Genomic DNA, 56809 nt, shown 5'->3' with positions numbered 1-56809 from the left:
AATAATAAAGAACTTGAGTTATTACTGAAAAAATTTATTACGTTTAACTCAAAAGGTTTTTCGGATTAAGGAAATAAAACAATGACAATAAAAACAATAACTAACTTTATTCTTCCTATTTGTAAAGAGCAAATCAGTCAAGATGCTTGTTATAAAGGATTATCTGAAGCAGAGAGTGGCTTTTTTCCATTTAGTGAAGATGGAATATGGCATGGTGGCATTCATATCGATGAGCCTGTATTAAATAAAATAGGTAATGATGACAAACTATGGTGTATGGCAAATGGTGAAGTTATTGCCTATCGTATTGATGATGTATATCCTAAAATTGTGTACAAAGATAATGAGGAACAAGAAGGCATTACAAAAACACAAAAAGTAGCCTATTTTTCAAGGAGTTTTACATTAGTTCGTCATTATTTACAAATGCCTAAAATTCCTGATTCAACCGAGGCTCCACCAGCAATAACTTTATACAGTTTATATATGCATCAGCTTGATTGGTATGGATATCAGCAAAAACAAAAAGAAAATAGTAATTTTGTAATCTATCCAAATTATTGGCAAGCAGCTGCAGGTAAAGTTAACGAAGAAAAAGCAGAAGTAATTAAAGGTAGTGTAATAAGAAAAAAAGGAAGCAAAACGGAAGTAGTCGGTTTATTGCTAAAAGGCAGTAAAATCCGGTTAGGCGAGCAAAAAAAAGGGCAACCGGGTTGGTATAAGATTGTATCAATCACTCAAGGTACCTTAGTGACTTCAAGCGGATTTAAAACTGAATTGGGGGATATAGAAGGTTATGTTTGGTATCAGGATATCGGTAAAACGGCATCAGATCGACCAACAGGAAAAACAGCAGATGCCAACAAAGACTATGAAATCTGTCGGGAAGATAATAAAAAGATAGGTAAACCTGAAACAGAGGTCAAAGGTATAACGGTATATGAATCGGCTAATGATAAACAAAAATTAACGTATTTACCTAAAACGGCTACGTTTGAATTTGATAGTCATGAAAATGGCTATGCCAAAATTAAAAAAATTAGTGGTTGTGTTATCCCTTCTAGCTTAAAAGTTGAAAATGGTAGCCAAGATTCAACTCATAAAGGCTATGTCAAATTATCCTCGTTGACGTTAACAGCGCTAAAACCAGAAAAATTAGATGAAGTTGTGGTATTAAAACAGCCAGTTCCGATTGAAAAGGGTGATTTTATTGGTTATATAGGTAATAACGTCAGCCAAAGCCAACGTTTTGATGAAGCGATAAAATCACCATTATCAACAATGAAACGCCCATCAGATTATGATTTACCGCCATTAGTACACATTGAATTATTCACCTGTGAAGATTTGCCCGCGTTTATTAATAAAACACAAGCCTTAGCTGACAAGTTACCCGATCGAGAAAAAACGATCATTTTAGTTGAAAAAGGGGCAAATTTAATTCAAGCTTCAAAACCCGATGGATTTTTATATAAAGGTTTGACGGTAAAGTTCATTGGTAATGCGCATTATCACTATGTAAAAGTTAAACTTGAATATACGCTAAATACGTCACCACTGACTTTTGATTCCTCTAGAGTTGTGTGGAGCAAAAAGAAATTTTCTTTCGATAATAATATTTTTAATGTTATTGAAACGATAAATAGAAATCGTTCTAAAAACGATAATGAAGTCGTAAAGTATCGTTTAAGAAGTGAAGAAAAAAAGAACTTAATAATAATTTACCAATATACCTATCCTCAATTAAAAGAAGAGGATATTCCAGATGAAGTTGAACTAATATGTGAACTCCCGCCTCCTATTAAGGATAACCCTTTTGAGCTTGAACGCTACAAGTTTTGGCCTAATATACGTTTTTGCGTTGAGGATAATCATTTTTGGATAGCATCGAAAGACGTACTCCATTTACATGGGCAAGATGGGCAACTTAATAGTAAGATAGATTATTGGAAAGAATTCCCGATATCATCCGAAAATCTAAAATTAGCGACAATCTACAATACAGTATATTATCCGCGCACAGTATCCCTAAAGGCATCCTCAGTCGATGAAAGCATGGTAGCAGTAAATGATACTGATACGGATTCAGTTTGGATGTATATTCAGGCAGGAAATGAGCAAGGCATACCGATACAAGGTTGGATTAATACTAAAAAAGATGCTCAACCACATATAAAACTCGTCACGCCATGGCATTGGGCTGGTTTTAATACCGTCGAAGAAAAAGCAACGGTAGGCAAGTTATCTAAAAAGCTAAGCAAGAATAAAGCTGCAACACTGGATTTAGCCGACTATACTCCATTAATGTCAGAATTACATCGAGTTATCACTGAATCCTCGCTATATTCAGTGCAAGGAAAAAAATCATTACCACCATTGACCAAAGAGTATCTAAAAGCTGCATTACGGACAAGTTGGACAGCAGAGCAGATTGGGCACCTGTTAGTAAAATATGAAAGTGAATGGTATGCGGATGAAGCGCTAACCAAATGGAATGAAATAGATGACCAGTTTGAAGGAGAAAAAGAAGAAAAGAAAGCGCTTATATCCAAATCGTTAGATGTATTAGGTATAACCAAAGCGCATGAGCGAAAATTTGCTTTTGAAAAATTAGAAGAAGAGTACAAGCTTATTAAAACAAACTGGCAAATTGAAAAAGAACAACGCATAAAGCCATCGTTATGGTGGAAAGAAGTCGCCAAAGCTCAAGCATCCCAAACCGAAAGTGGTAGCCAAACGGATACCACCTCCCCAAAACCAACCAACCTATCAACAGACGGCAAAGCTTGGTTTATTCACCCAGTAGCAATGGTGGATTATTTTAATATCAAAAAAAGTTGCTGGCATGAGCCTTTAGAATACCCACAACGAACGTGTTATAGTTCAAACACGTTTCTTAATAAATGGAATGGCGCTTTTGGTTTTGTAAGAAATCAGGGAGCTAAAGCTCATACAGGTTTAGATTTATTTGCAGACATAAATACCCCATGTTATGCGTGTTTAGATGGAGAAATAGTCCAATATGGAGTAGAAGGTGGGTATGGAAATGTATTAGTAATAAAAGTTAACGGTGATGATTTACGCGCATCAAGAAATGACTATATGCTTGAATTTAATGAGCCAGACAAACGAGAGATAGTTCAAGCCGGTAATTTTGATATAAATAGTGATCATTTTTATATTCGATATTGTCATTTAAGTTCAGCTGTTTTAACAACTGGGAGCGTTAAAGCAGGTGAATTAATTGCATATACGGGTGATACAGGTAACGCGATTGGACTTTGTAATCCTCATTTACATTTTGAAATCGCTATGAAAAAAAATGGTAATCGAACTTATACAAAAAACACACAAAACGATAGATTAGCCTACAAAATCAATCCGGCATTCTTTGTCAACTTACAGTCAATAGTTAAAGCTGAACAGACAAAAGTAAGAGATAGAAGAATTCAAGAAAAAAGATGAAGAAGAGTGACTTAGAAAAGAGAAAGAAGCGAAAGCAAAACAACAAAGCAAAAAACAAAAATAAATTAAGGAATACAAGATGAATTATATCAAGTCAATTTTACTTCTAATATTATTAATACCGACAATTAGCCTTGCAGAATTTAGTCGCATTTACACAGGTACCATTGGTCAAGATAAAGTTGAATTTTATTTTGAATATGATTACGCGGTTTATATTGATAATAAAGATCATCAAGTTAAGGATCTTGATATAAGTCAGATTCGTAATCCCAGTAAATTCAAATCTAATAATGTTAATCCAGTAATTGAGAAAGTTGATATTTTTGATTCAGAACGGCTTATAGGCTATACATCTAATGGTGATAAGGTAGATTTACACAAAACATTTGAATACAGTGAATACGATGAACATTCATTACGCAAAGTAGAATTTAATAATGTAGATTATTTACAACTAAGTAGCACTAAAGATTTTTATTTTAAAGTGGTGGTATCAAAGAAAAAAGGGGAAAAAGCTAAAATTGTGGGGATCAAAATTTATAGCAAACAGGATGGTCGCCTTATTCAGACTATTACGGGAATAAAAGGGTGTGAATTTAATTCTTATGTTAGTATTCAAGCACAGGAAGGCTTTGATTTCAATTTTGATGGTGATAATAATGACTTTTATCTAACTAAAAATAGAAATTATGGTCCTAATGAAATAGCAGATTACTACGCTTATGACAAAACCCAACAGCAATTTGTTAAATTAAATCTCGAAGGTAATGATTTTCGTTTTGATTATAAAGAAAAAAAAGCTACTAGCTACAAAACCTGTCCGAGTAAAAAAGAAAGATCCCAAATATTTCTGACAGATGATTTTCAATACATAGGTAATAACCGTTATAAACGAGTTTCAACAGAATGCTTATTTCAGGAAGATAGTTATCTAAACGAAAATAATGGCCGATATGAGTTTAAAAAACAAAGAGCATGCACACTTAATGAGTTGAACTTTTGTCGCAATTATATAGATACTAATGATTATGATGATTATTAATAGCTGTGTGACTGATAAGTATGAATCCAGCAGTATATTAAATAAATTAAGGAATTACACATGAGCTATAAAAAAACAGTTTTACTTTTTCTATTATTAATTCCTGCCATCAGCCAAGCAATTTTCCGTGTATATACTGGTAATATAGGAAAAAATGAAGCCGATTTTTATTTTGATTCTGAAACGGCTGTTTTTGTTTATACAAATGGTATAGATCATCAAGTTAGATTATTAGATTTTGTAAAAAAAAATGCTAATGAATTTAATTTCAAAACTTATTATGCAAATTCATATAAAAAGATGATTGATAAAATATTTATTAAAGATTTCAATGTCGTGACTTTTAATGATGGTTCAGAAAATTACCAACAGCTAAAAGGATATGCTTTTAGTAAAGATAGTAAGATAAATTTAGATAAAATATTTGAATATAACGAATATTCATTAGATGAAGCGGAATTCATTAATATAGATTATTTACAGAGAGATAGCACAAAAGATTTTTATTTTAAAGTGATAGTGTCTAAAAATCAAAAGGAAAAAGCACATATTGTGGGTGTTAAAATCTTCAATAAAAAAGATGGTCGTCTTATTCAAGTCATCGATGATATAAGTGAATGTGAGTTTCATGGCTATGTTAGCATCAAAACTAATGAAAGTTTTGATTTTAATTTTTATGGAAATAATAATTCCTTTTTCATCGTTAAAGATCAACTGTCGGGTTCAAATAATATTGATAAATATTATGCTTACTCTTATGACAAAAAACAGCAGAAATTTGTCAAAATGAATCTTTCCGGTAATGATTTCAGCATTGATGATGAAGATAAATTTGCTTACAGCTACAAATACTGTCCGGGCAAAAAAGAAGATGAAGTTATATCGTTGAAAAATAATTTTAAATACTTAGAAAATAACCGTTATAAACATGTTGAAACAGAATGTTTGTATAAAGAGGTTGGAACTATAGTCGTACGTTCTAATCTATTGGTGTTTACAAAACAAAGAGTATGCACACCTAAAGAGTTGAACCTTTGTCGCAATTATATAGATACTAATGATTATGATGATTATTAATAGCAGTGTGACCCATAATTATTAATTTAGCTGTACACCAGATAAAATAAGTTAAGAAATACTAAAATGAATTATAAGAAGTAATTTTACTCTTTCTATTATTAACTCCTACTATTAGCCAAGCTATTTTTTGTGTTTATACTGGTAATATAGGAAAAAATGAAGCTGATTTTATTTTGATTCTGAAACGGCTGTTTTTGTTTATATAAATGGTATAGATCATCAAGTTAGATTATTAGATTTTGTAAAAAAATGCTAATGAATTTAATTTCAAAACTTATTATGCAAATTCATATAAAAAGATGATTGATAAAATATTTATTAAAGATTTCAATGTTGTGACTTTTAATGATGGTTAAGAAATTACCAACAGCTAGCAGGATATGCTTTTAGTAAAGATAGTAAGATAAATTTAGATAAAATATTTGAATATAACGAATATTCATTAGATGAAGCAGAATTTAGTAATATAGATTATTTACAAAGAGATACCACTGAATATTTTTGTACTAATGCAACAACTTTAAATAAAGAAAAATTAATTACATTTATTCATAGTTAATTTATTGTTGAGGTTAATGATGTTTAAAATTATAAGTAGATTTATCGGGTTATTTTTATTTTGTTACTTCGCAATAATAGCCAACACAGAAGCAAAAAATAACGCTAATGATTCGATAAACAAAGATACAACCGAATGGCAATTAGTTAATATTAATTACTTATCTAATTCTACAACTGACTTTGAGCTAATTGACCAAATGTATAGAAGCTTAAAAAAAATATCAGTTAAAAGTAATAAATATCAATTAATATTTGAGGATAAATATCTAATAAATATAAAACAAACTAAAGCCAATTTAGCAGCAAGTATTCAAAATTTACTAGACAAAGAATTGAAACGACTAAATTTAATTGATAATCAGCAAGATAATCAAAATTTTATGATTGAAACATTACCAAACCAATATAATTTAAATGAATCATTAGTGTTAAATTCTGATTATCTTTTCTTATTCAATAATAACGATATTATTTTAACATACAAAAATAAACAGAAAATGCGAAAAGAATTGGAAAGTATATATAATCAATTACATACAGTTACTCTCCCATTAAATGATCGTTATTGGCCACCAGAAAAAAATGATGGTTTTTTACCTATACCTGATGAGTTTAATTATTTTTTTAAAGGTATGCTAGATGACGATTATCTTAAAGCAATAAAATTAAAAGAATTTAACAATATAAAATTACTATTATTATCTTCATATTCTCTTTCGGGTTCACCTCAATTATCATTAGTCAGCCTTTCTAATAATTTTTATTTCATTGATCGCATGGAGTTAGGTGAAAATCTTGAGTTAGAGGATGGTGGTATTTGGAACAAATTCCTTATTGATAATAATTACCAAATAACAATTCAAAAAATTGAAAGTCCTTATGATGGATATAAAAAACAAACAATCTTATTAAATAGAACAAACTATATTATTGATGAAAAGGGTGTTTTTGTTAAATTAAAAAGATAATGAATTTTTTTAGCTATCAAATAAATCATTAAAAATGAGCCACTAGTATAAGCTTGCAGATTGATTAATAATTTTGGAATGAGGCTTTTAAAGAAAATGGAAAAAACGAGAGGTATCTATATGATAAGTACAAAGGATTATTATTGGGTAAAGAAATTTGTTTGTTTAATTTTTTTTTCTTTTTCTTTTTCTTTTTCTTATTCTTATTGTTATGCCAAAGATATAAATAAAGACCAAACATATTGGATTTTGGACAAATATGTCAAAAATCATCAGATTAAAAAACACAATAATGAGGATTATCCGAATAATCTTAGAGTTAAGTTCGAAAATAATGTATTCTATGTAAATGATAGTAAGTATTCAGTCACAGTAGGAAAAGCTGAAAGTATCTCTAAATTAATACCAGAAAATTTATTAAATTCTGATTTACTTAAAGATTTCTCTTTACCAAAAAACGAAGTACATTATATACAGTTTGATTCTTCAATAGATAGTGAGTTTGCTAAACTGTTATTACCTGAACGTAAAATAGTTTATTTAAATGAACAGTTAATTTTTATTAATCAGGACATGGTTTTATCCTTTTTAAAATCATCTGGTCAAGATTCATTTAAAAAAATAAGTAAAGCATTTCCATCTCTAAAACTACCATATAATTCTCGAATTACTGGAAATTATGTATGGGATAGCAACTATAATCATTTTTTTTATTCTGTATTTAATGAAAATGAATTCTACACTCATAATATTCCTCGAAATTTTATTAATTACCTTGAATTAACCAACAATAAGTTAATTGAACAACGCAATAATTATATATTTAATATTTCAGGCATAAACCTTCCTGTTATTCACAAAAATATTAGGCCAACTTTAATTGAAGGGATTCAAGAAAATGGTGAAATAATAACTTATCTTTATTTATTTTCAGATAATTATGAGTTGCTTGATAAACTTATTTTAAAAAAAGTAGATGGATTAACTAGAAAAGAATCTCATATAGATGATCTTGCTCAAGGTTTTATTTATTATAAAATTGATGAAAATTATCTGATTGAGCGTCAACAACGTTTTGCAGATGAGACAATCGAAATACAACATTACAAAATTACGAAAGAAGGAAAGTTCAAGGAAGTACCCGTAACATCTGATTGTTATAAGAAATCCGCATCTAATGTCAATAATCTACAATCAAAACAAAGTCTTTTGTTAATGAGTAATCAAGGTAATAATTATTTACGTTTTGCTAATGGTTTAGACTATGATGAATTTGAAAGCAGAATATTAACTCTTATGCCAAAAGAAAAAGTTTTTTGTATAGATTATCAGCGCTCTTTTCCTATTACTTTTGGTAAGATGAGTTCGAAAAAATTTTTTAATAATAATGAATTATATCAAAGGTATGTGACAAATTTCAAACGTTACAACATTGATATAAGTAAAGAATTGGAATATATCGTATTTGACAATATTGACAAATCGCCATTAGCTAAATTTCTACTAAATGGAAATAAAGCAATTTATATGAAAGATACTTTATTTTTTGTGGGTGAAAATTATTTCGCAGCTTACAGACAGCCTACTGAAAGTGAATTAACCTATCAAGAAATGGATTAGGATTAAGGTTAACAATATGCAACAAAGTAATTATTATTTTGTATTATTTTCTCTATTATTAAATTTAATCGTATCATCAGCGATAGCTGATGAAAAAAAAGCGCTAGATAATTGGGGAATTATTTATGGTATTAGCAATACACTGGTAGATGAAACAACGATTGATTTTGATATAAAATTACGTGGTAATAAATTTTATTTCAATAATCAGTCGTTTTTGATTAAACGTAATACGATGCCTATAGAAGATTTTTTTAAAATTAATAATATTGAACAAACATATATTGATTTAAAAAAGCAGCAAACATTATTAGAGCATAGTTATAATATTAAATTAAATGATAACATTACTTATCTTCAATTTGATAAAAATATTGATAATAGCCTATTAAAACAGTATGTAACACAAAATCGGCAGGCCTTATTATTGGATGATATGCTGCTTCTGTTTGGAAAAGATGGTAAGCCAGTATTTTATTCAAAGCCTTATTTTGAAAAAGAATTTATTCAACAAATCCCTGAGTTACCCACAATCAATGTTCCGTTTAATGCAAACGATGCTTTTGTGCTATATCGAGATGATGTATTAAAACCGTTATCCATTCATTTTAAAAATTTTTTAGATCTTCCGTGGTTTGCAATATATATATCCGGAGCAAAGTATCCTTCTATTTCACCTACTATAAATCCAATATTTATTGATGTAGGTTGGGATAGTGGTGAGACGGATTCATATTTATATCTGTTTTCTAATGATTATAAGGTTCTAGATAAACTGGTGTTATTTGATTATCGGACTACAACTCGAGGCGGTCCAGGTGGTGATGGACAACCTGTTGGTTATCGTTATTTTACTATTGACAAAAACTATTTTATTGAGCGCCGCCAACGTTTTGAAGATGAAACAGTAGAAGTACAACATTTTCAAGTAACAAAAAAAGGGAAGTTTCAAGAGTTACCTGTCACGTCAAATTGCTACAGTGAATTAGCGGTTAAAGATAATAAAATACATTCAACAAAAGGCCTTTTACTAACTAGTCAACAAGCAAATAATTATATGCGTTTTGAAAGTAACAAATTCAATGAGCTTTATGATATCACACTAACTTTAAATCCTGCTGATAAAAAGCTTTGTGTGAATTATCAACAAGCCTATTCATTCACCTTTGGTAAGGCGAAATCAAAACAGTTGTTTGGTAATGAAAAACGCTATCAACAGCAAGTCGAAAATTTTAAAAAATTTAATATAGATATTAGTGACGAGTTGGAATATATCACATTTGACAATATCGACAAATCACCATTAGCTAAATTTCTACTAAATGGAAATAAAGCGATTTATATGAACGAAATGCTCTTTATTGTGGGTGAAAATTATCTCGCAGCCTACAGACAGCCTACAGTTAGCGAGCTAACTTACCAAGAATGATAACATTAAAATGTGCAAAATTATTGGCGACTTCATCAAAATGGGATACAGAAGTAGGTATAGCACTTAAAAACATCAACCAAATGTTTTAAGGTAACAACTCAAAAACCACACTTAACAAGCGCTCTGGGACGCCTGTTAATTAATTATAAACGTGAATGGTATGATGAGCTGAATGCAGAAGGTACGCGACCAGAATAAGAAGCATTAAACTGTGAAATGACAGATGATGCCGAAAACTATTTGGGTTATATAAAAAATGGTGATGAAACGAAATGTATATCTTAGTAAAATAAAGACAAGCAAAATCAGGAAAACAGGAATTAGATCAATAAAGAAGAGAAAATAAGCGTTCTCCTGCTGATTATAAAGATGCACTTGAAAAGAATTTATCACCGAAACAACTTTAGAAAGTTAATTAACGCTTAACTACCTAAGTTAGTATGAAAGCAACAAATCTAATTTTTTAACGAGTAAAACCATAATATTAATAAAGCCAATGTTTTTATTTCTTGATGGAAAAAATACTTAAAAACCTCATAAAATTTGCCCAATTTTTTACATTTTTAATGTGATTTTTTTAAAGTACAACATTATTCTTTCCATATTATAAAAAATAACGCTAGTAAATTTTATCTAAATATGGTATAAAACGCGCGCTACTTTTCACATTCATTTTTCAAAAAAATCGTTGTGAAAGTCAGTACAAATTTTAAACTTTAATTAACGTTATAACACACACATATCATTACTCTTTTCCGGGGTGCCTTTTGTTTTATGCAATAAGGTCGGTTAAAGCGGATATGTGGAGGCATAACCCCAACGTCAAAATGAGGAAATCATGACTACAGTATCAATGCGCGATATGTTACAAGCAGGTGTACACTTTGGACACCAAACCCGTTATTGGAACCCAAAAATGAAACCATTTATTTTTGGTGCGCGTAACAAAGTTCACATTATCAACCTTGAAAAAACAGTACCAATGTTTAACGAAGCGTTAGCTGAATTAAACAAAGTGGCTGCACGTAAAGGTAAAATTTTATTTGTTGGTACAAAACGAGCAGCAAGCGAAGCGATTAAACAAGCCGCTGAAAGCTGTGGACAATACTATGTTAATCACCGTTGGTTAGGTGGTATGTTGACTAACTGGAAAACAGTACGTCAATCAATCAAACGTCTTAAAGATTTAGAAACACAAGCTAGTGATGGTACATTTGACAAATTAACCAAAAAAGAAGCACTAATGCGTGCTCGTGAAATGGCTAAATTAGAAAATAGCTTGGGTGGAATTAAAAATATGGGTGGCTTACCCGATGTGATTTTTGTTATTGGCGCAGACCATGAACATATCGCTATCAAAGAAGCTAACAATTTAGGTATTCCAGTCGTTGCTGTTGTTGATACCAACTCAGATCCAGATGGTATTGATTACATCGTTCCAGGTAATGATGACGCAATTCGTGCAATTCAATTATATGCAAATGCAGTTGCGGAAGCCGTTCGTGCTGGTCGTGAACAAAATCAATCTCCAGTATCTGAAGAAAGCTTTGTTGAAGAAGCTCCAGCAGCAGAGTAATAAACTCAAATATTTTCAGGGTCGATAATATAAATAATCGACCCATTCTAATGAAAATCATCACAATGGTTAAATAGAGGATTTAAAAATGGCTGAAGTTACCGCTTCTATGGTAAAAGAACTGCGTGAAAGAACTGGCGCAGGTATGATGGAATGTAAAAAAGCATTAGTTGAAGCAAATGGTGATATCGAAGTTGCTATCGACAATATGCGTAAATCAGGTCAAGCAAAAGCGGCTAAAAAAGCAGGTCGTGTAGCGGCTGAAGGTGTGATTATTTCTAAGATTTCTGCGGATAAAAAATCGGGTGTAATTTTAGAAATCAACTGCGAAACAGACTTTGTTGCTAAAGATGCAGGTTTCTTAGAGTTTAGCGAAAAAGTTGCTACTGCAGCATTGAACGATAGCATTACTGATCTTGCTGCGTTACAAGCAAAATTTGAAGAAGAACGTACAGCACTAGTTGCAAAAATCGGTGAAAACATCGGTATTCGTCGTATTCAACAAATTTCAGGTGATGTAGTTGGTAGTTACCAACATGGTGCACGTATCGGTGTATTAGTTGCTGCAAACAGTGGTTGTGATGAAGAATTAGTTAAACATATTGCAATGCACATTGCTGCAAGCAAACCAGAATATGTTAGCCCAAGCGATGTTCCAGCTGATGTTGTTGAACATGAGCGCAATATTCAAATCGAAATTGCAATGCAATCAGGTAAACCACGTGAAATCGCTGAAAAAATGGTTGAAGGCCGTATGCGTAAATTTACTGGTGAAGTTTCACTTACTGGTCAACCATTTGTTATGGATCCAAGTAAGACTGTTGGTGATTTACTGGCTGAGAAAAAAGCGACTGTTGCTTCTTTCATCCGTTTTGAAGTGGGTGAAGGCATTGAAAAAGTGGAAGTTGATTTTGCAGCCGAAGTTGCTGCGATGTCGAAACAATCTTAATTGTTTCGTAAAAAACCGCCGTCAAGGCGGTTTTGTTTATCTACAAATTTTTTTAAATTATTGCTAGCTAGCCATTTTTAGCTTGTCAGGTAATTAAATAACGAAATAGTGAGACTTCATATGGTAACCCCTTTCTATAAACGTATTCTTCTTAAACTCAGTGGTGAAGCACTACAAGGCGATGAAGGTTTTGGTATTGATCCCACCGTTCTTGACCGCATGGCGCAAGAAATTAAAGAACTTATTGAAATGAATGTTCAAGTTGCTGTTGTTATTGGGGGCGGTAATCTATTTCGTGGAGCTGGTCTTGCAAAAGCCGGTATGAATCGTGTTGTTGGCGATCATATGGGGATGCTAGCAACAGTAATGAATGGTCTTGCAATGCGTGATGCGTTGCATCGAATTGAGGTTAATGCGCGTTTAATGTCAGCTATTCCACTTAATGGAGTATGTGACGATTACCGCTGGACAGAAGCAATTAGCTTGCTTCGTCATGGTAAAGTGGTTATTCTTTCAGCAGGAACAGGTAATCCTTTTTTTACAACTGACTCAGCAGCGTGTTTACGTGGTATCGAAATTGAAGCAGATGTGGTGTTAAAAGCAACAAAAGTTGATGGTGTTTATTCGGCTGATCCTGTGAAAGATCCAAATGCAACACTTTATAAAACATTAAATTATGAAAAAGTGCTTGATGATGAATTAAAAGTAATGGATTTAGCTGCGTTTACGTTAGCACGTGATCATAACCTGCCGATTTGTGTCTTTAACATGAATAAACCAGGTGCATTACGTCGAGTGATTTTAGGTGAACCCGAAGGGACATTAATTAATAATCAGGCAACAGTAAGCTGTTAGTCTTATTTATTCAATATAAGGTTTTTATTATGCTAAATGAGATTCAAAAAGAAGCGCAAGTGCGCATGGAAAAAAGTATAGATGCGTTTCAAACTCATATTTCTAAGATTAGAACAGGACGGGCATCGCCAAACTTATTAGACGGTATTATGGTTGAATACTATGGTAGCCCAACGCCGCTTCGTCAATTAGCAAATGTGGTGGCTGAAGATGCGAGAACATTGGCTATCACCGTATTTGATAAATCATTAACACCAATGATTGAAAAAGCAATTTTATCTTCTGATTTAGGGCTCAATCCAGCGTCGGCAGGTACGGTTATTCGAGTACCATTGCCACCACTAACAGAAGAACGTCGTCGTGATTTAACGAAAATTGTTCGTAACGAAGCAGAACAAGGTCGTGTGTCAATTCGTAATATTCGTCGTGATGCGAATGATCAAGTCAAAGCATTATTAAAAGATAAGCAAATATCAGAAGATGATGAACGTAAATCACAAGATTTTATTCAAAAAGCAACTGACGCAGCCATTAAAAAATTAGATGCTGTACTTGTTGATAAAGAAAAAGAGTTAATGGAATTTTAATTCTTTGTTTGAAAAGCCTAGTTGATTTAACTAGGCTTTTTTTATTTTATTTATATCATTAGCTTTTAAAGTTTTGATTTGCATTTAGTGGACTTTCAAAAATGAAATCAAAAAAATCATTCGATAAAAAGTCAGCCTTCTATTTTAGGTGATGTAAAGTTGAACTTAATCGATCAACGTTAACTTAAATAAAATAACGAATTTATAAGATTTAAGGATGAATAATCGATTAGATTCGGTTCATTATCTTCTACTAAAGTTAATAAAATTTTCTAACTTGATTTAGTGAATAATGCTTAAATATTCTAAATCAATGGGTAATGTTAGAGTGCGCATTACTTACCCAATTTCTTACCTATCCTATCAACTTATTAAAAATTAGTGTTACTACGCCTGTTAAATTTTTTAGGCAATAAAATTGAATTAATTGTATTAGACGGCAATCGGGCAGTATCCAGATTTGTATTATGAGCAATTTGTTAATTATTTTTCTGGTCAGTTTGAAAACAAAGTAATTAATGCTGATGAACTTTACTTTAAGATTATTAACCTGTTGGAAACTACTGAAGTGTTAACCAAGTATTTTTATTGCTAACAAAACATTGGAATGCATTTGAAAAATACCTGTCAATATTGATATGAAGAAATCACGATTCATTAAAGCTGGGTATTTATTAAATAATTTTTCTGTTTAAATTGTCTGTAGTTAGCACAGAGTTTTGTTTTTAATTATCATAATTTAAGTATATAATGTTAGGATAATAACATCTATAGTCATATAATGTTATTATCCTAACATTACTAACAATATTTACTAGATATCATTAACAATAATTAAAGGACATTTTATGGGTTATGCAAAGTATATTGATCATACTTTACTCGCAATGAATGCGACTGAAGATCAAATACGTAAATTATGCGAAGAAGCTAAGCAGTACCATTTTTATTCTGTATGTGTTAATTCAGGTTATGTTCCTTTAGTCGCTAGCTTATTAAAAGGTAGTGATGTAAAGGTTTGTTCGGTTGTGGGTTTTCCGCTTGGTGCGATGTTAACATCGGCTAAAGCATTTGAAACCGAAATGGCTGTCAAATCAGGTGCTGAAGAAATCGATATGGTTATCAATGTCGGTTGGCTAAAAAGCAATGATTGGGAAGCAGTGAAAAAGGATATTGAAGCTGTTTTTAAAGCATGCGGTGCAGTTCCGTTAAAAGTCATTTTAGAAACTTGCTTGTTAACTAAAGAAGAAATTGTGAAAGTTTGTGCTATTTGCAAGGAAATTGGTGTTGCTTTTGTAAAAACATCGACTGGTTTTAGTGTATCTGGTGCGACGGTTGAAGATGTAAAATTGATGCGTGAAACAGTCGGTGATAAAATGGGTGTTAAAGCATCAGGTGGCATTAGAGATCGTCAAACGGCTGAAAAAATGGTTTATGCTGGTGCAAATCGATTAGGCGCTAGCGCGGGTATTGCGATTGTATCAGGCGATAAAACTTCCTCTAGCGGTTATTAATTCATCCTTCATAAGCTACTGATACAGTAGCTTATGGCTATAGATGGAATAGCAATGGAAACACAACCCAAAAAAAGAGTCAATGCACTTATTGAACATTTAAAAATAATCGATAAAATTCATTTAAAACAAGCAGCACAAATGCTTGGTGTTTCTGAAATGACAATTCGTCGTGATCTTAATAATCACTCCTCATGTTTGGCTGTTTTAGGCGGTTATGTGGTTAATCAGGCACGTCATACCATATCGCAATATTTTGTGTCTGATCAGCAAGATAAGCAAGTAATTGAAAAACGTTATATTGGTAAGTTGGTTAGTCAATTTGTTGATGAAAACGATACAATTTTTTTTGATTGTGGTACGACTATGCAATTTATCATTGATGAAATTAGTGATGATATTTCTTTCACTGCCATCTGCTACTCGCTCAATTCCTTTCTGGCATTACAAAAAAAGCCAAAGTGTAAAATCATTTTATGTGGTGGGCATTATCAACTTAATAATGCAATTTTTACCAGTATTTGTTCAAATAATCAGCTCGATGTTATTTGTCCAAATAAAGCCTTTATTTCGGCAGCGGGTATCGATCTAACTCAAGGTACCACTTGTTACCATTTTGATGAGTTAAATATGAAACATAAAGCCATGAAAAAATCTAATCAAAATATATTAATTGTCGATCACACTAAGTTTAACCAAGTTAAGCCAGCTTTTATTTGTAACCTTGATGAATTTAATTTGGTAATGACAGACAAAGTACCTGATTTAGAATATGTTTCATATTTTAAAGAAAATAACATTGGTTTAATTTATTAATTATGAAAAACATCGCAATTTTAGGTTCAACAGGATCAATAGGCTGTAGCACTTTGGCGGTCATTCGGCAAAATCCAACATTATTTAACGCTTATGTGCTAGTGGGTGGCAGTAATGTAAAAAAAATGACTGAACAATGCCAAGAATTTAAACCCCATTATGTGGCAATGGCAAGTGAACAAGCTGCACAACAGCTTAAAGCAAATCTTGTTGATCTAAAATTGGATATTGAAGTATTAAGTGGTGAACAAGCTATTTGTGATTTAGCACAGTTGCCCGAAGTTCACCAAGTCATGGCTGCCATTGTGGGCGCAGCAGGATTAAAACCGACGCTTGCTGCAATTGAAAAAGGAAAACGTATTTTACTGGCTAACAAAGAGTCTTTGGTTACTTGTGGACATCTGTTTATGCAAGCCGTAAAGCGATATGGCGCTGAACTGTTACCGGTTGATAGTGAACATAATGCGATTTTTCAAAGTCTGCCAACCGCCGTTCAGCATGATCTCGGGTTTGCTAATTTGGTTGATCATGGTGTGACCAAAATTGTGTTAACCGGCTCTGGGGGGCCTTTTCGAGATTGGGCAGTCAATCAATTATCTTCGGTGTCACCTGCACAAGCGATTGCTCATCCTAATTGGTCAATGGGAAAAAAGATTTCCGTTGATTCCGCTACAATGATGAATAAAGGTTTAGAATATATTGAAGCACGTTGGTTATTTAATGCCAGTGCCGAGCAAATGGAAATCATTGTCCATCCACAATCAATTATTCATTCAATGGTTCGTTATCAAGATGGCAGTGTTATTGCTCAATTAGGTGTGCCTGATATGCGGACACCTATCGCTTATTCTATGTCTTATCCATTACGTATCACATCTGGTGTGCCTGATTTAGATTTTACTCAGATGTCATCACTGACGTTTAATACACCTGATTTTAATCGTTATCCTTGCTTAAAATTAGCCATTGAGGCTTCTTGTCGAGGGCAAGCTGCAACCACGACCCTTAATGCGGCCAACGAAGTGGCGGTTGAAGCATTTTTGCAAAATAAAATTGGTTTTATGGATATTGCCAAACACGTATCGGCAACATTAGATAAACTTGTTTTACCTGAACCAACTACTATTGAGGACGTTGTGGCTATCGATACATGGGCTAGAGCACAGTCAGTTAAGGTGAATTAAAGCGTTTTATACTCTCGACAGGGTGCGCCCATGGCGACCACATTTGAAGGGATATCACGATCAACAATGCTTCCGGCTGCGATAACGGTATTATCACCGATAGTTACATTTGGCAGTATAATTACATTACCGCCAATCCAAACGTTGTGACCAATAGTAATTGGTTTTGCAAACTCAAGACCACGGCATCGTGTTTGGCTATCCAGTGGATGCCCTGAAGTGTAAAAGCCGCAATTAGGTGCAACAAGCACATTATCACCAAATGTAATTTTAGCCGCATCAAGCATGATGCAATTAAAATTGGCGAAAAAGTTTTCACCAATTTCAATATTATAACCGTAATCACATTGGAACCCTGGCATTATCGTAAACTGCTCTCCTGTTTTTCCAAGTAGCGTTTGAAACAGCTGATATCGCTGTTTTTCGGCAAGGGGAGATAATTGATTGAGTTGAAAGCAGAGATCCTGAGCATAAAGCCGATCGTTAGCCAATAAATTGATACCAGGATCATACAATAACCCAGCTAACATTTTTTCTTTTTCAGTCATTGCATTACGCCATTTGTTTAGCGGTTAATGCGGGATTATCGCTAATAAATGATTGTAAAAATGCGCTGTCAGGCAGTGCCGTTAAAGCTCCTTTTTGAGTTGTGGCTAAAGCACCACAGGCACTGGCAATGGTCATCATGCTTTCTAGCATGAGTTTATCTTCTGGCATTCCCGATGACGCTATGCTACTTAACAAACCTGCGACAAAAGCATCGCCAGCTCCTGTTGTGTCAACACTATTCACATGGTAGGAATCAAACGAAAAGGTTTTACCTTGCCATACGACAATACTGCCATCTCGCCCTTTGGTCACCAATTTTAGTGGAGCATTATAGTGCTGCTGAAGTTTATTTAATGCTTCATGCCAATCTTGACTTTCTGTCAACCAAAACAGCTCTTCATCAGACAGTTTAAGAATATCTGCATCGTGACAAAACTGCGTAATAATGGTGCGCATTTCGTCTTTATCTTTCCACATTTGCTCCCGTAAATTAATGTCAAAACTAATTAACCCCTGTTTAGCGGTCAGATCTTCAATAGCGGTTTTAAGTGTTTGTCGACAAGTTTGTCCAACTAATGCCAAAGAACAAAAATGTAAAATGTCTTGATTAAAATGGGGTATTGCTTGTTTTGAAAGGAATTGATCGGCTGACGGCGAGACTAAAAAAGTAAAACTGCGTTCGCCGTTTTTACCTAAATCGACAACGACAGTACTGGTTCGATGAAGATCGTCTTTTTCAAGGCTTTGGCAGTCAACATGATATTCTTTGAATGTTTTTTCCATAAAGTGACCAAACGGATCATTACCGACACGACCGATAAACGCCGAAGGAAGACCTAACTTAGCCACGCCAATAGCAACATTTGCAGGTGCACCCCCTGCACAAGCTTGATAATTCATTTCGCCAAATGGCAATAAATCAATAACCGCATCGCCAAGAGACCAGACTTTAGTATTATTCATTTCATTACTCGATATAATATTTGGTTAATAGGGTTTAAGGTGTGTGAATAGGTTGACGATATTTTTAATTGATATCGTCTTTTGCACACAGATTAAACCAAGTTTAATAATTAGTCATTCGCCATAGACTAAATCATTTCAAAAAAAATTCATTGTTAACGTTAAAAATGTGTGACTTTCATCACATATTTTATCGCTTAATTTATCTATAGTTAACGTTAACAATTAAATTAATATACCTTATAATCAGATAAATCTGATATCGGATGAACAAAGGGGATTTTATGTCTACTGCTATTGATAAAGCAAATCAAGCTGTTTTGCAATTAGAAACGACCATGAATAAACAGTATTATCCACATTTTCATTTAGCACCACAATCGGGATGGATGAACGATCCAAATGGTTTGATTTACTTTAAAGGGCAGTACCATGCCTTTTATCAACATCATCCTTATGATGAAAACTGGGGACCGATGCATTGGGGGCACGCTGTTAGTGATGATTTAGTGACATGGCGAAGATTACCCATAGCCATTGCACCCGATCAAGAGTTTGATAAAAGTGGCTGTTTTTCCGGTTCGGCAGTCGAAAAAGATGGCGAATTATATTTAATTTATACGGGGCATATTTGGTTAAATGGTCAAGGTAACGATGAGCAAATTCGGCAAACCCAATGCCTTGCTATTAGTAAAGACGGTATTCATTTTGAAAAACAGGGAACGATTTTAACGCCAGAAGATGGCATCATGCATTTTCGCGATCCTAAGGTTTGGCAACAAGATGGGATATGGTGGATGGTTGTCGGTCAGCGAGATCGCAACGATGTGGGCAAAGTTTTACTATATCGCTCACAAGATCTTAAAAAATGGCAATTTGATCATGTTGTGATAAGTGATATCGATCCTGATGTTTATATGCTTGAATGCCCTGATTTTTTTCCGTTAGGTGACAAATGGATTTTAATGTTTTCTCCGCAAGGTATGAAAGCTAAAGGTTACCAATATCGTAATCGGTTTCAATCAGGTTATATTGTTGGTGATTGGCAACCAGGACAAAAATTTTCTGTTATTAAACCTTTCCAAGAAATGGATTTTGGTCATGATTTTTATGCCCCTCAATCGTTTCTTGCAGCAGATGGACGCCGAATTATTTTTGCTTGGATGGATATGTGGGAATCAGTCATGCCGAGCAAAAAAGATAAATGGATGGGGGCATTTACCTTACCCCGTGAATTGATCTTAGATGCAGACAATAATGTTCGTAACAGACCGATTAAAGAACTTGAAGTATTACGTGAAAAACCTCAATCATTAACCAATATATTGCTGAGTAGTGAATTAAAAAATACGTCGATTGAATCAATTAGTTGTGAACTTAATGTCGAAATTGATCTCTCTGAAAGTAATGCAGAACGTTTTGGCTTGCAACTGGCAGCAACTGAAGATGGTAAACAAGCAACGTTGTTATTTATTGATTTACAATCTAATCGCATTGTACTTGATAGAAGTCTTTCGGGTTTAGAACTTAAAGGTTACCGTAGTGTACCATTACCAAAAACCGATAAGTTAAGCTTACATATTTATGTTGATGCATCATCCGTAGAAGTTTTTGTGAATAAGGATTTATATAGCTTGTCTAGTCGTATTTACCCTAAATTACCTGCGACAAGAAAGGTGAATTTATTTGCAGAAAATGGGCAGGCTAAAATCATTAAATTAGAAAGCTGGCAATTAAAATCAATCTATCAATCATGAGTCATTAACCCACCATCTCGTCTGGTGGGTTTGTCACTGTCTCTATAAAGATTGGCGTTGTAAAAATGCTGATGCAACTTGCGTTACCGTTTTTTGGGTTTGACCTGTGATGATATGTAAAGCTGCTTGTTCGCCTATTTCATAATGGGGAAGCTGTACTGTCGTTAAAGGGGGATAAAAAAGCTCGCCAGTACCCACCATATTATCATAGCCTAAAATAGCAACATCGTTAGGAATATGGAAACCATTACTTAGTAAATATTGATAAGCAACAAAAGCGATCCGATCATTACCACAAATTAATACATCAAATTCAGGTTTTCTAGCACAGTGTTGTTTTAATATTTCAACTGTCATCATATATTCTTGCGCAAGATTACCTTGAGATGTGGATGTATGATAACTAATTAGGTCATCTAAATTTTTACCTGCATCAAGCCAAGCTTGTTCTGCTGCTTGACGTCTAATGCTACCGGCTAAAGTATTTTCAGATAAATAGATACAAAGCGGTTTTTGATAACCTTTATTAATGACTTGCTGCATTGCTTGGTATTGACCCGAATAGTCATCAGGAATATAACAAGCTAACTGTTCAGAATCACTAATACAGTTGGCGAGCACCACATTTTTACCAAGTAATCTTTCAGGAAGCTCAACTTTTCTTAGTCCCATCGTGGTGTAAATAATGCCATTAGGGCGATAAGACAATAGCGTGTTAATGGCATGATTCGCGTCTTTATCGTCAAATAAATTGACAATAAACGTATTCCAGCCATGTTGCTGGGCTGTTCGTTCAATGGCTTGTAACAGCTCAACTGAAAACGGTGTCGTGGCGGTTTCTAATGCTAATACACCGATAGCACGTGGGCCAGAATGATCACCACGAATTTTTCGTGCAGATAAATCGGGAACATAATTGAGTTGTTCAATTGCTTTTTTTACTCGTTTATACGTTTCTTTATTTAATTTATCAGGATTATTAATTGCACGCGAAACAGTCATCAATGAAACCGATGCTAACTTTGCGACATCCTTAAGTGAAGCCATACTTAAATCCTTTTGCTCAGCATTAAAAAGGTGAATAACTTGTAATTACTAAATGTGATGATACCACAAATAAAAATGATAAAAAGTGTGAGGAATGTAACATTTATGATAACTGATTCTATCTATTTAGTTTCAATTATGACAATAATGTTAACATTAACATGTTAACGTTAAACTTCCATAATATAAGAGTACTAAAATATGAAAACGATAGAAAATAGAAATTATTGGTTCTCATCAGGTTATCTTATAACCTTTTATGCAGCATGGTCTCTTTGGTGGTCTTTTTACGCCATATGGCTAAAAAGTAAAATTGGATTATCGGGTGAACAGTTAGGAATTGTTTATGCAGCCAACTCTGCCGCTGCAATGTTTTTTATGATCTTTTATGGCATTATTCAAGATAAATTACAGATCGGTAAAGCAGTCATTACCTTTCAAAGTATCATGATGTTGCTGATTGGCCCATTTATGATTTATGTCTATGAACCATTATTAAGACACGATTTTATACTTGGGGCTTGCATTGGTGCACCAGTATTAAGCGCTGGGTTTATCTCTGGATGTGCTTTAGTTGATTCTTTTATTGAGCGAATTAGTCGATTATTTGGTTTTGAATTTGGTCCTGCTCGTTTTTGGGGATCGTTTGGTTATGCCGCAGCAACCTTTGTTGCCGGTATTTTATTTGGGATAAACCCGCATATTAACTTTTGGATGGCATCGGCTGTTGCCGCAATCTTTTTTACCATTAATATCCTATTTAAACCTAAACATTATTCCCAATCCTCACCGGAAAGTGATAACAATCTTGTTGTTGAAAAAACATCAACTATTCCAACGATGAGTGAAATAGTGTCCTTATTTGGCATGAAAAAGTTTTGGTTATTTGTTTTCTTTATTATTGGAACCAATAGCTTTTATACTATTTACGATCAGCAATTATTTCCTAATTTCTATACCACCTTTTTTACTGAAGAAGATTGGGGCTACGAAGTATATGGTTATTTGAATTCTTTCCAAGTTTTTTTAGAAGCTGCCTGTATGATATTAGCACCATATATTATTAATCAAATTGGTGCTAAAAGAGCATTATTACTAGCGGCGTTAGTGATGATTTGCCGAATTGCATTATCAGCAACATTAGATAATGTGTATTTAATTTCATTAGTGAAACTTTTTCATGCTATTGAAACCCCGTTATTTATTTTAGCCGTATTTAAATATGTTGTTGCGAATTTTGATGAAAGATTGTCTTCGACATTATATTTAGTTGGTTTTAATATCTCATCAAATATTGGGGTTATTGTGCTTTCATGGTTAGTCGGAAAACTATTCGATAATACCGGATATTCAACCACATTTTATACCCTTGCCGGCATTGTTCTATTGATTTTGGTCATTGCTATATTCACCTTGTGTGATGAAAAAAAAGCTAAGCTGAAATCTTCATTATCATCGTAAAAATCGTCAAAAAAATGGAAGCAGATTGTTTCCATTTTGCTATTTAAATGATGATAATAAAATACAACACTTGCTTACTTGATAAGTTTGCGAAACAATGTTGACTATTGTGATTAATATTTATAGGTCGTCATTGTGAACATTACGAAAAAAGTGGTTGAAGCAGATATGTTATGGCACACCATTCGGCAGGAAGCTTCTCAATTAGTTGAAAGTGAGCCAATGTTAGCGAGTTATTTCCATGCAACTTTACTCAATCATAAAAACTTGGGTAGTGCATTAAGTTATATTTTAGCGAATAAACTTGTTACCCAAGTAATGCCGGCAATTGAAATTCGTGAAATTGCAAGGCAGGCTTATGAGGCAGATACCACGATTATTCAATCAGCCGTGACAGATATCTTAGCGGTTTATGTACGCGATCCAGCAACAAACTACTATTCGACCCCGTTACTTTATTACAAAGGCTTTTTATCGTTACAGGCTTATCGAATTGCCCATTGGCTTTGGAAACAAGATCGTAAGTCGCTGGCTATTTTTTTACAAAGTCAAATCGCCATTGTTTTTGGTGTTGATATTCATCCAGCAGCCCAAATTGGCTGTGGTGTAATGTTTGACCATGCAACCGGTATTGTAATTGGTGAAACGGTCGTTATTGAAAATGATGTATCGATTTTGCAATCTGTGACCTTAGGTGGTACAGGTAAAGAAAACGGTGATCGGCATCCTAAAATTCGTGAAGGGGTAATGATAGGGGCTCACTCTACGATATTAGGCAATATTGAAATCGGAAAAGGGGCAAAAATTGGTGCTGGTTCGGTCGTGTTAGAGCCTGTTCCTGAGCATACAACGGTTGCCGGTGTGCCAGCGAAAGTGGTTGGATGTCCTGACTGTGAAAAACCAGCCTTAAATATGAATCAAGATATCTTATATGAAAAAGAGGTTGTTTCAATTTCCGTCGACGTTGATCGACGGAAGTAAAAGAAAACAACTTACTCATTAGTGGTTGGTGGTGACATTGACATCCATTGTTGGATAAGGAATATTAATATTATTCTCAGTTAATGCGTTTTTAATATTTTCGAGTAACTCTGCTTTCAATGCGCCATAATTTTCGTTTAGTGTCCAAACTAAAACATTAAAATTCATTGATGATGCATCAAGTACATCTAAACGAATAGTTGGTTTTTTAGTGGTTAATATATTGCTGGTTTGATTAACCGCTTGATTAAGTACCTGATAAACTTTCTGGATATCGGAGTTATAACCAACATTAATCACTAGATCTAAACGTCTTTCTGGTAGACGACTATAATTAATAATATTGGCACTTACCACTTGCCCATTCGGGATGACAACCACTTCATTAGTCGGTGTAACAATTGAGGTTGAGAAAATTTGAATTGAATCAATTACCCCTCTTTGATTGTTAATCACCACCGTCTCGCCGACTTTAAATGGACGGAAAATAATCAAAATCACCCCGGCTGCGAAATTTGATAACGATCCTTGCAATGCTAAACCGACCGCTAAACCAGCAGCACCAATGACAGCAACAATTGATGCAGTTTGAACACCTAATTGCCCTAATACGGCAACTAATGTCATTATAATAATGGCATAGTAAGATAAAGCACTAACAAACTTTACGACGGTAGGATCTACTTGCCGATTAATTAATATGCGTTTTAGCTGACGGCTAATAAATTTGGCAATAATTCGACCAACGACAAAAATGATAATCGCAAAGCAGAAATGAACAATATAACCAAGTACTACGCCGTCATATTTATCAATAAGAGAGACTATCTGCTTTAAAATATTTTCAAAATGCATAAATTATCCTCAAAAAAGGTTATAGAGCAGTTAGTTAATTAAATATTTAAATCAATTGTTTCGCCAATAACGCCCAACGAGTATCAAAATTGGTGGTTGGTAAATATTTAAAGCCAGAGCGGGAATAACGAACCATCATCCCTTCACAAAAAGCTAATAATTGGCTGGATAAAATTCGCTCATCGGTGGTAAATGCGACCCCTTCACGAATTTTACGTTCACGTAACACTTGCTTAATTTGAGTTTCAATTCGTTCAAACAGCTGACTAATACGTTCTTGAAGTTGCTCTTGTTCAAACATTAAGGCATGACCAGTCATGATTCTGGTTAATCCAGGATTTTTTTCAGAAAAACCCAATATTAATGCAAGAATTAACTGTAAACGGACAAAGGTATTTAGCTCATCTTGCATAATGACATTAATGCGAGAAAGTAAAATATCTTCAATGTAGACAATTAAACTTTCAAACATTTTAGTTTTACTCGGAAAATGTCGATAAAGTGCAGCTTCTGATACACCAACACTTGCTGCTAACTTTGCTGTAGTAATGCGTTGGGTACCTTCATTAGATTCAAGCATGGTGGCTAAAGCTTGCAGTATATCTTCTTTCCTATTTTTATTTTTGCTGCTCACAATCATTTTTTACCCGAATGCCCAAATCCACCTTCGCCGCGTGCTGACGCTGTAAATTCATCAACAATATTAAATTCTGCTTGTATGACAGGAACAATAATTAACTGAGCAATACGATCACCTGCTTCAATTACAAATGGAGTTTGACTACGGTTCCAAACCGGTACAAATAACTGACCTTGATAATCCGAATCAATAAGACCCACTAAATTACCAAGTACAATCCCATTTTTAGATCCCAATCCTGACCGTGGTAAAACTAACGCTGCTAAAGTCGGATCTGCAATATGCATGGATAAACCTGTTGGCGTTAAAATAGTTTCACCAGGTTTTATCTCGGTTGTTTTATCAAACATTGCTCGTAGATCAATGCCAGCCGATCCTTCGGTTGCATAGGTTGGAAGCGGAAAATCATTACCTAAACGTTTATCTAATATTTTAATATCAATTTTTCTTTTCATCATGACTCGCTTTATATCGTGTTATAACAACTTCAAGTAACTGTGTTGCTAATTGTTGTTTACTGCTTAATGGTAATGTTTGTTCACCATTTTGCCAATAAAGTGTTAATGCATTTTGCTCAGAATTAAAGCCAATTTTTTTATCAGAAACATCATTAGCGCAAATTAAATCTAGGTTTTTAGCTGTTAATTTTTTTAAGGCATAGTTTTTAACATTTTCGGTTTCAGCCGCAAAACCAACCACAAAAGGGCGCTGTTCTTTTAACGCTGCAATATGCGCAATAATGTCAGGATTTTTGACTAACTTAATCAATAATTCATTACTATTATCTGTCTTTTTAATTTTATTTTCAGCGATAGTTTCAGCTCGATAGTCGGCAACGGCGGCACAGCCAATAAAAATAGATGATTGTTTAGCAAATTTTAACGCTTCGTTATACATCTCATTTGCACTTTTTACATCAATTCGATTCACATTTTTAGGTGTATCTAAATTTACCGGACCACTTATTAGGGTTACCTTTGCACCCATATCAGCGGCAACTTTAGCAATAGCAAACCCCATCTTTCCTGAACTATAATTACTAATATATCGAACAGGATCTAACTCTTCAATCGTTGGACCTGCCGTGATGGTTAGCGATATGCCTGAGAATGCAGATGAAGTTGAAAAATAACCTTCAATTTGTTCGACAATTGCTTGAGGTTCAATCATTCGCCCAGGGCCGTAATCACCGCAAGCTTGAAAGCCATCGTCAGGGCCTAAAATGAATGTATTTCGGTTACTCAGCACAGATAGATTATGTTGGGTTGCTGCTGCTTTATACATCTGTTGATTCATGGCTGGTGCTAACGCAATATTTGCTGATGTTGCTAAACAAACCGTTGATAACAGGTCATCGGCAATGCCATTGGCTATTTTAGCAATAATATTCGCTGTTGCAGGGGCGATTAATACTAAATCCGCCCATTTTGCCAGTTCAATATGGCTCATAGAGAGTTCAGCAGAAGGATCAAATAAATCAGTTGAAACAGGATTACCTGAAACGGCTTGTAACGTCATTGTTGTAACAAAATGGCTAGCCGAGTCAGTGACGATTACTCTTACGTCCGCTCCCGCTTTTTTTAAATGGCGAACAAGATCCGGGCATTTATAAGCAGCTATGCCTCCTGTAATTCCTAATAAAATATGTTTACCAGAAAGATTCATGATCAAGTTTCCTTCACCTTCAAATCAAAATCACTATATTACCACAATTCATTTAGATAATAAGTAACTCTTTCGCATTGGCTAATGTTGCATCAGTAATTTTATCTCCGCCTAAAAGTCGGGCTAATTCATTTAAACGTCCATTATTGTCTAATTTTTGCATATCAGTTGATGTCTGTTTGCTGTTAGTTTGCTTACTGACAAAGTAGTGTTGATTAGCTTGTCCCGCAACTTGTGGTAAGTGGGTAACGGTAATAACTTGGGTAGATTGTCCAAGCTGTCTTAATAATTGCCCAACTTTAGAAGCAGTAGGGCCACTAATGCCTACATCAATTTCATCAAATATTAGTGCCGGTGTATCCATTTTTTGAGCTGTCAAAACCTGTATTGCTAGCGCAATACGTGATAATTCACCGCCAGATGCCACTTTGGCAAGGGGCAAGGCATGCTGTCCGACATTGGTCGTAACTAAAAAAGTAACTTGGTCGGCACCGTCCTCATTTAAACGCGTTTCATCAAAGGTTATTTCGATACTAAATTGTCCATTAGGCATGGATAATTCATGCATAATAGCCGTGACTTTTTTGGCGAGTGCTTTACTGCTCATTAAGCGTTTTTGATGTAATTTTTCGGCAATTTCAAGTGCAAGTTGATGATATTTGGTAATATCCGCTTTTAACTGTTCACTTTGTTCATCTTGTTGATTAATCTGTTTGAATTCGGTAAGCAAATTTTGATGCAATTCAGGAAGTGCCTCTGGTGCAACATGGTGTTTACGGGCAAGCGCTATTTGCTTTGATAGCCGTTGTTCAAGTTGCATGACACGCGCTGGATCAAGCTCTAAACTTTCGCTGTAATGGCGTAGTTCATAACTGGCTTCTTTGATCTGGATAGCGGCTTCTTCCAGCATGTTAAACACGTTACTTAAATTTGGATCGAGTTCGGATAACTCCTGCACACTGTTTTTAACACTACCAAGTAGATTACTGACATTGTATTCATCAGCTTCATCTAAAAGCATCACCGATTGTTGGCTAAGCTGAATTAACTGTTCACTATTCGATAAACGTTTGTATTCTTCATCAATTTGTTGGTATTCCCCTTCAATAGGCGAAAATTCATTTAATTCTTTAAGTTGATATTGTAATAACTGAACATGTGCTTCTCGTTCTTGCCGTGATGCTTGATACTGTTCATAAGTTTGGCGTGCTACTTTCCATTGCTTATAAGCTTGCTGCATTTGATTAAGCAATGATGGCTCATTCATATAATGATTAAGCAATAACTGCTGATATTCACCTCGTAAAAGACGTTGGGGTTCATGTTGTCCATGAATTTGGATTAACATTTGTCCTAAATCTTTGAGTTGGGATATGGGCACAGCACGACCATTAATAAAGGCTTTTGAACGTCCATCTTGATTGATAACTCGTCGTAATATACATTCATTACCTTCGTCTAGCTGATTTTCGGTTAGCCAAGAAAAGGCTGCTGGTGTGTCATCAAGCACAAAGCAGGCTGAAATATCGACACGTTCAGCACCTAAACGGATAGATGAAGCATCGGAACGATTACCTAAACAGAGCCCTAGAGCATCGATCGCGATCGATTTTCCAGCCCCGGTTTCACCGGTTATAGCGGTCATCCCCATTGTAAAGTCAACTAATAGGTGATCAACGATAGCAAAATTATTGATAGTAAGTTGAGTTATCATAAAAAATTAATCAGTAATGCTAGTGAAAATATGAGCAGTATAGCAACAAAAATACTGTAAATAAATACAGTTTAATCGTGTTTTGTAAGAAAATTGGTGTTTATTTATTATCTAAGTGTCTAACTTTTATCTCGATAAAATAGCAAAATATCAATTGATTTTCGATGAAATATGAATAAATTGAATATTTTTCTTTTGTAAATCGATTTTAAATCAAATTTTACCAATTAGTATAATAGATTTTCTTGTATATTAATCTTATCGTTCCCTCTTTTAACCCTAATTATTATGCAATATAATTTGCAAAAATTATTCACAATAATTAAGGACATTTAACATGTTTGGAAATAAAACAAATCGTCAAATCATTATTTGGACAACTCTGATTGGTGGATTCATTAGTGCGTTAGTTAAATGGGGCTCAGAAGTCAACATGCCTCCTCGTGTACCCGGTGAAGTTTCTCCTCCTGCAGCACATATTGATGCATGGCTTGGTTGGTTAGGTATTAATTCTCACTCGCTTGATTATGCTTATCAAACGGCTATCGTTTCAGGTGCAGTGACACTTTATCACTGGCTATTTAGTTTTGCATTTGCTTTTGTCTATGTGTTTATTGCCTACTTTTGGAATAAAATCCGATTATGGTATGGTGCATTCTACGGCATTATCATTACCGTCACCATGCATGGCTTTTTAATTCCACTGCTTGGTTTCCGTCATCCTGCTTACGATCCAGAGGGTACAGTAGGTTGGTTATGGAATTTAAATGGTTATGAACTTTGGAGTGAATTTTTAGGACATATCTACTGGGCTGTGTCGATTGAAATTTGTATGATTGCCGTACTTGCTTATTTTTCAAGACCTATTCGTGGTGAATGGCGTAAATAGTCAATTTTCCTAAATAATTAACTAAAATCCTTCTGACAATATAACGTTAGAGGGATTTTTTTTGATGTTTCGATATAGAAAAAAACTATATCAATCAATAAAAAACTAGAATTATTCAATAACAGTTTTTTTTGTTATCTTTTTTGCTACTTAAGAAATGTGATGAAAGGAAAACAAAAAATGAATACTGCTGTAATTGGATATCCTCGTGTTGGTAAACTTCGTGAACTTAAATTTGCTACCGAAGCTTATTTTAAAGGCAATAAAAGCCAGACTGAATTATTAAATGACGCTAAAGCATTACGTGCTGAGCATTTGCAACAACAAGCATCACATAACATTGCTTTTATCTCCTCAAATGATTTTTCGTTTTATGATGCAGTATTAGATACCGCTTGTTTGCTCAATGTTATTCCAAAACGTTACCAAGATTTAAGTTTACCGGAATTGGATCGTTATTTTGCAATGGCACGGGGTTATCAAGGTGAAAAAGGTGATGTTCGTGCATTGGCAATGAAAAAGTGGTTTAACACCAACTATCACTACTTAGTACCTGAAATTGAAGATTCAGTACAGATTAAATTAGCTGGCACAAAGCCTTTTGATGAATATCAAGAAGCGAAAGCACTTGGTATACAAACTAAACCGGTTGTTATTGGTGCGTTAACATTTTTCAAACTTGCCCAGTATTTAGGTAATAAAAAACTGGTTGATTTTAAAGCTGATATTATTAAAGCTTATCAAGACATCATTCAAAAATTTACGACACTTGGCGCACAGTGGATTCAAATTGATGAACCAATTTTGGTGACTGATTTAAATAAAGATGATATTGCTTTATTTACTGAACTTTATCAGGCGATCCTATCGGTTAAAGGGACAACTAAAGTCGTGTTACAAACCTATTTTGGTGATGTTCGTGATTGCTACAAAGAATTGGTGGCGCTACCATTTGATGGTATTGGACTGGATTTTGTTGAAGGCAAGCAATCATTAGCATTACTTGAAAATCATGGATTTCCGTCTGATAAAGTGTTATTTGCTGGTGTGGTTAATGGTAAAAATATTTGGAAAAACAATTATCAAAAAACATTGGCATTAGTGACTAAAATTAAACAAAAAGCGGGTAAAGTGGTGATCAATACGTCATGTTCTTTACTCCATGTGCCTTACACATTGCAAAATGAAACAAAGTTAACGATTCAACAACGTGCTTATTTTGCTTTTGCCCAAGAAAAACTTCAAGAACTTGCTGAACTGGGGCTTTTAGTTAACGAGTCTCAACCTGAAAATCATGCAGCTTTTAAAGCTAATCAAACGTTATTTACGCGTGAACGAGAAGGCGCCAATCAAGCAGTACGTCAGAAAGTCGCTGCATTAAAAGAATCCGATTTTACCCGTTTGCCAGCGTTTTCAGTTCGAGAAGCGACGCAGAAAAAAGCCTTCAATTTGCCACTTCTACCAACAACAACGATTGGTTCATTCCCACAAACTCCTGATGTTCGTTTAAATCGAGCAAAATTCAAAAAAGGTGAAATTTGTTTGAATGAATATACCGAGTTTAATAAGCAAAAAATTGCAGAATGCATTAAGCTCCAAGAAAAGATTGGTATTGATGTGTTAGTTCATGGTGAATTTGAACGTAATGATATGGTCGAGTATTTTGGCGAAAGCTTAAATGGTTTTGTCTTTACTGAAAAAGCATGGGTGCAATCATACGGTACTCGTTGTGTTAAACCACCTATTGTTTGGGGTGATATTTCACGCTCTAAACCCATTACTGTTGAGTATTCACAATACGCTCAAAGCCTCACTGATAAACCCGTTAAAGGCATGTTAACTGGCCCAGTCACGATCCTTAACTGGTCGTTCCCTCGTGAAGATATTTCACAAAAAGAATCAGTCTTCCAAATTGGTTTAGCAATCAGTGATGAAGTGTTAGATCTTGAAGCGGCGGGTATTAAAGTTATCCAAATTGATGAGGCGGCGCTAAAAGAGAAATTACCACTACGTAAAGCGGATTGGAATAGTGAATATTTAGATTGGGCTATTCCAGCATTTAGATTAGTTCACAGCAAAGTACAAGCTGATACACAAATTCATACGCATATGTGTTACAGCGAATTTGCTGACATCATCAAAGATATTGATGCAATGGATGCTGATGTGATTTCGTTTGAAGCTTCTCGTTCAAATCTGCAATTGATTGACGTACTTAAAGCTAATCACTTTAAAACAGAAGTTGGGCCAGGCGTTTACGATATTCATTCACCTCGTGTCCCACCGGTTGCCGAAATTAAAGCCACGATTGAAAAGTTACTGGCTAAAATTGAAAAGCAAAAATTATGGATTAATCCAGATTGTGGTTTAAAAACGCGTGGCGAAAAAGAAGTTGTTGAAAGCTTAGAACATTTAGTTCAAGCAACATTAGAAGTTCGAAAAACACTCAATTGATAAGCTTTTTTAACGCTAAATAACGTTGTTAAGCCTTATTATTCCGCCGCCGATTTTGAGCGGCGGAAATGTCAGTAAGGACAATCGTTGGCACACGAATGGATGAAACAAATGAAAACAAATTTACTTTTTAATAAAAAAACGGTGTTCTCTTTTGAAGTGTTTCCACCTAAAAAAACGTCGCCATTAGAGACTATCTATAGCACATTACGTGAACTTGGCTATTTTAAGCCTGATTTTATCAGTGTAACTTATGGGGCTGGTGGCAGTTTGAACGGTCAAACCACTATTGATATTGCCCACTCGGTCAAACACACTTATGGTATTGAGAGTGTTGCTCATTTACCCGGTATTAGTTTTGATAAAGCAGAAATGCAAAAAATTCTTCATGATCTTAAATGTGCTGGTATTGATAATGTGCTTGCCTTACGAGGCGATATTAATCCTAATATTGCGCCTAAAGATGATTTTCGCTATGCCAGTGAATTGGTCTCATATATTAAAGAAAATGGGGATTTTAATGTAATAGGTGCTTGTTATCCGGAAGGGCATCTTGAAACCTCAACCCTAAAACAAGATTTGATACATTTAAAAGAAAAGGTGAATGCAGGTACCGATCAGTTAATCTCACAGCTCTTTTTTGATAATGACTATTTTTATACTTTTTTAGATAAAGCACATGATATGGGAATTAACGTACCGATAGAAGCAGGTATTATGCCGGTGACGAATAAAAACCAAATTGAGCGCATGGTATCGATGTGTGGGGTTAATCTTCCGAAGAAGTTTAAACAGATGATGGAAAAATATGAACATCATCCTGATGCATTCCGTGATGCAGGGATTGCTTATGCTATTGATCAGATTGTTGATCTTGTTTCACAAGATGTTGATGGTATCCATTTGTATACGATGAATAATAGCTATATTGCCAGAAGAATCAGTGAGGCAGTATCAACGTTACTTGCAGTACCTAAATCGGCATAATGTGTAACTAATAGAAAAAGCTGAAATATTGAAGAGTTGGTTGCGGGGGCTGGATTTGAACCAACGACCTTCGGGTTATGAGCCCGACGAGCTACCAAGCTGCTCCACCCCGCGTCAAAGAGGTGAGCAATATTATAGTAATAAAATAATAAAGCAATACCTTTTTGGCGTAACTGCCCCATTTTTGAACACATTATCTATAAATAGACACTTTCTTTACTAAAATGTACGCCTTTTCTTAAATTTTTTAGATAAAAATCACTTTGTTTTTTGATTAAAAGCTAGGCTGCTATTTATTTCATATTAGAGTAATTGTTATTTATTCAAGAAAGAAAGGAAAAAAATGTCTAATCAATATCATGGTTCATGTTTATGTGGAAAGATTAAATTAACGCTACCATTTAAAAATATCCTTAATACTATATTTTAATAGTATTAAGGTTTCTTGTTCTCAGCACATATGTCAGTCACTATTTATTTTATAGGCTTACTTTTTACCCAATATTTATGCGTAAAGTGTTTGCAATGATACAACATATTGTGCTGGATCGCAGTCTAATGCAACCGTTGTAGCATAAGCGGCATTCATTGTTGTATCATAGTGAACTTTGTACTGTATTGCACTACGACGCAGAATTTTCGATGCTTCAATGGCTGCTCGCCCAGATGTAGTATTAAGAATATAGCTATATTCGCCATTTTTAATATGGTCATGAATATTCGGGCGTCCTTCGTTTTCTTTTTTGACCATTTGGCATAGTATGCCAGCTTGTTGTAATGCCTTAGCGGTGCCAAAAGTGGCGTCAATACTAAACCCATGCGCAATGAGTCGTTTAGCGATCGCTAACAAGCGAGTTTTGTCTTGATCACGAACTGATAAGAGCGCTTTCCCCGATTTTTTCATATTCGATAAGCTACCTAGTTGCGCTTTAGCAAAAGCTTCGGCAAAGGTTTTACCGATTCCCATTACTTCACCAGTGGATCGCATTTCTGGCCCTAAAATTGGGTCAACGCCACTAAATTTATTAAATGGTAAAACCACTTCTTTTACTGAGTAATAAGGTGGAATAAGCTCACTGGTCATGTTTTGTTTAGCAAGTGTTTGACCTGTCATGACCCTAGCGGCAATTTTGGCAAGTGGCAGTCCTGTTGCTTTTGACACGAATGGCACGGTGCGAGCAGCTCGAGGGTTGATTTCAATCAAATAAATTTGATTATCTTTGACGGCAAATTGCCCATTCATCAAACCTTTAACATTAAGTTCCAAGGCTAACTGTTTGGCTTGTTTGCGCAATTTGTCTAAAATGTCCGGACTTAATGTATAAGTGGGTAATGAACAAGCGGAATCGCCTGAGTGAATACCGGCTTGCTCAATGTGCTCCATAATGCCGCCGATCATAATTTGTTCGCCGTCGGCAATCACATCAATATCAACTTCAATTGCGTCATCTAGAAAGTGATCAAGCAATACAGGAGCGTTGTTAGATTCGCTGATAGCGGTTTTAAAATATCGCCTTAAATCGGATTCATTATAAACAATCTCCATTGCCCGACCGCCAAGCACGTAAGAGGGTCTGACCACTAATGGATAGCCAATTTGTTCGGCTTTAATGACGGCTTCTTCAATGTCAGTTACAGTAGCATTAACCGGCTGTTTCAACTTTAATTTTTCAACAATGGCTTGAAAGCGTTGACGATCTTCAGCCTGATCGATTGCATCAGGTGAAGTACCAATAATTGGTAATCCTGCTGCTTCCAGTGCTCGAGCCAATTTAAGTGGTGTTTGTCCACCGTATTGGACGATTACACCGTTTGGCTTTTCAACGCAGGCAATTTCTAGCACATCTTCCAATGTAACAGGCTCGAAATAGAGTCGATCTGAAATATCATAATCAGTTGATACCGTTTCAGGATTACAGTTAACCATAATGGTTTCATAACCATCTTCACGTAATGCTAGTGCTGCATGCACGCAACAGTAATCAAACTCAATACCTTGCCCAATCCGATTAGGTCCACCGCCTAATATCATAATTTTGGGGCGATGAAATTGTGGTTTGGCTTCGCACTCTTGTTCATAGGTTGAGTAAAGATAAGCCGTATCGGTTGAGAATTCTGCTGCACAAGTATCAACCCGTTTATAAACCGGATGAATATGGTATTGGTTTCGTCGATCACGAACGTCTTGCTCTTTAACATTCAGCAGTTTAGCGATTCGTAAATCTGAAAAACCTTTACGCTTAAGTTGCCATAATGATTCTGAATTAAGGCTAGCGAATGATTGCGATTTTAGTTGGTTTTCAAGCTTGATAAGCTCTTCAATCTGCACTAAAAACCAGCGATCAATATTGGTTAATGTGAAAACGTCATCTAAGCTGAAACCGGCTCGAAAAGCATCCGCAATATACCAAATTCGTTCAGCCCCAGCTTCTTGTAGCTCATAACGTATTTTATTGAGGTTTTTTTCATCATCATAATTGTCAATTTTCGGATCAAAACCACACGCACCGACTTCAAGTCCTCGCAGTGCTTTTTGTAATGATTCTTGAAAAGTACGCCCAATCGCCATGACTTCACCTACTGATTTCATTTGTGTGGTTAAGCGATCATTACAACCGGCAAATTTTTCAAAGTTAAAACGTGGAATCTTAGTGACGACATAGTCGATCGAAGGCTCAAATGATGCCGGTGTTCTACCGCCTGTAATATCATTGGCGAGTTCATCAAGAGTATAACCGACTGCCAGTTTGGCGGCGATTTTAGCAATAGGAAAACCAGTTGCTTTTGACGCTAATGCGGATGAGCGAGATACCCGTGGGTTCATTTCAATGACAATCAAGCGTCCTGTTTTGGGATCGACCGAAAATTGAACATTTGATCCACCTGTTTCTACCCCAATTTCACGAAGTACTGCTATCGAGGCATTACGCATGATTTGATATTCTTTATCAGTCAAGGTTTGAGCTGGGGCAACAGTAATGGAATCGCCGGTATGAATGCCCATAGGATCAACATTTTCAATTGAACAGACAATGATGCAGTTATCATTTTTATCTCGCACAACTTCCATTTCGTACTCTTTCCAACCGATCAATGACTCATCAATCAGTAGTTCTTTCGTTGGTGATAAATCTAATCCTCGAGTACAAATTTCATCAAATTCTTGAGTATTATAAGCAATTCCACCACCGGTACCGCCCATCGTAAATGAAGGGCGAATAATGCAAGGAAAGCCCACTTGTTCGAGTACAGCGTAAGCTTCTGTCAGTGAATGGGCAATACCCGAACGAGCCGTATCAAGACCAATTTTTTTCATGGCTTGATCAAAACGTTTGCGATCTTCGGCTTTATCAATGGCGTCAGCGGTAGCACCGATCATCTCAACATTAAATTGTTTTAAAATACCGCGTTTTTCAAGTTCCAGAGCGCAGTTAAGGGCAGTTTGTCCTCCCATTGTGGGTAAAATCGCATCGGGTTTTTCTTGTTCGATAATTTTGCTCACCGTTGTCCAATGAATAGGTTCAACGTAGGTTGCATCTGCCAGTTCAGGATCGGTCATAATGGTGGCAGGATTGGAATTCACTAAAATAACCCGATAGCCTTCTTCACGTAGTGCTTTGCAGGCTTGTGCGCCTGAATAATCAAATTCACATGCTTGACCAATAACAATCGGGCCTGCGCCAATAATTAAAATAGTGTTGATGTCTGTTCGCTTAGCCATGTTATTGCTCCTGCTGGTAAAATTTAATTAATTCTATAAAGTGATCAAAAAGCGGGGCGGCATCATGTGGCCCAGGACTGGCTTCGGGATGTCCTTGAAAACTAAAAGCGGGTTTTTGATTATGATGAATACCTTGTAATGAGCCGTCGAATAGGGATTGATGCGTAACACGTAAGTGAGCCGGTAAACTGTGTTCATCAACGGCAAAACCATGATTTTGCGCGGTAATCATGACACGATCATGCTCAAGATCTTTAACCGGATGATTTCCACCATGGTGACCAAATTTCATTTTTTTGGTTTTCGCACCACATGCCAGCGCTAACAGCTGATGTCCAAGACAGATGCCAAATATCGGAATATTGGTGGTTAAAAACTGTTTAATGGCATCTATGGCATACGTACACGGTGCTGGATCGCCAGGTCCATTAGATAAAAAGATACCATCAGGATGTAATGCTAAAACTTGTTCGGCACTCGTTTTAGCCGGCACAATGGTTAATTTGCAACCCCGTTCAACTAACATTCGTAAAATAGTTTGTTTAACACCAAAATCATAGGCAACAACATGATAGGGTAAAGCACTTTCAGGTTTTTGTGTTGGATGCTCATTTTGTCTTGTCCAAATGCCTTGCGTCCAACAATAACTTTTAGCACACGTTACTTCTTTAGCTAAATCAAGTCCGGTTAATCCTTTAAAATTGAGAGCTATTTGTTTGGTTGCTTCTGCATTTTCGAGTAAAGTCTGTTTATCTTTGTCCGTTACAATAACGCCATGTTGTGCGCCTTTTTCACGTAAAATACGGGTTAAACGGCGGGTATCAATATCGGCAATAGCAACAACATTGTGTTGTTTTAGATAACTGGAGAGATCTTTTTCACAGCGATAATTACTGGCTAATAGTGGCAAATCACGAATAATAAGTCCTTTTGCGTAAACTTGATTTGATTCAGCATCTGCATCATTAGTGCCCACATTACCAATATGTGGATAAGTTAAAGTAACTAATTGTTCACAGTAAGAGGGATCGGTCAATATTTCTTGATAGCCAGTCATTGAGGTATTAAAAACAACTTCGCCAACAGTTTGACCTTCAGCGCCGATAGATGTACCGATAAATTGTGAACCGTCTTGTAATATAAGGAGGGCATAAGTTTGCATGATTAAAAAGACCTTTAAGAATAAAAAATCATTATATATGAATAAAAATTCATTGCTATTAATCTTGAAAAGATAATATTTAGCCATTTTATTACACTTTTTTATACAAAAAAAGCAATATTATTAAAATTAATTGAATAATAATGTCTCATTTTTGAGACTTGTAACGAATCACATAAATTATCAAAGATATTATTATGTTTAGCTTGAAAGTGAATAATTATTCAAATAGAATGGCGCGAATAATAATCTCGATTAGGAGCTCGTCATGCACGGTTTTTATCAGCGCCACTTTTTACGTTTACTCGATTTCACCCCAAGCGAAATTAATCAATTAATCGATCTTTCTATTCAATTAAAGCACGCTAAGCAACAAGGCACTGAAAAAAAACATCTGGTGGGTAAAAATATTGCCTTAATTTTCGAAAAAGACTCAACCCGTACGCGCTGTGCTTTTGAAGTGGGCGCATTTGATCAAGGTGCCCAAGTGACTTATTTAGGTCCAAGTGGGAGCCAAATAGGCCATAAAGAATCTATTGCAGATACTGCCCGTGTATTAGGACGGATGTATGACGGTATTGAGTATCGAGGTTATGGACAAGATATTGTCGAAACTTTAGCGAAGTATGCCGGTGTCCCTGTGTGGAATGGATTAACCACCGAAGCACACCCTACACAGATTTTAGCTGACTTTATGACCATGAAAGAACATATCGGCAATCGGGCATTAAGCAGTGTCAAATTCGCCTATCTAGGTGATGCGCGTAATAATATGGGGAATTCGTTGATGGAAGGCGCAGCTTTAATGGGTATGGAGATTCGTTTAGTGGCGCCTAAAGCGTGCCAACCCGAATCGGAACTGGTCGAACAGTGCCAAGATATAGCAAAAACGACAGGGGCTAAAATCCTTTTAACAGAAGATGTTGCTGATGGTGTTAACGGCGTTGATTTTCTCTATACCGATGTGTGGGTTTCCATGGGAGAACCTAAAGACGTTTGGGATGAACGGGTCAAACTGTTGGCGCCTTATCAAATTAATCAAAATGTGATTAATCTTACTCATAATCCCGATGTGAAATTTATGCACTGTTTGCCCGCTTTTCACGATATGAATACCACCGTCGGCAAGCAAATGGCAGCGCAATATGGTTTAACAGATGGTTTAGAAGTGACTAACGATGTATTTGAATCTCGACAGAGTATTGTTTTTGATGAAGCAGAAAATCGTTTACATACCATTAAAGCCGTAATGGTTGCAACGTTAACCAAAGACGAATAATATAATACTCATCAATAAAAATGCTAATTAACTATCAGCATTTTGCTATGTTTGCCGACGTTAAGTCGGCATCATTTTATCAAATTTAAAAGCAAACATGACAAAACAAGCACGTAATAAAGATTTTAAAAAACACTTAAAACTTACTAATCCGATCCATTTTTTAGCGGTGGGATTAGGAAGTGGCTTATCCCCAATTATGCCTGGCACAATGGGGTCATTAATGGCGATTCCGCTGTGGTTGTTATTTAACGAGTTACAACCGATTTTATATTGGATCTTTATTTTTGTGACATTTATGTTTGGCTGTTTTCTTTGTCAAAAGACATCAGATGATACACATACGCATGACTCAGGGCATATCGTTTGGGATGAATTTGTTGGTATGTGGATAACGCTATTTTTTATCCCACAATATTCACTACTATGGATTGCGATTGCTTTTGTTGCTTTTCGAGTATTTGATATGGCAAAACCTTGGCCTATTCGTTGGTTTGATAAGCGTGTGCCCGGTGGTTTTGGTATTATGGTGGATGATGTAATTGCAGCGATTTTTTCATCCCTGACTGTTTATGTGTTGGCTTATGTGATTCCCTGCTGATTTAAAATAACAGCATTTTTACCTTCTTGGTATGCTCGCAGGTTAAAATGATTACCTGCGAGCCATAATCGATAATGATTTTCTGTCTAAAAGTGGTTAGCTAAATGATTTAATACATTTTTTGTGACCAACCCAATTTACTGGAAAGGTTATTAAAATAATCATAATCTTTAGAATGAATTAAATTAAATTCATATCCAGAACGGCGAATAATAACATCATAGCTTGGTTTGACCGGTAAAATAATTTGGCTATCGCAAGCAATATTCAAATCTAATGCAGTGGTTGGAAACTTAAGATGGATAGGGTTATCACTTTTGATGACTAATGGTCTTACCGCCAATGAGTGTGGAAACATTGGTGTAATAATGAGTGCATCTAAGTGAGGCGCTAAAATTGGTCCACCAGCAGACAAGGAGTAGGCGGTAGAGCCGGTTGGGGTTGCAATAATTAAACCATCCGCACGCTGTGAGAATGCATTGCGTTCATTGATATACACATCGTAATCAATCATATGCGCAACGGTATTGGGCGTAACGACAATTTCATTAACAGCAAAACCGGAATTGATGAGATTGCCATTATCATAAATTGAAACTTCAAGTAAAAAGCGAGGGTCATCGTCATATTCTCCGGCAATAACTGGACTTAACTGTTCTACGACTTGCTCATGCGAAATGTCGGTTAAAAAGCCCAAATTACCCCGATTCACGCCGATTACTCTAATTTTATAGTGTGATAAATAGCGAGCCGAACGCAACATATTGCCATCGCCACCAACAACAATGGCCAGATCAGCTTGTTCTCCAATCGTATCCAAATTGGCATAGACATTGGCTGGAAATTTAATAAATTCCGCTAATCGGTCTTCAACTAAAACACGAATACCTAATTTGATTAACCAATCATAAAGCACTCTGTGGGTTTCGATAGCGTCTAATTTGCGTGGAATGCCAACTAAACCAATACATTTAAATGGTGCACCCATAAAATATCCTTGTCATTTTTTTATTTAAGTATCATTGATTTTTTTAATTAAAAATAAAAAAATATATATTAACCTATAGAGATAACCTTGCAATAACAAAAATCGTCCCCATAATAACCTTAATTCACTAAGTTTTCGACTATATTTGGAGTACCTTATGACAGAGCAAGACAAGAACATGTCAGAAAATGAATCTAACATTGATGTAGCGGTAGAAGAACCAAAAGAATCAGAAGCACCAGCTGAACCGAATTACGAGGAGCAATTAAAAGCGAAAGATGCACGTATTGCTGAATTAGAACAGGCATTACAAATTGCGAAAAAAAATGAGAGTGAGGCGATGATTCGTGCCCGTGCTGAGATTGATAATGTTCGTAAACGTGTTGAACAAGACGTTGATAAAGCACGAAAATTTGCGTTAGAAAAATTTTCGAATGAACTGTTGCCAGTTATCGATAATTTAGAGCGAGCTCTAGAATCTACCGATAAAAATAATCCTGAACATCAAGCAACTGTTGAAGGATTAGAGCTTACCTTAAAATCATTTTTAGATACCGTCAAAAAGTTTGGGATTGAAGTGATTAACACAGTAGATTCACAATTAAATCCTGATATTCACCAAGCGATTAGCATGGTTGAATCGCCAGATCATCAATCAGGTCAAATCGTCAATACCATTCAAAAAGGTTATACCTTAAATGGTCGTTTAATCCGTCCGGCAATGGTGATTGTTGCGAAATAAATAAGCGATTATGCTGAAATAAAAGGGAAATGAAGTATTTCCCTTTTTTGTTTCGGTTTGCTTAAAAAGATAGGTTAATACACCCTTTATCTTTTATTTATGCTGTTTTGGCAATGATAAATATCCTTTTATAAACTCAACGATTGGATCGGCTTGATTGATATCAAATACAGGTAGATGACTCTCTAATGGTTCATCACTGGCGATGGCTAGGGTATATTCGTCAATATACAGCTGAGGTTGATTTGTATGCCGATGACAAATAATTTTAGGTATTTTCTCTTCTTTAAATCCTTCAACCAAAACGATATCGACATGGCTAAATTGGTTAATCAGTGTCGATAAATCGACAGGATTGTTTGGGGTCTCTTCAATAAATGCATAGCGGTTATCACAAGCAATAATGGTTTGTAAAGAACCGGCTTTTCGCAGTTCATAACTATCTTTTCCGGGAATATCTAGTTCAATATTATGATGCGCATGCTTTAACGAGCCTATGCGAAAACCCTGTTCGACCAATAAAGGAATTATTTTTTTGAGTAGGGTCGTTTTACCACTGCCACTATAGCCACTAATTCCAATCATTTTTGTATTGTTCATAGACTCTCTGCTTTATCGTGTTATATTGAAGATGCGATTAATATAACATCATATTAAAAAATGAAGGCGGAATAAAGGTAATGATATGTATGATTTTTTGAATGATTATAACCAAACAGTGCATCCAAGCTTGTTAAAAAGCTTTGTTGAAACGACCAATAAAAAGTTAAGTGGCTATGGTTTAGATGAGTGCTGTCATCAAGTTAAAGAAAATATCAAAAAGCGTCTAAAATCGCCGAATGCAGATATACATTTTATGCCAGGTGGAACTATCACGAATTTAACGGTTATTTCGCATATTTTAAAACCTTATCAAGCGGTTATTGCGACCGAAAGTGGACATATTAATGTGCATGAAACAGGGGCGATTGAAGCAACAGGACATAAAGTATTAACGGTGAAAAGCCAAGATGGAAAATTGACGCCTGAATTGCTAAAACCCGTTTTGGCACATCATCATGATGAACATATGGTACAACCTAAATTAGTGTATATTTCAAACACCACCGAACTTGGTACTATTTATAGTAAGCAAGAGCTTAAAAAGCTATATCAATTTTGTCAAAATAATCAACTTTATCTGTATTTAGATGGTGCACGTCTGGCAATGGCATTAGCGGCTAAAGATAATGATCTAACCTTTCCGGATTTAGCTAAATATACCGATGTTTTTTATATAGGTGGCACGAAAGTAGGGGCATTTGCGGGTGAAGCATTGGTGTTTAATAACCTGACGATTAACCAAGATTTTCGATTTAGTATGAAGCAAAAAGGCGCAATTTTAGCTAAAAGTTGGATCGTTGCCGTACAAATGAATGCGTTGATGCAAAACAACTTGTATATCAAACTGGGTAAGCATAGTAATTATATGGCAGATAAACTGCAAACACTGTTTGAAAATGCTGGATTTTCATTCTTAAGTAAACCACAAAGCAATCAATTATTTGTTAGTGTGCCAAAACGATTAGCCAAGAAAATCCTTGCACATTATTCGGTCGATAATCTTGGGGCAATTGATGAGGCGCATATCGGGTTACGTTTTTGTACTTCTTGGGCAACACAGGATGTTGAAATAGACGATTTTGCTAAACACCTAACAAAATGGAATAAATAGCAGTTTAATCTAGAAATAAGAGATTTATTTTTTTGATTGAGTGAGTTGCTCAAGTATCTCAGGGGTATTAATATTGGTAAAACATGATGGTTTATCACTAAAATCGACAGAATAAGCATTGATTTGTTGTAAAAATAACATCAATTTACGTTCACCTTGTGCCAAATAAGCTTTAAGTGGGGTAATGATGGTTTTATGAATCAATAAAATGGTTGGATGATGATACCGCCCGTCAAAGGGATAAATAGCGTAATGTGTCGTGGTGTGTTGGGTTAAACGAAAGATTAAATCGTCAGGTAAAAAAGGCGTATCACAACTGACAAATAAGTTCCAGTCGGTAGTGCTACGTAATAACCCACTGTAAATGCCGGAAAGGGGGCCATGATAACCCGCTAAATCATCAATGAAGGTAGGATAGCCTGCCTTTTGATATTGATTTAGATTGCGATTACAGTTAATCATGATGAAATCTGTTTGTGATTCAATACGTTCAATGACATGTTGATAAAGCGGTTTACCATTTAGCTGTAATAATCCTTTATCGTTACCATTCATTCGGGTACTTTTTCCGCCAGCTAAGATAATTGTTGTAATAGGTAGTTTGCCCATAAAATGTCTCTGTTTCACATTGCGAAAAATCTAAATAGCATTACTATATAGCAAAATTAATTTAAGTTATAAGGGAAAATAGACTTATCACAATTATTTTATAGACATTAAATTGTATTGAAAGATAAGTCGATACCCATGACTTTTAACGTGTCGTTTGTATTTAATAAAAAGAATCGCTACTATTGTTTATGTTTCTGTGACAGAATTTATAGCGTTAAATATTTAACATTAATTTTATCTCATCATCTTCAATTAATTTGAAGTATACAAAAAGGTATGAATTATGAAATGTCATCGTATTGATGAATTAATGGAGTTATTACAGGCAGCCTGGGAAAAAGACTCAGATCTGAATCTGTTACAATTTCTTGCGCAATTAGGGCAAGAAGCAGGTTTTAAAGGCGACTTAAAAGAGTTAAGTGATGAGGTTCTGATTTATCATTTAAAAATGCGTGACGCTGATAAAAATGAAGCTATCCCCGGTCTGAAAAAAGATTATGAAGATGATTTTAAAAGTGCCTTGTTAAAAGCGCGTGGCATTATTAAATAATAAGGAGAATTGACTAATGAAAAAGACGTTTATTGCTTTGGGAGTATTACTTTTTTCGGTAAATAGTTTTGCAGAGCAAGCCCCCGCAAGTATTGACTCTAAGGAAAATCAAACACCGACTATTACGGCACCATTAGCACCGATTGAAAAAGGTGTTCAGTATGTTGTACTACCGACTAATCCATCACCAGACAAAGAAGTGATTGAGTTTTTTTCATTTAATTGTCCTAGTTGCTACCGATTTGAAACAAAATATCATGGTGCACAACTTATCAGCAAGGATTTACCAGAAGGGGTAAAATTTAAACGTTATCATTTAGAGGATTTTGGGCCACTTGCCAAGGAACTTGCTCAAGCATGGGCGATAGCGAATGTACTTGGTATTCAAGATAAAGCTTCAGACGCTTTTTATCAGGCAATACAAGAAGAGCGTAGCATAAAAACTGCTGACGACATCAAAGCGGTATTTTTAACGTTAGGTGTGGATAGTAAAACGTTTGATGAAACGAAAGACAATTTTTTAGTTAAAGCTTTTATGGCACAACAAACCGATGCCATTAAAGAATTGAAACCAAACTCAATACCTTCTGTTATCGTTAATCGCAAGTTTTATGTCAATTCCAAAGGACTTAATATATCTGATGAACAAGCATTTATTAATGATTATTTAAGAGTGACTTCGTTCTTAGTCGGCTTAGATCCGAAAACCAAAAATTAAGCGAGTGTCATTGATTAAAACATCTGTTTTGAGTGCGATAAATTGTCATAGTATTTGAATGTAACATGATGACAATTTTTAAGGTTGTTATTTTAAATCCCTTTGCAATATCATGATTGCAGAGGGATTTTAATTTTAGGTGAGGTTTTAAAAACGTTATTCTCGTTCTAAAGCATAAATCGGATCAAGTTTGGCGGCTCGTTTAGCTGGAAAATAACCAAAAATTATGCCAATGACACTTGAACAACTAAAGGCAGCGATAATTGAAATGATAGAAAAACGCATCGCAAAAGATGTGACAACATAATTGAAAATCCCACCAACCACAAATGATAATAAGATGCCTAATGTACCACCGATAAGACATACTAATACCGCTTCGATTAAAAACTGTTGCAGTATATCACTTGAACGTGCACCCACTGCCATGCGTACGCCAATCTCTCGGGTTCTTTCTGTGACGGATACTAGCATGATATTCATAACACCAATCCCCCCCACTAACAGTGAGATAAATGCAATGGTTGAAATTAATAATGTTAATACCCAAGCTGAGGAGTTAACGGTGTCACGAATGCTGTCTGAATTAAAAATAAAAAAGTCTTTAACACCATGACGTTGTATCATGATTTTATTAATCGCTTGTTCAGCAATCGATAAATCAACATTATCATTGACCCGAACCGTAATACTTCTTAACGAGGTTTGTCCCACCATGCGATTAATGACTGTGGTGTAAGGAAGCCAGATGTTAAGGCTTTCATTATTACCAAAACCTTGTTGTTGTTTTGTGGCAACGCCAATTATTCGTACCGGTAATTGACCCACCATCAGAATTTTGCCGATTGGATTTTCATTCTTAAATAGCTGTTTAACGGTATTTTCATCGATAACGGCATCTTGTGCTGACGAAGCAACACTGGCCTGATCAAACGCAATACCTTGGGTAATGTTATAACCACGAACGGCAAAAAATTGCTCTCCCACACCATTTACAGTCCCCGTTACAGCCAAATTTTTAACCCGAAAATAGACTGATGTTGCCAGATTTGGGGTCGTGCTATGTACAAAACTTTGTTTTGCTAAAAAGTCGGCGTCGGATGAGCGTAAGGTGGTAATTTTATCTGCGTTGCGATCCCCAAATCCGCTTCCGGGATAAATTTCGAGTGTGCTTGTCCCTAACGAATTTATATTCGATAATATTTTTTGTTTTGTGCCTTCGCCTAAGGCAACCATTGAAACTACCGAGGCAATACCAATGATAATACCAAGCATGGTAAGAAAAGTTCGTAATCGTTGAGAAAGCATCGACAATATTGCCATATTAAAGGCATCTCGAAAACGATTATACTTAGCTTGAAAGTTGTCTTGGGTTTTAGTCGTTTCGATCTGTTTGACTTGGCGATGATCCTCTTCTTCTGCGTGATAGTTAGGATTGATTGAGTCAGAGATAATATTTCCGTCACTGATTTCAATAATCCGTTCTGCACTTTGGGCAATATTGCTATCATGTGTCACAATAATGACGGTATGCCCTTGTTTATGAAGTTCTCGCAAGATAGCCATGACTTCTAAGCCGCTTTTACGGTCAAGTGCGCCCGTCGGTTCATCTGCTAAAATAACTTGTCCGCCGTTTATTAAGGCTCGAGCAATACTGACACGCTGTTGTTGACCGCCAGATAATTGACTGGGTTTATTATTAATCTTATCTTCAAGCCCTAAACGGGTTAATATTTCAATAGCTCGTTTTTTCCGTTGTTCATTGGTGATTCCGGCATAAATAGCAGGGATTTCAACATTACCTTGTGCCGTTAAGGCGTTTAGCAAATGATAACGTTGAAAGATAAAACCAAAGTGTTCACGACGTAATTCAGCTAATTCATCAGGTGATAATTGATTGGTGGTTCGTCCTCCAATGGTATAGACGCCAGAGCTTGGTTTATCTAAACAACCTAAAATATTCATTAATGTTGATTTGCCCGAACCAGACGCACCAATAATGGCAACCATTTCGCCAGCATTAATCGTTAGATTGATGCTTTTAAGCACTTGTATGGTTGAATCGCCAGCTGGAAATTCACGAACAATGTTTTCAAGTTTGATCAGCGGATTATTAGTGTTTGTCATATCAGAATCTTATCCTCGGCGTGCGTCCATTAGGATTGAATAATGCGCCATTGTCACTACCAATAATGACGACTTCCCCTTCTTTAAGTCCGGATTTGATTTCCACATTAATATTATTATTGATACCTAAACTGACTTCTCGTTCTTCAGCATTATTTTGTTGATTAAGTACATAGACAATTGCTTTATTATCTGCCAAATTTTTTTGGATTGCTTGAGATGGGATTGCCAATACATCTTTTGCTTCAGATAAAACAATATAAACTTGGGCTGTCATCGAAATTCGTAAAATATGATCAGGATTATCAACATCGAATAATCCATTATAGTAAATTGCTGTTTTGGTGGTGGATGACGAAGAACTTAAACTTGATGAACTTTCCGTATTAATCGAATCTGGCGCAGGTTCAATGGCGCGTAATGTTAAACCGTCAAAACGTCTATTAGGTTCGCCTAATATGGTGAAATAGACGGGCATTCCTTTTTTTACATTAATGACATCCGCTTCTGAAATTTGTGCTTCAACGGTCATCTTATCCAATTGTGCAACTTTCACAATGGTTGGTGCACTTTGCACAGAGTTAACGGTTTGACCTTGATCAACGGGTATGGCGACAATCACGCCATCAATAGGTGATCGTATTTTGGTATAACCAAGATTCACTTTGGCTGTATCAACAGCGACTTGTGCACTGATGATATTTGCATCTAAGGCAGCGATATCGGCTTTGATTGCATCGAGATCGGCTTTGGCTGAATCTAAATCGGATTGAACGCCGACACCTTTATTGACGAGTTTTAATTGGCGATTATAAGTCAGTTGGTAATTAATTAAGTTGGCTTGTTTTGATTTACGTTGTGCTTCAAGGCTACTAAGCGAAGCTTCGGCTTGTTTCAAATCATTGCTTTGTTTTAAATCATCAATTTCAGCAATCATGTCTCCTTGTTTAACTTGATCACCTAATTCAACATATAACTTTTTGATCTGACCCGAAACCTGCGCACCCACGCTGACTTGCTTGAAGGCGCTAATTGTTCCATCAGCCAGTACCGTTTTTTCAATATTAACTTTAGTCACAGGTGAGGTAATATAATTCACTGGCGATTGTGACGGAAAAACGATCAGCTTGATAATATAGAGAAGCACAAACAGAAAAATAGCAATCACTATATTTTTGAATTTAATTAACTTTAACAATATCTTTTCATCCTTTTATTCTATTCTTTAATCGTTTTAGCATTGTAGCGTAATAATATAAATGTTATTGATAACTATTCTTAATAAATTGTAATTATTATGAAAATAATACAGGCTAAATTATCTAATTTATATTGAAATATTTCAATAAATTCAAACTTATTTGGTCTATCACGAACATGATAGCTGTATTCTTTTTTAGAAATTAGGAAGGATTGCGCTATAATGGCGCAAATTTTTTGGAGATGATAAAGTTAATTGAGCAATGGCATTAAAAATAACCAGTAAATGTATTAATTGTGATATGTGTGAGCCTGAATGTCCTAACGAGGCTATCTCTATGGGGTTTGATACTTATGAAATCGATCCCAACAAATGTACTGAATGTGTCGGTTATTATGATCATTCAACTTGTCAGCGTGTTTGCCCCATTCAAAATGCTATTATTGCTGATCCTGAGCATATCGAGACCCATGATCAGCTATTGGCAAAGTTTGAGCAACTAAAACACACAAATTAACCCGTTAGTTTGCTTTTACTTCAATACGCAATTCTTTAGGAATTTCAAAGGTAATATTTTCTAAAATCCCGTCTGTTTCGATCAGTGATGTGCAACCCAAACTTTTCAAATGTTCAATAACCTGTTGCACTAAAATATCGGGCGCAGATGCGCCTGCCGTTACGCCCACCGTGCGAGCATTAATTAACCATTCTTGTTCAATATCGGTGGCATAATCAATCAAATAAGCATTTTTACTGTTGCGTCTGGCAAGTTCAGCTAATCGGTTGGAATTGGATGAATTTTTTGAGCCGACGACAAGTATCACATCTGCTTGTGATGAAAGTTGTTTTACGGCTTGTTGTCGATTGGTTGTGGCATAACAAATATCATTTTTACGCGGGCTACGGATTTTAGGAAATCGTACTTTTAAGGCAGCAATGATTTCCGCCGTATCTTCCACTGATAAGGTCGTTTGGGTGGTAAAGCACAGGTGATCTTCGTTTTTGACTTGTAATGTTTGAACATCGTTTATCGATTCAATCAAATAAATACCACCATTAGGATTATTGTATTGACCTAATGTACCATCCACTTCAATATGCCCGGCATGACCGATTAAGACTACTTCTTCACCACGATAACTGGATCTTGCCACTTCCATATGAACTTTAGTCACTAACGGGCAAGTCGCATCAAAGATACGAAGTTTTCGTTTTTTTGCTTCTTCACGCACCGCTTTAGATACACCATGCGCAGAAAAGATAAGAATACTATCGTCAGGGACTTCGTCAATTTGTTCAATAAAAATTGCGCCTAGCTCTTTCAAGTTGTTAACCACATAGCGGTTATGCACCACTTCATGGCGAACATAAACAGGTGCGCCAAAGAGTTCAAGTGCGCGTTCAACGATCGTGATAGCTCGATCAACACCAGCACAAAAACCTCGAGGGTTAGCTAAAATAATTTGCATGTTATTCGGTCTTTTGGGGTTTTTTATAACTACTTAGAATAAATAATCCAATACCGATACAAATCGCACAATCAGCAATATTAAAGGTTGGGTAGTGCCAGCAACCGAAATTTACATCTAGAAAATCAACCACAAAACCATGATAAAGGCGGTCAAATAGGTTGCCTAATGCACCACCTAATATAAGTGATAGTGAAAAATTTTCTAATTTTTGCTGTCGTTTGTTACGATAAAGCATATACACAATGGCACCACTAATGAGTAAAGCAACGGCTGCAAGCATCCAACGTTGACCTTCAAAAATACTAAATGCAGCGCCAATATTTTGTACATAAGTAATCGAGAAGAAAGGTAACACGTTGATTGATTCATAAAGGTTGAATTTATTTAGGATCCAAAATTTACTAGCAATATCAACAAAGAACACAATTGTGCTAATAATTAACCAGTAAAGTCCATTCTCTTTTTTCATAAAGTTCATGCTCATGATGATATTTCGCCGACTGTTGTCGGCGCTTAATGTAATAAGTGGCTATAAGCTATTGTCTTATAGCCGTGTTTATCTGTCATTCTATTGCTAGGCGAAATGTCTAACTTCACCCTTACCATGAATGTTTTCTTCACAGCGTTTACATAAGTGTGTTGTTGGTTCATTATCAATGGTGTAATGCCAACAGCGAGGACACTTATCACCTTGCGCTTTCGTGAGCTCGATTTTAAGACCGGCTATATCACTTTGTACTGCCTGTTGTGGCGCACTGTCTAGTGGTTTCACGCTGGCTTGTGACGTGAGTAGTACAAAGCGTAATTCGTTCTCTAATTTAGCGAGTGCTGTGGCAATCTGATCGTCTGCATAAAGGGTAACAGCGGCTTCAAGAGAACCACCAATCACTTTATCGTTACGACCTTGTTCTAGCACTTTGTTTACTTCGCTACGAATTGCTAGAATTTGCGCCCAATACTCACTATTTAATGTTTCATTATCGGATAAACTAAATAGTTCGTTATACCATTCATCTTCAAATACAAATTCTGATTTTTCGGCTGAAGGTAAATATTGCCAAATTTCATCAGCGGTAAAAGATAGTACCGGCGCTATCCAACGTACCATTGCTTGAGCAATATGATATAAGGCAGTTTGGCAACTATGACGAGCAACGCTATCACTTTTTGCAGTGTACTGACGATCTTTAATAATATCTAAATAGAATGATCCCATTTCAATTGAACAGAATTGCATAATACGTTGTACGACTTTATGGAAATCATAGCTTTCGTAAGCTTGGATAATTTGATCTTGTGCCTCTTTTGCCATGCTGACCGCCCAGCGATCCAGTACCACCATATCTTCAGGTTTGATCATGTCTTTAGCTGGATCAAAGCCGTTTAAGTTAGCCAGTAAAAAGCGAGCTGTATTACGAATACGACGGTAACTATCCGCTGCACGTTTGATGATTTCGTCAGAATAGCTCATTTCACCCGAATAATCAGTCGAAGCAATCCATAGACGTAGAATATCTGCTCCGAGTTTACCCATAACTTCTTGTGGGGTAACGATATTGCCTAACGATTTAGACATTTTTCGACCTTGACCGTCAACCACAAAACCATGTGTTAACACTTGCTTATAAGGGGCTTTGTTATCAATCGCTGTTGATAGCATTAATGATGACATAAACCAACCACGATGTTGATCTGAACCTTCTAAATACATGTCAGCTTCGTGCCCTTCAAACTCAGGGCGTACACCGACTACCGAAAAGAAAGTTGATCCTGAATCAAACCAGACATCAAGGGTATCTGGCACTTTGCGATAATCGTCTGCATCGGGGCCAAGCAAATCTTTGATATCTGCATCCCACCACGCTTGGATACCGTGTTGTTCAACTAATTTAGCGACTTTTTCAACCAGTGCTAGGGTATCGGGGTGTAACTCTTCGGTCTCTTTATGGACAAATAACGTCATCGGTACGCCCCATGTGCGTTGACGAGAGATACACCAGTCAGGGCGATTAGCAACCATTGTCTCAATTCGTGCTTGTCCCCAATCCGGAATCCAGCGAACTTGTTTAATTTCTTGTAATGATTGGGCACGTAAACCTTGTTTATCCATGCTAATAAACCATTGCGGTGTTGCACGATAAATAACCGGTGTTTTGTGACGCCAACAACATGGATAGCTATGTTCAATATTTTCAAAATGAAGTAGCGCATTGTGGTCTTTTAATATGTCGATCACAACTTTATTCGCTTTAAATACAAATAAACCATCTAAGCCTGCACCTGTGCCCGGTAAATAGCACCCATTGCCACCAACAGGGTTAGCAACTTCAAGTCCATATTTTTGACCAACTAAAAAGTCTTCCGCACCATGGCCGGGCGCAGTGTGCACCGCACCGGTACCAGCATCAACCGTAACGTGTTCACCAAGTACAATGGGTTCATCAAAATCAAGGAAAGGGTGTTTAAAGCGTAATAGCTCAAGCGCATCACCTTTACAGCTGCCAAGAATTTTCCATTCTGAAATTTCGGCACGTTTCATGACGGATTCGACCAGATCAGTGGCTAAAATTAAGCATTCTTTATCGTTTATTTGTACCAGTTGATATTCAAACTCAGCATTTAAGGCAATACCTCGGCTAGCGGGTAATGTCCAAGGTGTTGTCGTCCAAATCACGGCATAAATAGTTAAATCGGTATGAACGCCAAATTTACTCGCAACAGCTTGGTTATCTACCGCTTTAAATTTTACATCTATAGCGGGTGAAGATTTATCATAATATTCTACTTCTGCTTCTGCTAACGAAGACATACAATCTGTACACCAGTAAACAGGTTTTGCCCCTTTGACTAAATGCCCGTTTTTGATGACTTTGCCTAACGCTCGAATAATGTTCGCTTCCGTATCGTAATTCATTGTGCGGTAGGGATTTTGCCAATCACCCAATACACCCATACGTATAAAATCAGCTTTTTGTAGTTCAACTTGAGAAGCAGCATAGTCACGACAAATTTGACGAAACTCAGCCGGTGTCACTTTTAAGCCTGGTTTGCCAACTTGTTCTTCAACTTTTTGTTCGATTGGCAGACCATGACAGTCCCACCCTGGAATATATGGGGAATCATAACCGCTTAAACCTTTTGATTTAATGATAATATCTTTGATAATTTTATTAACTGCATGACCAATATGAAGTTTGCCGTTTGCATAAGGAGGGCCATCATGCAAAATAAAGGCTTTTTTCCCTTTTTTTACTTGGCGGATTTTGCGATAAAGTTCTTTATCGTACCAGTTTTGCAACATCGCCGGTTCACGTTTGGCAAGATCACCTCGCATTGGGAAACCGGTTTCCGGTAAATTCAATGTATTTTTATAATCTGTCATGCTGATTTATTCCAGTTAATTTTGTTGATACTACTTTCTTAATTGGTTAATTGTGCACTGATCTTTTTCGCAGTGCAAACATCTTGTGTAATTTGTTCTTTTAACGCTGTTATAGAGTCAAATTTTTTCTCGTCTCGTAATTTTTCGAGGAAGGTGACGTCTAAATATTGTCCATAAATATCACCCGAAAAGTCAAATAGATTCACTTCTAAAATGGCTTTTTTTCCTTGAATAGTTGGTCTTATACCAATATTAGCAATGCCATAATAAGATTGTTGGCTACAACAATTTTTGACGTTAACTAAATAGACACCGTGTAAGGCTGGTTTTTTGCGGTGTAGTTGAATATTTGCCGTAGGAAAACCTAATTGCCTTGCTAATGCATTGCCATGAATAACACGCCCTTGAATGCTATATGGTCGACCTAATAGGCAACGAGCTAATTCAAAATCATTGTTGAGTAAAGCTTTACGCACCGCGGTACTACTAATTCGTAACTGATTCCAAACGTAGGTTGGCATGCTTTCGACAGTAAAATCATTTTTTTGTGCATAATGTTCAAGAAGATGAATATCCCCTTTACGTTCAAACCCAAACCGAAAATCATCACCAATAATAATATATTTGGCCCGTAACTGATTTATCAACCACGCTTGAATAAAGTCATCAGCAGACATTTTGGCAAAGGTTTGAGTAAACGGAACAGCAATAATATAGTCGATACCGAGTTTTTCAATAAAAATCACTTTTTCTTGAAATGAGGTTAATCGGGAAGGGGCATTTTCCGAACAAAAAAACTCTAACGGTTGCGGTTCAAATAGCATAACCACGGTTGGTAGATTTAATTTTTTACCTTGGGTGATTAAATGATTAATTAATTGCTGATGTCCTAAATGTACGCCATCAAAATTGCCCAATGTCAGTACGCACTGGGAAAATTGATTTTTTAAATTAGCAATACCGCGAATGATCTTCATGAAAATGTGTTATTTAACTGTGTAATTTAACTCAAGTAGCCGAGAATTATACCAATCTTTCTTGAAGATGCACGTAATATAAAGCTGATTTTCGGTTGTTTTTTATTTGAGTTTTAGGTTTTGATTATTGTTAAATATTCAATTCCCATAAGATTGTTACAAAAATCCGCTGAATTTAGGTTTACGTCAATTTTGATTGTTACCAAAAAATCCGACAATAAGCCAGCTCATTTGCCCGTTTTTTATATTCAGCTTGTTGCGCTTTAGGAATAAAAAAACGGTTTTTTTCTATCTCTTCGCACTCTTTTACATCACGTTTAATTTGTTCTGCTTCTTCTTTTGAAATTCGAAAGAAAACTGTATTAAATATACCGATTTTTGAATAGTTATCACCATGAAAAGTCACTCTGTTTTCTAAACCAAAATTTCTTTCTGATGGATAAGCGAGTCCATCGAAATTGTCTTGGGGTTTTGTGACTTTTCGCATCGCAATGGTTTGATCATTACCATAAACATAGTTTTCATTGATAAAGTAATTATCCCCTTGTTTACTTATTTCAACAAGATTGGCATAGGTTGCAGTATATTTAAAATCGGGACCACCTTCTACCCAAAAACCAATAAATTTATCGTTATTATTAGAATTATTAGACTCCTGTTCAGAGCATGCTGTTATCAATAATACCATAAAAATGAGTGATAAAAATTTCATTGAATATCCTTATATTAATAGTGATGTAATGCTCTTAAAAATTCTTGTCTGGTACTTGGATTGGTTTTAAATCCGCCACCCAGTGCGGTCGTGGTTGTCATACTGCTTGAATCTTTAATGCCTCTGGCTTTCACACAATAGTGAGTCGCATCGATTGAGACCGCCACATTTACCGTGCCAAGTAAGGTTTGAAGGGCAACGAGTATTTGTTGAGTTAATCTTTCTTGTACTTGTGGTCGCTGTGAAAAAAATTCAACAATCCGATTAATTTTGGATAAGCCAATAACTTTATCTTTAGGGATATAAGAGACGGTGGCTTTGCCGTCAATGGTGACAAAATGGTGTTCGCATACACTGGTTAAGGTAATATCACGAACGGTGATCATCTCGTCGACTTGCATTTTATTTTCAATGAGTGTGATTTTGGGAAAATTTTCATAATAGAGCCCAGAAAAAATCTCATCAACATACATTTTAGAGACACGATGTGGTGTTTCGGCAAGACTGTCATCAGTAAGATCCAACTCCATTAATTTCATGATCTCACGAAAATGTTCTTCGATTTTTGCCTTGCGCTCACTATTATCCATTGCTAAACGACAAGAAGGGGTTTCAAGATTTTTAGCTGCCAGTGCATCTTTAACTTTTTGTGCAGCAAGACTTAACTGTGTCATTAATCGTATACTCAGGTTAAAAAAGATACAGTATTATATAATACTCATTTTGCAATATACAGTTTTTTAAGTTAAAACTTTCTATTAAAACATTGTGTAAATATGAAAGATTTTTACATTTTATTGTTGTAGATAATAAGAATATTGTTGTTAATTGGGGTATACTGTTAACCATTATAGCGAATAACCTTTGGGTAATACTAATGCCAAATAAAACACCAATTATCCTGATTGATGGATCTTCTTATCTCTATCGTGCTTTTTTTGCATGTCCGCCGTTAACCAATGCCAAAGGTGAGCCAACAGGGGCTATTTTTGGTGTCATCAATATGATCCGTAGTCTGATTAATCAGTACAATCCGACACATATTGCTGTTGTTTTCGATGCTAAAGGCGGCTCTTTCCGTAACGAAATCTACAGCGAGTATAAAGCCACACGTGAGGCAATGCCGGAAAATCTTCGTCCGCAAATTGAACCAATTCACACTATTTTAAAAGCTATGGGTCTGCCTTTACTCTGTATTGAAGGTGTGGAAGCGGATGATGTGATTGGTACACTAGCA

At 35.6% G+C, this 56809-nt stretch carries 48 protein-coding genes and 1 tRNA gene (1 of these 49 running past the window's edge); 27 read left to right on the top strand and 22 right to left on the bottom strand.

Features of this window, described 5'->3' with window-relative positions:
• The first annotated feature begins 81 nt into the window (after positions 1–81).
• From ACKJXD_RS08475 to ispC, 13 genes are all read left to right on the top strand, one after another.
• Complete coding sequence (locus ACKJXD_RS08475) at positions 82–3465, top strand: M23 family metallopeptidase (RefSeq protein ID WP_430876057.1); 3384 nt, start codon at positions 82–84, stop codon at positions 3463–3465.
• Between the two features lie 79 nt (positions 3466–3544).
• The gene (locus tag ACKJXD_RS08470; protein WP_430876056.1) at positions 3545–4510 is read left to right on the top strand and encodes a hypothetical protein; all 966 of its coding nucleotides are present in this window, start codon (positions 3545–3547) and stop codon (positions 4508–4510) included.
• A 60-nt stretch (positions 4511–4570) separates the two neighbouring features.
• Positions 4571–5587: a hypothetical protein gene (locus ACKJXD_RS08465; protein ID WP_430876055.1), complete on the top strand. Its 1017-nt coding sequence runs from the start codon at positions 4571–4573 to the stop codon at positions 5585–5587.
• A 578-nt stretch (positions 5588–6165) separates the two neighbouring features.
• Positions 6166–7119 carry a hypothetical protein gene (locus tag ACKJXD_RS08460; protein ID WP_430876054.1) on the top strand — a complete coding sequence of 318 codons (954 nt, stop codon included), beginning with the start codon at positions 6166–6168 and terminating at the stop codon, positions 7117–7119.
• A 120-nt stretch (positions 7120–7239) separates the two neighbouring features.
• A complete protein-coding gene (locus tag ACKJXD_RS08455; RefSeq protein WP_430876053.1) occupies positions 7240–8739 on the top strand; it encodes a hypothetical protein in 1500 nt (499 codons plus the stop codon).
• Between the two features lie 16 nt (positions 8740–8755).
• Positions 8756–10168, top strand: coding sequence for a hypothetical protein (locus ACKJXD_RS08450; protein ID WP_430876052.1), 1413 nt, complete (start codon positions 8756–8758; stop codon positions 10166–10168).
• Positions 10169–11009: 841 nt separating this feature from the next.
• Positions 11010–11747, top strand: a complete 738-nt coding sequence (rpsB, locus tag ACKJXD_RS08445; RefSeq protein WP_065558472.1) for a 30S ribosomal protein S2 — start codon at positions 11010–11012, stop codon at positions 11745–11747.
• Between the two features lie 88 nt (positions 11748–11835).
• Positions 11836–12696, top strand: coding sequence for a translation elongation factor Ts (gene tsf / locus ACKJXD_RS08440; protein WP_220216239.1), 861 nt, complete (start codon positions 11836–11838; stop codon positions 12694–12696).
• A 120-nt stretch (positions 12697–12816) separates the two neighbouring features.
• A complete protein-coding gene (gene pyrH, locus ACKJXD_RS08435) occupies positions 12817–13551 on the top strand; it encodes a UMP kinase (protein ID WP_065633747.1) in 735 nt (244 codons plus the stop codon).
• Positions 13552–13580: 29 nt separating this feature from the next.
• A complete protein-coding gene (frr, locus tag ACKJXD_RS08430) occupies positions 13581–14138 on the top strand; it encodes a ribosome recycling factor (protein ID WP_065558475.1) in 558 nt (185 codons plus the stop codon).
• Between the two features lie 848 nt (positions 14139–14986).
• Positions 14987–15652 carry a deoxyribose-phosphate aldolase gene (deoC, locus tag ACKJXD_RS08425; RefSeq protein ID WP_220216240.1) on the top strand — a complete coding sequence of 222 codons (666 nt, stop codon included), beginning with the start codon at positions 14987–14989 and terminating at the stop codon, positions 15650–15652.
• Between the two features lie 54 nt (positions 15653–15706).
• Entirely contained in the window at positions 15707–16468 is a 762-nt protein-coding gene (gene deoR, locus ACKJXD_RS08420) for a DNA-binding transcriptional repressor DeoR (RefSeq protein ID WP_267350177.1), read from the top strand.
• A 2-nt stretch (positions 16469–16470) separates the two neighbouring features.
• The gene (gene ispC / locus ACKJXD_RS08415; protein WP_411604351.1) at positions 16471–17652 is read left to right on the top strand and encodes a 1-deoxy-D-xylulose-5-phosphate reductoisomerase; all 1182 of its coding nucleotides are present in this window, start codon (positions 16471–16473) and stop codon (positions 17650–17652) included.
• On the opposite strand, the gene ACKJXD_RS08410 is transcribed toward ispC, so the two are convergent.
• Both ACKJXD_RS08410 and ACKJXD_RS08405 read right to left on the bottom strand, forming a co-directional pair.
• Positions 17649–18200 carry a sugar O-acetyltransferase gene (locus ACKJXD_RS08410; protein WP_430876051.1) on the bottom strand — a complete coding sequence of 184 codons (552 nt, stop codon included), beginning with the start codon at positions 18198–18200 and terminating at the stop codon, positions 17649–17651. The genes ispC and ACKJXD_RS08410 overlap by 4 nt on opposite strands.
• A 4-nt stretch (positions 18201–18204) precedes the next feature.
• Positions 18205–19164: an aminoimidazole riboside kinase gene (locus ACKJXD_RS08405; protein ID WP_220216244.1), complete on the bottom strand. Its 960-nt coding sequence runs from the start codon at positions 19162–19164 to the stop codon at positions 18205–18207.
• 284 nt (positions 19165–19448) lie between these two features.
• Between ACKJXD_RS08405 and ACKJXD_RS08400 the strand changes: the two genes are divergently transcribed.
• Complete coding sequence (locus ACKJXD_RS08400; RefSeq protein WP_267350183.1) at positions 19449–20921, top strand: glycoside hydrolase family 32 protein; 1473 nt, start codon at positions 19449–19451, stop codon at positions 20919–20921.
• Between the two features lie 42 nt (positions 20922–20963).
• Here the strand turns inward: ACKJXD_RS08400 and ACKJXD_RS08395 are convergent, their stop codons facing one another.
• Entirely contained in the window at positions 20964–21968 is a 1005-nt protein-coding gene (locus ACKJXD_RS08395) for a LacI family DNA-binding transcriptional regulator (RefSeq protein ID WP_430876050.1), read from the bottom strand.
• A gap of 201 nt (positions 21969–22169) precedes the next feature.
• On the opposite strand from ACKJXD_RS08395, the gene ACKJXD_RS08390 reads away from it, so the two are divergent.
• The gene (locus ACKJXD_RS08390) at positions 22170–23429 is read left to right on the top strand and encodes an oligosaccharide MFS transporter (RefSeq protein ID WP_294826215.1); all 1260 of its coding nucleotides are present in this window, start codon (positions 22170–22172) and stop codon (positions 23427–23429) included.
• Positions 23430–23597: 168 nt separating this feature from the next.
• Positions 23598–24410 (top strand): serine O-acetyltransferase, encoded by an 813-nt coding sequence (gene cysE, locus ACKJXD_RS08385; protein ID WP_363317352.1) that lies wholly within the window; start codon positions 23598–23600, stop codon positions 24408–24410.
• An 18-nt stretch (positions 24411–24428) separates the two neighbouring features.
• Here the strand turns inward: cysE and ACKJXD_RS08380 are convergent, their stop codons facing one another.
• From ACKJXD_RS08380 to recN, 5 genes are read right to left on the bottom strand one after another with little or no spacing between them, the layout of a single operon-like run.
• Entirely contained in the window at positions 24429–25265 is an 837-nt protein-coding gene (locus ACKJXD_RS08380) for a mechanosensitive ion channel domain-containing protein (protein ID WP_430876049.1), read from the bottom strand.
• 46 nt (positions 25266–25311) lie between these two features.
• The gene (gene slmA / locus ACKJXD_RS08375; RefSeq protein WP_065558483.1) at positions 25312–25905 is read right to left on the bottom strand and encodes a nucleoid occlusion factor SlmA; all 594 of its coding nucleotides are present in this window, start codon (positions 25903–25905) and stop codon (positions 25312–25314) included.
• Positions 25902–26360, bottom strand: a complete 459-nt coding sequence (dut, locus tag ACKJXD_RS08370) for a dUTP diphosphatase (protein ID WP_065558484.1) — start codon at positions 26358–26360, stop codon at positions 25902–25904. Before dut ends, slmA begins: the two co-directional genes overlap by 4 nt.
• Entirely contained in the window at positions 26344–27573 is a 1230-nt protein-coding gene (gene coaBC, locus ACKJXD_RS08365; RefSeq protein WP_430876058.1) for a bifunctional phosphopantothenoylcysteine decarboxylase/phosphopantothenate--cysteine ligase CoaBC, read from the bottom strand. Before coaBC ends, dut begins: the two co-directional genes overlap by 17 nt.
• A gap of 49 nt (positions 27574–27622) precedes the next feature.
• Positions 27623–29284 (bottom strand): DNA repair protein RecN, encoded by a 1662-nt coding sequence (gene recN, locus ACKJXD_RS08360; RefSeq protein WP_430876048.1) that lies wholly within the window; start codon positions 29282–29284, stop codon positions 27623–27625.
• Between the two features lie 337 nt (positions 29285–29621).
• Between recN and ACKJXD_RS08355 the strand changes: the two genes are divergently transcribed.
• From ACKJXD_RS08355 to metF, 3 genes are all read left to right on the top strand, one after another.
• Positions 29622–30173, top strand: coding sequence for a YagU family protein (locus ACKJXD_RS08355; RefSeq protein ID WP_430876047.1), 552 nt, complete (start codon positions 29622–29624; stop codon positions 30171–30173).
• Positions 30174–30353: 180 nt separating this feature from the next.
• Positions 30354–32627: a 5-methyltetrahydropteroyltriglutamate--homocysteine S-methyltransferase gene (gene metE, locus ACKJXD_RS08350; protein ID WP_411589534.1), complete on the top strand. Its 2274-nt coding sequence runs from the start codon at positions 30354–30356 to the stop codon at positions 32625–32627.
• 111 nt (positions 32628–32738) lie between these two features.
• A complete protein-coding gene (gene metF, locus ACKJXD_RS08345) occupies positions 32739–33614 on the top strand; it encodes a methylenetetrahydrofolate reductase [NAD(P)H] (protein ID WP_220216253.1) in 876 nt (291 codons plus the stop codon).
• Between the two features lie 37 nt (positions 33615–33651).
• Here metF and ACKJXD_RS08340 read toward each other — a convergent pair.
• The 3 genes from ACKJXD_RS08340 to carA form a co-directional block, all read right to left on the bottom strand.
• Positions 33652–33728: transfer RNA gene (locus ACKJXD_RS08340), tRNA-Met, on the bottom strand.
• 391 nt (positions 33729–34119) lie between these two features.
• Positions 34120–37335, bottom strand: a complete 3216-nt coding sequence (gene carB / locus ACKJXD_RS08335; RefSeq protein ID WP_430876046.1) for a carbamoyl-phosphate synthase large subunit — start codon at positions 37333–37335, stop codon at positions 34120–34122.
• A gap of 1 nt (position 37336) precedes the next feature.
• A complete protein-coding gene (gene carA / locus ACKJXD_RS08330; RefSeq protein ID WP_430876045.1) occupies positions 37337–38497 on the bottom strand; it encodes a glutamine-hydrolyzing carbamoyl-phosphate synthase small subunit in 1161 nt (386 codons plus the stop codon).
• A 268-nt stretch (positions 38498–38765) separates the two neighbouring features.
• Between carA and argF the strand changes: the two genes are divergently transcribed.
• Both argF and ACKJXD_RS08320 read left to right on the top strand, forming a co-directional pair.
• Positions 38766–39776, top strand: a complete 1011-nt coding sequence (gene argF / locus ACKJXD_RS08325; RefSeq protein WP_430876044.1) for an ornithine carbamoyltransferase — start codon at positions 38766–38768, stop codon at positions 39774–39776.
• Positions 39777–39873: 97 nt separating this feature from the next.
• Positions 39874–40377, top strand: a complete 504-nt coding sequence (locus tag ACKJXD_RS08320) for a phosphatidylglycerophosphatase A family protein (protein ID WP_220216257.1) — start codon at positions 39874–39876, stop codon at positions 40375–40377.
• Between the two features lie 109 nt (positions 40378–40486).
• Here ACKJXD_RS08320 and nadK read toward each other — a convergent pair whose 3' ends face one another.
• A complete protein-coding gene (gene nadK / locus ACKJXD_RS08315; protein ID WP_220216258.1) occupies positions 40487–41365 on the bottom strand; it encodes an NAD(+) kinase in 879 nt (292 codons plus the stop codon).
• A 157-nt stretch (positions 41366–41522) separates the two neighbouring features.
• Here nadK and grpE point away from each other — a divergent pair, with 157 nt between their 5' ends.
• Complete coding sequence (gene grpE / locus ACKJXD_RS08310; RefSeq protein WP_430876043.1) at positions 41523–42107, top strand: nucleotide exchange factor GrpE; 585 nt, start codon at positions 41523–41525, stop codon at positions 42105–42107.
• Between the two features lie 93 nt (positions 42108–42200).
• On the opposite strand, the gene mobB is transcribed toward grpE, so the two are convergent.
• Positions 42201–42707, bottom strand: coding sequence for a molybdopterin-guanine dinucleotide biosynthesis protein B (gene mobB, locus ACKJXD_RS08305; RefSeq protein ID WP_267358986.1), 507 nt, complete (start codon positions 42705–42707; stop codon positions 42201–42203).
• 85 nt (positions 42708–42792) lie between these two features.
• Here mobB and ACKJXD_RS08300 point away from each other — a divergent pair, with 85 nt between their 5' ends.
• A complete protein-coding gene (locus ACKJXD_RS08300; RefSeq protein WP_430876042.1) occupies positions 42793–43821 on the top strand; it encodes a threonine aldolase family protein in 1029 nt (342 codons plus the stop codon).
• Between the two features lie 24 nt (positions 43822–43845).
• Here the strand turns inward: ACKJXD_RS08300 and mobA are convergent, their stop codons facing one another.
• Positions 43846–44430 (bottom strand): molybdenum cofactor guanylyltransferase MobA, encoded by a 585-nt coding sequence (mobA, locus tag ACKJXD_RS08295; RefSeq protein WP_430876041.1) that lies wholly within the window; start codon positions 44428–44430, stop codon positions 43846–43848.
• Positions 44431–44716: 286 nt separating this feature from the next.
• Between mobA and ACKJXD_RS08290 the strand changes: the two genes are divergently transcribed.
• Positions 44717–44983: a YihD family protein gene (locus tag ACKJXD_RS08290; protein WP_294826237.1), complete on the top strand. Its 267-nt coding sequence runs from the start codon at positions 44717–44719 to the stop codon at positions 44981–44983.
• A 16-nt stretch (positions 44984–44999) separates the two neighbouring features.
• Complete coding sequence (locus tag ACKJXD_RS08285) at positions 45000–45701, top strand: DsbA family protein (RefSeq protein ID WP_430876040.1); 702 nt, start codon at positions 45000–45002, stop codon at positions 45699–45701.
• Positions 45702–45857: 156 nt separating this feature from the next.
• On the opposite strand, the gene ACKJXD_RS08280 is transcribed toward ACKJXD_RS08285, so the two are convergent.
• Both ACKJXD_RS08280 and ACKJXD_RS08275 read right to left on the bottom strand, forming a co-directional pair.
• Positions 45858–47828, bottom strand: coding sequence for a MacB family efflux pump subunit (locus ACKJXD_RS08280; protein WP_411599272.1), 1971 nt, complete (start codon positions 47826–47828; stop codon positions 45858–45860).
• 1 nt (position 47829) lies between these two features.
• Positions 47830–49026, bottom strand: a complete 1197-nt coding sequence (locus ACKJXD_RS08275) for an efflux RND transporter periplasmic adaptor subunit (RefSeq protein WP_220216263.1) — start codon at positions 49024–49026, stop codon at positions 47830–47832.
• Between the two features lie 265 nt (positions 49027–49291).
• On the opposite strand from ACKJXD_RS08275, the gene ACKJXD_RS08270 reads away from it, so the two are divergent.
• On the top strand, positions 49292–49546 hold the full coding sequence (locus tag ACKJXD_RS08270; protein WP_220216264.1) for a YfhL family 4Fe-4S dicluster ferredoxin: 255 nt from the start codon (positions 49292–49294) through the stop codon (positions 49544–49546).
• 4 nt (positions 49547–49550) lie between these two features.
• Here ACKJXD_RS08270 and ispH read toward each other — a convergent pair whose 3' ends face one another.
• From ispH to folE, 6 genes are all read right to left on the bottom strand, one after another.
• Positions 49551–50498: a 4-hydroxy-3-methylbut-2-enyl diphosphate reductase gene (gene ispH, locus ACKJXD_RS08265; protein WP_220216265.1), complete on the bottom strand. Its 948-nt coding sequence runs from the start codon at positions 50496–50498 to the stop codon at positions 49551–49553.
• Between the two features lies 1 nt (position 50499).
• Positions 50500–50970: a signal peptidase II gene (gene lspA, locus ACKJXD_RS08260; RefSeq protein WP_430876039.1), complete on the bottom strand. Its 471-nt coding sequence runs from the start codon at positions 50968–50970 to the stop codon at positions 50500–50502.
• Between the two features lie 105 nt (positions 50971–51075).
• Complete coding sequence (ileS, locus tag ACKJXD_RS08255) at positions 51076–53883, bottom strand: isoleucine--tRNA ligase (protein WP_430876038.1); 2808 nt, start codon at positions 53881–53883, stop codon at positions 51076–51078.
• A gap of 38 nt (positions 53884–53921) precedes the next feature.
• Positions 53922–54860: a bifunctional riboflavin kinase/FAD synthetase gene (gene ribF / locus ACKJXD_RS08250; protein ID WP_267350226.1), complete on the bottom strand. Its 939-nt coding sequence runs from the start codon at positions 54858–54860 to the stop codon at positions 53922–53924.
• A gap of 199 nt (positions 54861–55059) precedes the next feature.
• Positions 55060–55572 carry a hypothetical protein gene (locus tag ACKJXD_RS08245; protein ID WP_267350228.1) on the bottom strand — a complete coding sequence of 171 codons (513 nt, stop codon included), beginning with the start codon at positions 55570–55572 and terminating at the stop codon, positions 55060–55062.
• Positions 55573–55586: 14 nt separating this feature from the next.
• The gene (folE, locus tag ACKJXD_RS08240; protein ID WP_220216270.1) at positions 55587–56246 is read right to left on the bottom strand and encodes a GTP cyclohydrolase I FolE; all 660 of its coding nucleotides are present in this window, start codon (positions 56244–56246) and stop codon (positions 55587–55589) included.
• A gap of 203 nt (positions 56247–56449) precedes the next feature.
• Here folE and polA point away from each other — a divergent pair, with 203 nt between their 5' ends.
• Positions 56450–56809 carry the 5' portion of a DNA polymerase I gene (gene polA / locus ACKJXD_RS08235; RefSeq protein ID WP_430876037.1) on the top strand. Its footprint extends 2415 nt past the window's final position, so only the first 360 of its 2775 coding nucleotides appear in the window; it begins with the start codon at positions 56450–56452; its stop codon lies off the right edge, out of view.

This window comes from Gilliamella sp. G0441, assembly GCF_050589305.1.
Classification (GTDB): Bacteria; Pseudomonadota; Gammaproteobacteria; order Enterobacterales; family Orbaceae; genus Gilliamella.
The sequence above is the reverse complement of the archived record's forward strand: the minus strand, read 5'-3'. Positions and strand labels throughout refer to the sequence as shown.

Coding starts and splice junctions, on each gene's coding strand:
- ACKJXD_RS08475 (WP_430876057.1), top strand. CDS start 82: ATGACAATAAAAACAATAACTAACTTTATTCTTCCTATTTGTAAAGAG.
- ACKJXD_RS08470 (WP_430876056.1), top strand. CDS start 3,545: ATGAATTATATCAAGTCAATTTTACTTCTAATATTATTAATACCGACA.
- ACKJXD_RS08465 (WP_430876055.1), top strand. CDS start 4,571: ATGAGCTATAAAAAAACAGTTTTACTTTTTCTATTATTAATTCCTGCC.
- ACKJXD_RS08460 (WP_430876054.1), top strand. CDS start 6,166: ATGATGTTTAAAATTATAAGTAGATTTATCGGGTTATTTTTATTTTGT.
- ACKJXD_RS08455 (WP_430876053.1), top strand. CDS start 7,240: ATGATAAGTACAAAGGATTATTATTGGGTAAAGAAATTTGTTTGTTTA.
- ACKJXD_RS08450 (WP_430876052.1), top strand. CDS start 8,756: ATGCAACAAAGTAATTATTATTTTGTATTATTTTCTCTATTATTAAAT.
- rpsB (WP_065558472.1), top strand. CDS start 11,010: ATGACTACAGTATCAATGCGCGATATGTTACAAGCAGGTGTACACTTT.
- tsf (WP_220216239.1), top strand. CDS start 11,836: ATGGCTGAAGTTACCGCTTCTATGGTAAAAGAACTGCGTGAAAGAACT.
- pyrH (WP_065633747.1), top strand. CDS start 12,817: ATGGTAACCCCTTTCTATAAACGTATTCTTCTTAAACTCAGTGGTGAA.
- frr (WP_065558475.1), top strand. CDS start 13,581: ATGCTAAATGAGATTCAAAAAGAAGCGCAAGTGCGCATGGAAAAAAGT.
- deoC (WP_220216240.1), top strand. CDS start 14,987: ATGGGTTATGCAAAGTATATTGATCATACTTTACTCGCAATGAATGCG.
- deoR (WP_267350177.1), top strand. CDS start 15,707: ATGGAAACACAACCCAAAAAAAGAGTCAATGCACTTATTGAACATTTA.
- ispC (WP_411604351.1), top strand. CDS start 16,471: ATGAAAAACATCGCAATTTTAGGTTCAACAGGATCAATAGGCTGTAGC.
- ACKJXD_RS08410 (WP_430876051.1), bottom strand. CDS start 18,200: ATGACTGAAAAAGAAAAAATGTTAGCTGGGTTATTGTATGATCCTGGT.
- ACKJXD_RS08405 (WP_220216244.1), bottom strand. CDS start 19,164: ATGAATAATACTAAAGTCTGGTCTCTTGGCGATGCGGTTATTGATTTA.
- ACKJXD_RS08400 (WP_267350183.1), top strand. CDS start 19,449: ATGTCTACTGCTATTGATAAAGCAAATCAAGCTGTTTTGCAATTAGAA.
- ACKJXD_RS08395 (WP_430876050.1), bottom strand. CDS start 21,968: ATGGCTTCACTTAAGGATGTCGCAAAGTTAGCATCGGTTTCATTGATG.
- ACKJXD_RS08390 (WP_294826215.1), top strand. CDS start 22,170: ATGAAAACGATAGAAAATAGAAATTATTGGTTCTCATCAGGTTATCTT.
- cysE (WP_363317352.1), top strand. CDS start 23,598: ATGTTATGGCACACCATTCGGCAGGAAGCTTCTCAATTAGTTGAAAGT.
- ACKJXD_RS08380 (WP_430876049.1), bottom strand. CDS start 25,265: ATGCATTTTGAAAATATTTTAAAGCAGATAGTCTCTCTTATTGATAAA.
- slmA (WP_065558483.1), bottom strand. CDS start 25,905: ATGATTGTGAGCAGCAAAAATAAAAATAGGAAAGAAGATATACTGCAA.
- dut (WP_065558484.1), bottom strand. CDS start 26,360: ATGAAAAGAAAAATTGATATTAAAATATTAGATAAACGTTTAGGTAAT.
- recN (WP_430876048.1), bottom strand. CDS start 29,284: ATGATAACTCAACTTACTATCAATAATTTTGCTATCGTTGATCACCTA.
- ACKJXD_RS08355 (WP_430876047.1), top strand. CDS start 29,622: ATGTTTGGAAATAAAACAAATCGTCAAATCATTATTTGGACAACTCTG.
- metE (WP_411589534.1), top strand. CDS start 30,354: ATGAATACTGCTGTAATTGGATATCCTCGTGTTGGTAAACTTCGTGAA.
- metF (WP_220216253.1), top strand. CDS start 32,739: ATGAAAACAAATTTACTTTTTAATAAAAAAACGGTGTTCTCTTTTGAA.
- carB (WP_430876046.1), bottom strand. CDS start 37,335: ATGGCTAAGCGAACAGACATCAACACTATTTTAATTATTGGCGCAGGC.
- carA (WP_430876045.1), bottom strand. CDS start 38,497: ATGCAAACTTATGCCCTCCTTATATTACAAGACGGTTCACAATTTATC.
- argF (WP_430876044.1), top strand. CDS start 38,766: ATGCACGGTTTTTATCAGCGCCACTTTTTACGTTTACTCGATTTCACC.
- ACKJXD_RS08320 (WP_220216257.1), top strand. CDS start 39,874: ATGACAAAACAAGCACGTAATAAAGATTTTAAAAAACACTTAAAACTT.
- nadK (WP_220216258.1), bottom strand. CDS start 41,365: ATGGGTGCACCATTTAAATGTATTGGTTTAGTTGGCATTCCACGCAAA.
- grpE (WP_430876043.1), top strand. CDS start 41,523: ATGACAGAGCAAGACAAGAACATGTCAGAAAATGAATCTAACATTGAT.
- mobB (WP_267358986.1), bottom strand. CDS start 42,707: ATGAACAATACAAAAATGATTGGAATTAGTGGCTATAGTGGCAGTGGT.
- ACKJXD_RS08300 (WP_430876042.1), top strand. CDS start 42,793: ATGTATGATTTTTTGAATGATTATAACCAAACAGTGCATCCAAGCTTG.
- mobA (WP_430876041.1), bottom strand. CDS start 44,430: ATGGGCAAACTACCTATTACAACAATTATCTTAGCTGGCGGAAAAAGT.
- ACKJXD_RS08290 (WP_294826237.1), top strand. CDS start 44,717: ATGAAATGTCATCGTATTGATGAATTAATGGAGTTATTACAGGCAGCC.
- ACKJXD_RS08285 (WP_430876040.1), top strand. CDS start 45,000: ATGAAAAAGACGTTTATTGCTTTGGGAGTATTACTTTTTTCGGTAAAT.
- ACKJXD_RS08280 (WP_411599272.1), bottom strand. CDS start 47,828: ATGACAAACACTAATAATCCGCTGATCAAACTTGAAAACATTGTTCGT.
- ACKJXD_RS08270 (WP_220216264.1), top strand. CDS start 49,292: ATGGCATTAAAAATAACCAGTAAATGTATTAATTGTGATATGTGTGAG.
- ispH (WP_220216265.1), bottom strand. CDS start 50,498: ATGCAAATTATTTTAGCTAACCCTCGAGGTTTTTGTGCTGGTGTTGAT.
- lspA (WP_430876039.1), bottom strand. CDS start 50,970: ATGAAAAAAGAGAATGGACTTTACTGGTTAATTATTAGCACAATTGTG.
- ileS (WP_430876038.1), bottom strand. CDS start 53,883: ATGACAGATTATAAAAATACATTGAATTTACCGGAAACCGGTTTCCCA.
- ribF (WP_267350226.1), bottom strand. CDS start 54,860: ATGAAGATCATTCGCGGTATTGCTAATTTAAAAAATCAATTTTCCCAG.
- ACKJXD_RS08245 (WP_267350228.1), bottom strand. CDS start 55,572: ATGAAATTTTTATCACTCATTTTTATGGTATTATTGATAACAGCATGC.
- folE (WP_220216270.1), bottom strand. CDS start 56,246: ATGACACAGTTAAGTCTTGCTGCACAAAAAGTTAAAGATGCACTGGCA.